We start from the raw sequence: 51,475 nt of genomic DNA, 5'->3' as shown, positions 1-51,475 counted from the left end.
CGCAAAGCCCGTTGACGGTGTTGGCGTTGCGTGTTGTGCCGATGCCGAGCTTCTTCGTGGTTAGATGCGACAGCAGTTTCGTCCCGCTCGGTTTGCCGGCGAAATCGAACCAGAGGTCGCCACCGACAACGGCCAGCCGGATCTGCGGTTCGGCGATGCGCGCAAGCGGTGCCAGCGCGGCCTCGGCCAGCGGCTTTCGCATCACCCGCACCACGACATTGCCACCCTCGCCCTCAGCAAACGGGTTGTCCGCGGCAAGCCGCCTCCAGTCGCCTGCGGTGCACACGATGATATCGACATGTTTGCCGAAGCGCGCACGAAAGGCGGTCTCCAACCGCTCCTCGATCACGCAAACCGGCGCATCCTCCGCCGCAAAAACCAGATTGCCGGTGGAAACCAGCGTGCGGGCATCGGCAAAGCCCGCGTCCTGCGCCATCGCCCTCAGATCGGCCATGACGACGCGGCGTCCGGGGCCAAGCACGATCGAATGCAGCAGAGCGACATAGGTTGCCACAGCCTTATTCCCCCGCCGGCCGCGGCAGGCGCCAGAGCCGCCAGGGCTCCCACCAGCGCGCCGCGATACGGTCCGGCACCGGATCGAACCCGCTTGTGCCGCCGGGACCGCAGCGCATAAACCGGAACAGCACCATCCAGCCACCCGGCCAGAAGCCATGACGGGCGATGGCCTCATAACCATATTCGGAACAGGTGGGGATATGGCGGCAGGAATTGCCGATGAAGCCGGAGAGCGTCAACTGGTAGAGCCGGATGAAGGCCATGCCGAACAGCCGCCCCGGCGTCTTGCGGAACGGCCCTGCATAGTTGCGGCCCGAATAGGGCCGCTTGGCCGGAGCTTCCTCATGGCCCTGACATCCCGGCTTGCCGCACATCTCAGACGGCAGCCTTGACCGAACGGGACGCTTCGATCTGGCTGATCGCATCGACGACAGCGTCGAAGGTCAACATGGTCGAGGCGTGGCGGGCCTTGTAATCCTTGACGGGTTTCAGAAAGCGCATGTCTTCGAAATGGCCCGATGGCCCCTCGCCGTCCGCCTTCAGCATCGCCAGCATGTCTTCGCGTGCCTTTCGGATTTCAGCCGATGTCGCACCGACCACGTGGCGGGCCATGATAGAGGACGAGGCCTGTCCCAGAGCGCAGGCTTTTACCTCATGGGCGAAGTCGGCAACCGTGTCTCCCTCCATTTTCAGATAGACGCGGACTTTCGAGCCGCACAGCTTGGAATAGGCGCTTGCCTCGGCATCGGGATCGGCAAGCGTGCCAATTTCCGGGATATTGCCGGCGAACTCCAAGATCCTGCTGTTATAGATTTCATCCATCATTCGGCGCGATCCGCTTGTTTTTGCGCGTTTTCAGGCAAACGGCGCATGATTTTCTATCGTATCTCAGAAAAAAACACAGTGTCTCCATCTGCGCCCCTTTCACATGCATCCCGGCATATTATATGCTATGTCGTGAGGGGGCGACAGGTTCGCAAGAGCGAACAGTCGCCTGTTGTTTGGGAAACCGTGCCGGATGATCCAGAGCCCTTAACCTCTGCAAATCAAAAAGCCCCGGAGCCCGCCGACGGAAACCAGGCCTGAAAACATCAGGTCAATGGCCAGTGGCGAGTTGTCCGAAAAGATAAACGTCAAGTAACACCTGTTACGCCAAGAGGCCATTATGGACGCCATAGTCAAGAATTTTCCCGCCGTGCCCGCCGTTGACGGCCGGCCGAGCCAAAAGGAAGCCGAGGACGCCGTGCGCGTTCTCCTGCGCTGGGCCGGTGACGATCCGGCGCGCGAGGGGCTTCTCGACACCCCTTCCCGCGTTGCAAAGGCCTACAAGGAGCTCTTCTCCGGTTATGACCTTGCTGCCGAGGATGTGCTTGGACGCACTTTCGAGGAAGTCGGCGGCTATGACGACATCGTCCTCGTCAAGGACATTCCGTTCTTCTCGCACTGCGAACACCATATGGTGCCGATCATCGGCAAGGCGCACGTCGCCTACCTGCCGGAAGGCAGGGTACTTGGCCTGTCGAAAATCGCCCGTGTCGTCGATATTTTCGGCCGCCGCCTGCAGACGCAGGAAACCATGACGGCGCAGATCGCCAAGGCGATCGACGATACGCTGCAGCCGCGCGGCGTCGCCGTCATGATCGAAGCCGAGCATATGTGCATGGCGATGCGTGGTGTCCAGAAGCAGGGCTCGACGACATTGACCACCACCTTTACCGGTGCCTTCAAGACCGAGCCCGCCGAACAGGCCCGCTTCATGACCATGCTGCGGGGCTTCAAGTAAGCTCCGTCAACCGGAGCTTTCCGATGACAATTGAATTTGCCTCCCCGTCCAACGACAAGGCGGAACTGGAATCCGGTTCCGTGTTCACACCACGCTTCGATGCCAGCGGCCTGATTACCGCCGTTGTCACCGACGCCGGAGACGGCACGCTTTTGATGGTGGCGCATATGAACGCCGAGGCACTGGCGCTGACCATCGAAACCGGTGTTGCCCACTATTACAGCCGCTCACGCAAGAGCCTCTGGAAAAAGGGCGAAACGTCCGGTAACCTGCAAACAGTCGAAGAAATTCGCACCGACTGCGATCAGGATGCACTGTGGCTGAAAGTCCGTGTCGCCGGCCATGACGCAACCTGCCATACCGGCCGGCGCTCCTGCTTTTATCGTGCCGTTGGCGCCAAGGATGGTGTCACGTCACTTAACATCATTGATACCGAAATTCATTTCCATCCGGACGACGTCTACGGCAAAAATTAATCATCTGACGCTTTTTGGCTCAGTTTTTTCGGGGATTCACGATTTCGCAACCAGACTGGGAGCGTAATCCCGACAACAAGCATACGTTCCGCCGGGAACACCTGCACGGAACGCCCTCGAATAGATTGAGTTCTTACGGCATGCGCTTGCAACGCAGTAAAGCGAGACGTGACGGCCTGTAACAGTGTGTTCTGCGGCATGGAGGTGCCGGATGTTGAACTGGACATTCAATCGCAGCGGTATCACCGCAGATGCATCGGCCCCCGGCGGCCCTTCTCACGCGCTCAGCGTCCCTCCTCCCATCGAGACCAAACCGCAGAAATCGAAGATTGCCCTTGCGCTTGGTGGCGGTGCTGCCCGCGGCTGGGCCCATATTGGCGTGCTGAAGGCGCTGGACGAAGAAGGCATCGAAGTGGGCATGATTGCCGGCACCTCGATCGGCGCGCTGGTCGGTGGCTGTTATCTGGCTGGAAAGCTCGACGAGCTGGAAACCTTTGCCCGCTCTTTGACCATGCGGCGGATTGCCGGCCTGCTTGATTTCGCTATCGGTGGCGGCGGCCTGTTCGGTGGCCTGCGCCTGACCAAGCGGATGCAGGAACACCTGCAGGACATGTCGATCGAAAATCTCGACCGGACGTTCGTCGCCGTCGCGACCGAGGTCAATTCCGGTCACGAAGTCTGGATCGGTCAGGGCTCGCTGATCACCGCGATCCGCGCCTCCTATGCGCTGCCGGGCATCTTCGAACCGGTCAAATGCAACAATCGCACCCTGATGGATGGCGCGCTGGTCAATCCCGTGCCGGTATCGGTCTGCCGTGCCCACGAACAGCAGCTGGTCGTTGCCGTCAACCTGAATTACGATCTCTACGGCCGTTCCGCCGTCATCAAGCACAATGCCGGAAGCCAGACGGCCGAGCAGCCGCAAATGCAAAAACAGCAGGAAGGCCAGGCTGGACGGATGGGCATGACCAGCGTGATGGTCCAGGCTTTCAACATCATCCAGGACCGCATCTCTCGCGCACGGCTTGCCGGCGATCCGCCGGATCTGGCGCTGCATCCCAAGCTCAACGATATCGGCCTGTCGGAATTCCACCGCGCCGGTGAGGCAATCGATCGCGGCTATCACGAAACCAAGTCGAAGCTCAGCGAGTTGCAGCGGCTTCAGGATGTGATGCTGCGATAATTTCCGGCGTTGACACCCGGCACCTCTGCCGCGCGGCCCTGATGGCAGCGCGGCTTTTTTGTGCGCAATGGTTACGATTAACCAGCGATATACGCCTTGATCTGCTCGGCCTCGTGCTCGATCGCCCGGATGTGATGACGCACCGCATCGCCGATCGAGACGATGCCGACAAGGCGACCGTTCTTTTCAACCGGAAGATGGCGGGAGCGCATGTTGTTCATGATTTCCATGATGTCGTTGATGGTCATCTCCTCGGTGCAGCAGTACACCTTCGCCCACATGACGGAGGATACCGGCTTGTCGAGGCATTCGGCGCCGAACTTGGCCATCGCAGCGACCACGTCGCGCTCCGTCAGGATACCGGCGATCTTGTCACCCGGTTTGACGATGATAACGGCACCGATACGATTTTCACTCAGCAAGGCGACCGCTTGGCGCACTTTCGCCTGCGGATCGACCGTCACCACCTGACGGCCTTTTTCATTCAATATTGCCTTAACAGACATTCAAACCCTCCCGTTTCAGCGACCTGCATCTGACCGGGACATTGGCGAACCACAAAGGCGCTCCTCGCGCTGCGGTTATGGACCAACTCGCAAGACAGATATCATTCCTGTCGCGTTATCTGCCCATTGGCATCAAACCGGGGACCGCGCGGTTCACTGCCTTCGGACAGGAATGGTGCGCTACGGACCGGCGAAAATCAAGCGCTTCCGGTAAGATCGTCAATCTTTTGAAAGGCCGTAGCCCTCTTCTAGGATCACTGGCGGGGGTCGAAAAGGCCAAACAGCAGAAAGCCGAACAGGAAGCCGCCGATATGCGCTTCCCAGGCAATGCCCCCGGCCCCACCAAAGGCAAAGACGCCAAGGCCGATCAGGAAATTGGTCAGGAACCAGATGCCGGTAAAGACCACGACCGAGCGGTTCGACAGCGCTTCGCCGACGGGCAGCCGGCGGTTGAGATGGGCGAACTGGCGGCTGATGCGGCCGCTGGGAGAAAAGACGAACCGCGCTGCAGCCCCCATCAGCCCGGCGACCACGCCGGAGGCGCCAACGACAAAAATCGTTTCGCCCCAATGGAAGGCCACGTGCAGCGCGACCGCGGCGACAGCGGACAGGCACCAGAAAAGCATGAAACGCGCCGGACCGATCCGGCGAATGACCGGGGCGCCGAACGCCACCATCCAGAAGCCGTTGAAAATCAGGTGTTCCCAGGAACCATGCAGCAGCGAATATGTCAGGGGGCTCCAGAGCCAAGCAAGGTTCTGATCCGAAAACGGGTGATCATATCGTGCCGGCCAGAATGCGAAGTTCATGATCACTGCGCTATCCACGGCGGCCGAGAGCATATAGGTGCGCACCACATGAATGATCACAAGCAGCGCCAGCACGGCAACAAGACCTGACGGCAGATTGAACGCCGGTTCGCTGACCCGCGTTGCATTGTCTGCTTCCGTGCCCTGCGGCGGCGTTGCACCGTCGGTTTGGTCTGTCATCCTGCTCACAATTCCTTCCGCCCGCTCATCCTCAACCGGGCTCTCCTGCGTCGCTCTATACGATTCACGGCTGCGTCAAAAGCGGCGTGATGCGCGGCACTTGTTCGCACAGCTTGCGGGCGCAGATCAAATCAAAAGGATTTGCAAATTCGGCCGCAGATCTTCCGGCGAAAAAAAGGCCGTCCAGTCAAAAACTGAACGGCCGGTGAGCCCCCAAAAACCCCGAGCCCAAAGTCAGTGTGCCGAAGGCAACCCTTCGTGAAGTGATGTCCTTTCATGCCATCTGAGCCCGGCGCTTTCAATCTAAACCAAACATTAACCTTAATATCGGGCTGGCACGGATATCGCAACGTACCCCCTAAGGGAGCGTTTTCTCCCGCCGGATGTGCCAAAGCGGCACAAACATGTGTCAAATGGAATGAGAGCATGCGCAGCAAGACCGCTATCGAGATCTACGCCTATTGGGATGAGTTGCGGGGGCATCGCGAGGTGCCGGCCCGCAGCCAGATCGAGCCTGGTCATATTCGTAATATCCTGCCGGATCTCTTCATCCTGGAAAAGACACCGCGTGGCGATATCCGCTTCCGGCTTGCCGGCACCCGCATCTGTTCCCTGTTTGCGCGCGAACTGCGTGGCTCGGCATTCGATGCGCTCTGGCTTGCCGAACAGACCGGCCGTCTTGCCCGCATCGCGGAGGACGTGATGACGCAGAAGACGCCTGTCGTTCTCTCGGCCTCATCCCTTGCTGGCACGGCCGATCGTCTGCCCACAGAAATCATCCTTTTGCCACTGCTGTCGCCGGATGGAGCCGTAGACCGGATCATCGGCGCATTGGTGCCGCTGTCGAGACCACTCTGGCTCGAGGCGACGCCCGTCAACTACCTCGACCTTGACGGCATTCGCGTCCTCGATATCGCCAAGACCAACCTGTTCATGCAGAACCGCCCGGAAAAGCCCCTGCCCGCACCCCGCCAACCGGCCCTCCGTCAGCCAATGGGCGACCATAGTTTTGCCGGCGCGATCCGCCGCGTGCTGCATCTTCGGGTGTTCGAGGGCGGCCGAAGGGATTAACGCCAGTCAAATACCAAGCAACGCGAGAACCTTCTGTTAACCGGAAGCAGTTAAAGCTGTGGCCTGGATGGACATCGCACAAGTGTGGTCATGTATTCGTTTCAGCAGTCGCAGACGGCCGGCCCCAAGCAGCACAACGAAGGCGCTTTCCAGCGTGTTTCTGTGAACCTGACAGGCCGCCTGATGCTTGCCAACCATGACGAATTCGAGTGCACCGCCATCGACATGTCGCCGGGTGACGTGCTGTTCACTTGCGATGCACGGCCGCGCGCCGGCGAACGCATCATCGCTTATGTCGACCATGTCGGCCGCCTGGAGGGCACGGTTTCGCGCCTTGCCGAAAACGCCTTCGTCATCCAGATCAACGCCACCGACCGCAAGCGCGAAAAGCTTGCGGCTCAGCTAACCTGGATTGCCAACAAGCACGAACTGGGACTGCCGGAAGACCGACGCCACGACCGTCTGGCCCCGCGCAAGACCCGCACGGAAATCACCCTGGAAGACGGCAGCAAATATGTCTGCCGGATCATCGACCTTTCCCTGTCCGGCGCCGCCGTCGACATGGAGACCCGCCTGCCACTCGGCACGCCCGTTCTGCTCGGCAGCATGAAGGGCCGCGTCGTGCGCCATTTCCAGGAAGGCGTGGCGATCGAATTCCTCGGGATTCAGTCGCGCGAGGCTCTGCGCGAGTTTCTTTAACGCCGGGACGCTTTCGCTTGAAAGCCATGCGTGATTTTTTGCGCACCACTTCCGGCATATTTCCAGCAATGAACAAGACAGGTTGAGGCGATAGTCTCGCGCCCCTTTGCTCGTCTTTTCCTTCGCACGAGGCGCGGCTGGCGCTTTTTGCTTCTTCTTGCTCCGATTGGTTGCCATACATCGCGCCAGCCTTCCGCATCCGGAAAAGCTCTTCAGCAGCGGTTTCGCAGGCAAAGTCTCGCGGGCGATCGACCTTTTCGAGCACAATGTGATCGATGAGCATCCGGTCGGCAGGTGCAACGGATTAGAGTTGAGCTTCGATCGCCGTCTTGTCGATAACCGACCAGACATTCGCAATCTTCCCGCCCCGAAATTCGTAGAACACATTCTCGGCAAACGAGATTGTCCTGCCATTGACCGGCAGCCCCAGGAACATCGCTTCCGGCGTACAGTCGAACACCAACCGGCTTGCGACAAAAGGCGGATCAGCGATGAGCAGATGAACGTTGAACCGGAGATCGGGAATATCCCGGTAATCACCTTCAAGCATTTGGCGATAACCCGCCAATCCGATCTGCCGGCGGTTGTGGCAAGCCTCATCGGCGACAAATTTTCCCAAGTTCGACCAATCCTGCCCGTTCAGGCAGTCGATATAGTCCCTGTAAATATCCGACAGTTCGTTTTTCGTCACGGTGCCAGCCTCGCCTCGCGTTCCATGCGACCCAATATGATACAAATCCGGATGCAGTTCAGTGCCATTTCGATGACGAACAAAGTCCGGCCATGATTTTTCGTGCCAGAATATAAAATAAATTTCCGGTCGCTTGCAGCAAATCCAGACCAAAACCGGGGATATTTTTGGTAAATCAAGTCTAAACTGATCTCCACCCCTCCCCATCTGACGCCGCGGAATTTCAAATAGCGCATGGGCGACCGCGGGTTCGGAACCGGTGAAAATGGAAAAATATGAGCATTTACAGTAACATATATGGTTTCCAGGTTGTTAAGGACAGGCGCATCAAAGTGAGAATAGTTCAAATTTTAAACGTATTTGATTCAAATGTATTTCAATATTTATTCAAGTTTATTTTGAATTTTCTACTCATTTCACTTTGTTTTGCACTTTATTTTACTTCCAATTTTCGCGAGCAATAAAAAACTCGATGTCATTGTCACTCCAGAACGGGGAGACAAGCATGACAACGAAAACATTCCTGAAGGCCGTCATCATCGGCGCGTTTCTTTCTGCAGCAGCGGTGCAGTCGGCTTTTGCCCTGCCAGCCAACATGATCACCGGCGGCTCCACCAACCCGCCAGTCGGACATTATGAGTTCTGCCGCAGCCTGCCGCAGGAATGCCGCGCCAACCCGGACAAGAAGGGACCTCTGGTCCTGACGCGTGAGGGCTGGAAGAAAATTCTCGAGGTCAACTACGACGTCAACGAATCCGTGGCGCCGCTGACCGACAAGGAAATCTACGGCGTTGAAGAATACTGGGCCTATCCCGACAAGGTTGGCGATTGCGAAGACTACGTGCTTCTGAAGCGCAAGCGCCTGATCCAGGCCGGCTTTTCGCCCTCCGACCTGTTGATCACCGTCGTGCTGCAGCCGAATGGCGAAGGCCATGCCGTGCTCACCGTGCGGACCGACCGTGGCGACTTCGTCCTCGACAACATGCGCAACAAGGTGCTGCTGTGGTCGGAGACCGAATACACCTATCTCAAGCGCCAGTCGGAACAGCATTCCGGGCGCTGGGTCAAACTTCAGGACGGCCGCACCGTGGCGGTCGGCAGCGTCAGCCAGTAAGCCAGGCATAGCAGACATACGCAGCCCGGCTCAGGATGCCTGGGCTGCGTATAAAAAGGGCTTCGGTCAGTCCCCAATCCCCGTCCCAGACCAAGGCCCTGCTGGCCGGTTCCGCTGTCCCCGGAACCGGCCTTTTTCTATTATCAAAACAGCAGCGGGCCATCTAGAAACAGCAACCAGGTACTTTGGGCCACCAGCAGGCCGTAACAGCAGGCCCAGCCAGAGGCAATCACGCCGGCGACGGTGATTTCGACCGGCGATAGAGTACCTTCCAGGCGCATCCGCCAGGTGGCTTCAGCAAACAGGGCCGGCCCGGCAAACAGCGCCAAAAACATCGGAAAGGGCCGAAACCGCCCGGTCAACGCCCCATCGGTCACCGGCCAGTGCCGGCGCGCGGCGATGCGGCAGATATCCAGCACAAGGAAGGAGACTCCAAAACCGGCAGCAAGCAGAACGGGGATCGTTGCAATATTCATCGAAAATTAACCATGTTGGGCGAGCGTCAGCCTGTTACTCCCTATCAGCAAATTCCGTGCCGCCCTTTCCTGCTCCATTCCGGCACAAGCCAGTCCGGCGACGATACTTCCTGTTAACAATGACAAGACCGCGGACCATTCATGAAAGCCAATTCAGCGACCGCCGGCCAGGATGATCATGCTCCTTTAATCTCGCCGCGCTTTGTCTACAGGCTGACGGCTGCCGTCATCGGACTGGCAACCTTGACGGCTGCGATCAGCCTTGCCGGCCGCTGGTATGGAGAAAATCTGGCGCTGGCCGGACATACGACCAGCGCGGAACCTGCCGATATCCTCATCGGGCAGGATCACCTGCGGCTTGCCTCCAATTACATCCGCTTCGAACAGCAGCGCATGACCGGCCGGGCCGAACGCGTCGACCTCTACCTGACCTGGCCGGGACTTCAAGGATATACCGACGAGACGCGCGCCCTGTTCAACGATATCAACAAGCCGGAATCGCTGCTTTTCCTCGACATTTCCCAGAGCACGATGTCCCGCGACATGTCGGGACGGATCGAGCCAATCTACCAGCATCTTTTCAGCGGTACGATCCTGCCGGGACCGGCTGGACTGGTGCGTCACGAAATGAAACAAAATTCCGGCTATGGACAGGAAGTCTTTTTTACGGCGAACCGGGATGGCGATACGCCCTACGCCGTTCGCTGCATGATGCCGGCAACGCCTGCCCTGTCGACCAGCGCCGATTGCCAGCGCGATATTCACATCGGCCGCGATCTTGTTGTGCTTTACCGCTTTTCCAGCCAATTGCTGCCACAATGGCAAGCCATCGACACCGCCATCGCAACTTTCCTGAACGATAGGCTCATCCCTTGAATGTCACTGCCTTACCTTGCCTGAGCTTCACTTGCGAAGTTCAGGGCCAGCGGATCGACTGTACCGAAATGCAAAAGAAGACGTCAGACAGCAGAAACCAATCATTCATCATAAACCGATTGGTAACGCTATCCCGATAGAGTTTCGAGAACGGTCGTTTTCGGCAGGCCACGCCCGGACGGCATCTGTGAAAATAGAATGAAGAGTAGTGTAGTGTCCAAATCCATATTCAACGGCTCCGCTCCATACGCGCCTGCGCTATTCTTCAAGAAAGCGTGCCGGGTTCTGCTGGTATCGCTGGCCGCTACGTTTACGGCGATCCCCGCCGCCTTTGCCGCGCAATATGCGGGTATCGTCGTTGATGCGAAGACCGGCAAGGTTCTGTATAGCGAAAACGCCGACAGCCTGCGCTATCCGGCTTCGCTGACCAAGATGATGACGCTCTACCTCACCTTCGAGGCGCTGGAAGCCGGCAAAATCAACGAGAATACGCCCGTTCCGTTCTCGAAGAACGCATCGGCCGAGCCGCCATCGAAACTCGGCGTGCGCTCCGGCAACTCGATCACCGTCGAGCAGGCCATCCTTTCGATGGTCACACGCTCCGCCAATGATTCATCGACCGCACTCGGCGAACTGCTCGGTGGTTCCGAAGAGCGCTTTGCCCGGATCATGACCAACAAGGCGCGTGCGCTCGGCATGACCCGCACCACTTATCGCAACGCCAACGGCCTGCCGAACGACGCGCAGATGACGACAGCGCGCGATCAGGCGCGGCTCGGCATGGCGCTTCGCCAGCATTTTCCGCAGTATTATTCCTATTTTTCGACCCGCAGCTTCCGCTTCGGCAAGCAGACGATCGGCAATCACAATCGCCTGCTTGGCAATGTCCGCGGTGTCGATGGCATCAAGACCGGCTATACGCGGGCTGCCGGCTTTAATCTGGTAACCTCAGCCCAGGCTGACGGCCGCAGCATTGTCGGCGTCGTCATGGGCGGCAAGTCCGGTGGTGCCCGTGACGCGCAGATGCGCGCCCTCGTGGCCAAATACATGCCGGCAGCGTCGCGCCGCGGCGGTGGCAATCTCGTTGCCGAAACGGCTGATGCACCGACCATGCAGACGGCTCAGGCTGTCGCACAGCCGGTCGAAACCGCTGTTGCCGCGACCGGTGGCAGCTTCAACCTCCCGAGCAACGGTCCGGTTCCGGATTTCCGCTACAGCGGCGAGACCACCAAGAGCATCGAAGTTGCCTATGCAGCGCCGGTCAAGGCCAGCGCCAACCCGCTGCTGACCCAGAAAGTCATGCCGAACACGCTGGAAGCGCAGAGCCGCAAGCTCGCCAAGGCGGCTCCGGTTCCGGCTGCCGATGTCGACAACCAGATCACCAATTCGGTTGCCAAGCCCGCCGCTGAAACAGCTGCCGTTGCCGACAATGTACCGGCCGGCTGGGTAATCCAGATCGGTGCGACACCGGACAAAGCCCAGGCCATGACATTGCTCGATAATGCCAAGGACAAGGGCGGCAAGGCTCTGCGCGGCGCAACCCCGTTCACGGTGGCATTCGCCAGTGGTGACAGCCAGCTCTACCGGGCACGCTTCGGCGGCTTCTCGGACCAGAACAAGGCGGTTTCTGCCTGCAAGACTCTGAAAAGCAAGGGCTTCGCCTGCTGGGCAAGCGCCCAGTAACGATATCACACAGTTTCGATCAGCGGCGTGTTGTGTTTACCGCTGGTCCTCCTCGGATTTGGTTTTGCGTAACGAGGTTAGTTATGGGAATGAATGAGAATGGATCGGGCATGACGCCCGCACCGGACAAAAAGCGGAAATCGCCGCGCTCCGGCCTGCACCCCTTGCACGAAGCCGCCATGCGGATCGCCGAACTCGGCAGCCGCCCCCGGTCGAAGACCAAGGATCTGGTGACACTGCTTCTGACGCACGGGGCACGGGCATGGCGCTCGACACAGCCAGATGCACAGATCCACGTGCACGTGACCTCGCCCTCGGGACGCTACCCGATCCGGCTGCGGATCCGGTAAAACGGCATGGAATAACGATCAAAGCCCGGTTTTGCCGGGCTTTTCGCATTTTGATGTCAGCTTTTAGAGAAGGCCCAGTTCGGCCAGTTCGCGGCGCAGTTCCAGCGGCAATTCTTCGGCACCGACGCCCAACGCCGCCAGATCGCGCGGCGCCTCATTGTCCTGAAGATAACGCCAGCCCTGAAAAGCACGACGGGGCTGATAGGCCGTTTCGACGACGTCAGGGCCGAGGATCAGGTTGCAGCGGCCGATCCCCTCGCCGTCGGTGAAGGTTTCGATGCCGGTCAGCCGCTGGCGGGCCTGCACCTGCCCCTTGATCACCCAATAGAGCGATCCGCCTTCCAGCAATTCTTCGACACGCTTCGGCACCATGCGTGTCGTATGATAGGAATGTGGTTCGAGACCCGCGGCAACCGCCACGGCTGCCTTGCGCGACACCCATTCGCGAAGGTCATCGATCGATTCTGCGCCGACGCAGAGCTTGATAAGATGCAAGGCCATGGCCGGAGTTGAATACCCGCACAGCGGTCGCGGTCAAGCCCGTTCTGCCCCGCTCCACAGGTGCGTGCCCGTCAGCACTCGACAACGTTGACGGCAAGGCCGCCTGTCGACGTTTCCTTGTATTTATCGTGCATATCGACACCGGTCTGGCGCATCGTCTCGATGCAGGCGTCGAGCGGCACGAAATGCTGGCCGTCGCCCTTGATCGCCAGTGAAGCAGCCGTGACCGCCTTGACCGCGCCCAGCGCATTGCGCTCGATACACGGAACCTGGACGAGACCGGCGATGGGATCGCAGGTCATGCCAAGATGGTGCTCCAGCGCGATTTCCGCCGCATTCTCGATCTGCTCCGGGGTGCCGCCCATGACGGCGGCAAGGCCCGCTGCCGCCATCGCCGAGGCCGAACCGACCTCGCCCTGACAGCCGACTTCGGCACCGGAAATGGATGCGTTGAACTTGATGATGCCGCCGATCGCCGCCGCCGTCAGCAGATAGTCGCGGATGCCGTGATGATCGGCATCCTCGTGAAAATGCAGATAGTAGCGGATCGTTGCAGGCACCACACCGGCGGCACCGTTGGTCGGCGAGGTGACGACGCGACCGCCGGCGGCGTTTTCCTCGTTCACCGCCATGGCGTAGACACTCAGCCAGTCGTTGGCGAGCAAGGGGTTGATCTTGTTGGAGCGCCATTCGTCCTGCAGCTTGTCATGGATCATGCCGGCGCGGCGGCGGACTTTCAAGCCGCCAGGAAGGATGCCGGACCCGGTCAGGCCACGATCGATACAGCTTTTCATCGCCGCCCAGATCCGGTCGAGGCCTTCGTCGAGTTCTTCGGCGGGCATCGAACATTCCTCGTTCGCCCGCTTCATCTGGGCAATAGACAGGCCGGAATGCCGCGCCATATCAAGCATCTGCTTTGCCGTCGAGAAAGGATAGGGAACCTTGACGCCGCCGGGCTTGGTCTTGCTGGCCTTCATGGCCTCCAACTCGGTATCGGTGACGACGAAGCCGCCGCCGATGGAATAATAGACGCGCTTCAACAACAGGCGGCCATCCTTGTCGAACGCAGAAAAGGACATACCATTGGCATGACCGGGCAGCGGTACCTTCTTGTCGAAGACAAGATCTGTCTTCGGCTGGAACTCATAGGACGGATGCCCGGCCGGGGTGATGCGCCCGGTGCGCTCGACTTCCTCAATGATCGGATCCATCCGGTCGGGGTCGACGCGGTCCGGACGCTCGCCCATCAGGCCAAGGATCACCGCCCTGCCCGTTCCATGGCCGATGCCGGTAAAGGCGAGCGACCCGTGCAGGCTCGACTTGATGGAAGTGATGGTGGCATTGGCCGGGCGCGGCCAGTCGCTCGACAGGATCAGATCGAGAAAGCGGTTTGCCGCCGACATCGGTCCCATCGTGTGCGAACTGGAGGGGCCGATACCAATCTTGAAGACATCAAAAACCGAAAGAAACATGCGAACTCCGCCCGGGGACTGCTGGACCGGACAAGATTGCCGGACCACGATCATTGCATCAAAACTAGGCCATCCTGTGCCTGCCATCAGGCGATCAACCGACATCCGCTTCCGTGCGTGCGACACGAACGGCGGCCGGGTGGCTGTAGCACGATTCCTCCTTCATAATTCGCCATGCCCAGCCATCGATTTCAAGGTGCTGGGTAAACTTTCGCGATACCTTGCAATTTCGGCAAAGCATGCCAAAAACGAGCCATGACAATCGTCGACTATATCGCACTGACCGTTTTCGCGCTGCTGTGGACCAGCTACAACTGGGCCACGGACGGCAAGGTGCATCTCAAGCGCATCTCGCTGACGCGTCTGATGATGGACAACAGGCGGCGCTGGCTGATGAACTCCCTTAACCGCGACTTGAAGATGATCGATACCCAGATCGTCGCCGGATTACAGGCGGGGACCGCATTCTTCGCCTCGACGACGATCTTTGCGCTGGGTGGCTGCTTTGCTCTTCTGGGCGCCACGGATCAGGTCCAGGCGATCATGGGCGACCTGCCTTATGTCTTCCAGGGCGGGCGCACGGCCTTCGAGCTGAAAGTCGGCGGTCTTGCCTGCCTGTTTGCCTATTCTTTCTTCAAGTTTGCCTGGTCCTACCGCCTGTTCAACTATTGCTCCATTCTCGTCGGCAGCATCCCGATGATGTCCGACCTGATACAGGACCGGGCCGGTGCAGAGCGTGCGGCCGAACGGGCCGTGAAGATGAACATTCTGGCCGCCAAGAATTTCAATGCCGGGCTGCGCAGCGTCTTCCTGTCGATTGGCTATCTCGGCTGGTTCATCAGCCCTTATGTCTTCATTGCGCTGACAATCTTCGTCATTTTCGTCCTGGCCCGCCGCCAATTCTATTCGGAAGCGCGCGAAGCCCTTCTTGACGACACAAACCCCTGAAAGTCTCGGGCGGCAAGCCATGTGACGCGTTGCGCCTGACGCAAGCTCGCCGCGCGATAATCACGCCATTCGAAAAGATAGAGCCATGTCGATACCCAACGCAGTCACCGAAACCGACAACGGGACGGCACCGCCGGTGGCCGCTGAAAAGCGAGGCCGCATCTGGGCGATCGATGCGCTGCGCGGGTTTGCATTGATTGCAATGGCGACCTATCACTTCTCCTGGGATCTGGAATATTTCGGCTATCTCGATCCAGGCACGGTCGGCACCGGCGCATTCAAGATCTACGCAAGGATGATCGCCAGCAGCTTCCTGTTTCTGGCGGGCCTCGGGCTTGTGCTCGGCCACTATCCGGTCTTCAAACCCCGGTCCTTCGCCATCCGCTTTGCCAAGATCGCTGCTGCTGCGCTGGTTATCACCATCGCCACCTGGTTTGCCTTTCCCGATGGCTTCATCTTCTTCGGCATCCTGCATGCAATTGCGGCAGCAAGCGTCATCGGCCTGCTTTTCCTGCGCCTGCCGACGATCCTGACGCTTCTGGTGGCCGCTGCCGCCTTTGCCGCACCGTTCTACCTGCGGTCACCCGTTTTCGACACGCCGGCGCTCTGGTGGGTCGGGCTGTCGGAAACCCTGCCACGCTCGAACGATTACGTGCCGCTGCTTCCCTGGCTGGCACCGTTCCTCACCGGTATCGCATTCGCGCGCATTGCGCTGAGCTTCGGGTGGTTCGAAAAACTGCGCACCGATGGCAGCGCCCGGTGGAAGAGGATCCTGACCGCAGCTGGCCGTCACAGCCTGATCATCTACCTCGTGCACCAGCCGCTGTTGTTTGCGCTGGTCTATGTCTATGCGCTGGGTTTCCCGGCGGCCAAACCCGACCCGGTGGAGACCTATCAGAACAATTGCGTCGCCTCCTGCAGCCTGCAGGAAAGTGCGGCGCTCTGCACCACCTTCTGCAGCTGCACGCTGGACAAACTGATGGAAGAAAACCTCTTCGCACCGCTGAACGAAGGCAAAATCGACGTCAAGACGGATGAGCGTATTGCGCGAATCGCCGGTCAATGCACCATGGAGTCACAACCCAAGGAATAGGATATGAACGCCTATCGCGCCAAGCCGCTGACCTACCCCTGGCCACCATTTCTCTATATGGCAGCCTTTGCGGGAGCGGTCGCCTTGGGGCGGATGCTGCCGATTGCGATTGTCCACGACCATGGTTGGTTTCCCTGGCTGTCTGGCTGCGCGCTGATCGCTGTTGCGGCCTGCCTGGACGCCTGGGCGGTGAAGACGCTGATCGAACGGCGAACAGCGGTTCTGCCGCATCGCTGTTCCTCGCATCTGGTCACCTGCGGACCTTACTATTTCACCCGTAATCCGATCTATCTCGGCTACACATTGATGATGGTCGGTTTCGGGCTGATCACACTCAATCCCTGGTTTTTCATTATGGCAATTGTTGCTGTTGCGCTCATGACGATGTTTGCCATCCGCAACGAAGAACGCCATCTGCTGTCGCGCTTCGGCTTCGAGTTCGAACGCTACTGCCGCACCACCAGCCGGTGGATTTGACCGCTCAGGTTCCGACGCCGATTTCGGCGAGCCGGGTCAGACAGGCTTCCTCGACATTGCCGAGTTCCTCCAGCGTTTCCTCGATGTCCTTGCGCTTCTGATTGAGTTCTTCGCGCTTTTCCTCGACACGCTTCATCAGCAGGCGCAATTGACCAGCCTCGCCCGGCGGATCCCGGTAGACCTGGATAATTTCGCGGATTTCAGCGATGGTGAAGCCGATACGGCGGCCGCGCAGGATTTCCATGATCAGGCGGCGATCTGCCGAACGGAACAATCGGGTCCGGCCCCGCCGCTCCGGGTGGATCAGCCCCTCGTCCTCGTAGAAGCGCAGGGTGCGGGTGGAAACCCCGAATTCCCGTGTCAGCTCTGTAATGGTATAATACTTGTTCACGCCTGCCTCGCCCTACACCGCAAGCGGGACAATCAGGCGACATGCGCCGGATAATACTGCTGCGATTGAAGTGTCGCACCGGAACTCTGCCTGAAATGAAGCGGCACCGATGTCCAAAAGGCAGATTGATTGACTTTGACGTAAAAGTCAAATTTTCACGTGGCGTCAACCAACCCGAAACCACCACGTCGCCAGCCCCAGGAAGGCGAAGAAGCCGGTGACGTCAGTGACTGTCGTGACGAAAACGGCCGAGGAGACGGCCGGATCGGCGCCGAAGCGGTCAAGCAGCAACGGAATCATGATGCCGGCAAGTGCCGCGGCAATCATATTGATCAGCATCGCAGCCGCGATGATACCGCCGATATTGTAATCCTGGAACCAGGCGCCGGCGACAACGCCGATCAGAATGCCAAACAGCATGCCGTTGAAAAGGCCGACCCCGGCCTCGCGGCGAACGACGCGCCAGGCATTGTGAATATCAAGATCGCGTGTGGCAAGCGCACGCACCGTCACCGTCATCGTCTGCGAACCGGCATTGCCGCCCATGCCGGCAACGATCGGCATCAATACGGCAAGGGCAACGATCTGCTGGATTGTCGCCTCAAACAGGCCGATGACCGATGCAGCCAGAAATGCGGTGAAGAGATTGACCATCAACCACGGGACGCGCGAGCGCGACGCGCTGCCGATCGAATCAGACAGTTCTTCGTCGCCGACGCCACCAAGGCGCATCAGGTCCTCTTCGGCTTCTTCCTGGATGACGTCAACGACATCATCGATGGTCAAAACCCCGACCAGCCGGTTGTTCTCATCGACCACCGCCGCGGAAAGAAGATCGTACTGCTCGAACAGCTGGGCAGCCTCTTCCTGGTCCATCTCGGCCGGCACCGGGTGGTTGGTTTCGCGCATGATCGTCTCGATCTTGACCGAGCGTTTGGTGCGCAGCACGCGGTCGAGATCAAGCGCCCCCAGCAGCTTGAACGTCGGATCGATGACGAAGATCTGGGTAAAGCTCTCCGGAAGGTTTTCGTCTTCGCGCATGTAGTCGATAGTCTGGCCGACCGTCCAGAACGGCGGCACCGCGACGAATTCCGTCTGCATGCGGCGGCCGGCCGTGCTTTCGGGATAATCAAGAGACCGTCTCAGCCGCACCCGCTCGGTAAACGGCAGCTTCGACAGGATCTCTTCCTGGTCCTCCTGATCGAGGTCTTCCAGAATGTAGACCGCATCATCGGAATCCATTTCGCCAAGGGCGGCGGCGATCTGCTCGTTGGGCAGGTGCTCGACGATATCGAGGCGGATCGCCTCATCGACCTCGGTCAGCGCCGAAAGGTCGAAATCGTCGCCCAGAAGCGACACCAGCGCCCGGCGCTGCTCCGGCTGGATGACCTCCAGAAGGTCGCCCATTTCGGACGCGTGCAGCCTTGCGACGTGCTGGCGCAGATAAAGAAGATCACGATCGGCAATGGCGGCACCGACATGCATCAGATAGTCGGAGCGCACCGACCCGTCTTCGCCGTAAATATCGGAGCCATCATAGACATCGGCTTCTAAGGGATTACGGTCCTTGTCCTGGTCGCCGGTACTGCTCATGTGCCCGCCTCAAAAGATTTGCAGCCATCCAAGGCGCCGGCATAAAACCGGGCGGGAGCAGGAAGGCAATGTCATAGACCGGTGGTCGCGGTGACCTTGAAAAAGCAAACCGCCTGTCTCTGCTAACCCAACAAACCCGGGAGGTCCACAACCCGATGCCCTGACAATTCGGTCCTGCTGCTGTTTTTGTGCAAGCTGTTGCAAAATCATATGAAATGTTTAGCTCTGGCGAAGCGAAAAACCATGGAGCCTGCCCTTGCCCCGAAGACCGATCCTGCGTTTTCCCCATCCGCTTCTATCCGTGCCAGCCAGCCCGGTGGTGCAATTCGGCACGGAGCTTGCAGCACTGGCGTCAGACCTTTTCGACACCATGCGGGCAGCCCCCGGTATCGGCATCACGGCGCCGCATGTCGGCGTGCTGCAACGCTTGACGGTGATTGAACTCGACGCTCAGTCCGGCGCTAGAATCTACGTCAATCCGGAAATCACAGGGTCATCGGCTGAAACGGTATCGCATGCCGAAGGCAGCGTCTCCATGCCGGGCATCAGCGAAGACGTGATCCGGCCGAGCCAGGTCCGTGTCCGCTATCAAACGTTACTTGGCGAGGTGAAGGAAGACCAGGCCGATGGCCTCCTGTCCATCTGCCTCCAGCACGAGATCGATCAACTCGACGGCATATTCTGGCTTCAGAGATTGTCGCGCCTGAAACGCGACAGAGCGATCAAGCGTTTCGCCAAGCAGGAGAAGGCGGCTGATTCTTGAACGCAACACTGAGATGTGCCGGAGTACAAAGCGGGTGTCTGGTACAGGTCGCGCTTCGACTACGCCCATTGGCAATCAAGCGTTGCCTCAAGCGAGACAGACACACAGATGCGCGACTGGATCCCAGCGTTCGATTTCACGCTGGCGCGATTTAATTAGCGGAGTATAAAATAAGGCAGAACGATAGGAGGAGGCCTGCAATGAGATGGGGCATGATAATGGTGGCAGCGGTACTGCTTGCCTCCTGCACTGCTGTGGAGGTTGAGCCGATCCCTGGCAGCATCACCTATAACGGCCAGCCACGCACCAAATTGACGAAGTCGCCAGCCGGCAGCACGTTCAGTCACACCTTCCACGACCAGCGGGGCAACTACTGGAGCGAGACCTATCAGATACAGCCGGATCGCTCGCTCAAAATCATTTCAAGACGCAGAGCGGAAGATTTCAGGCTGAATGATAATGGCGGATTGTAAACGGACGAACGGCGGGCTCTTTGCTTTCCACCGCAGCCTCGTCTGTTTGTGAAGCGCGGATGCTGACGAAGCCTTCACATGCCAACTTGCGATAAGGCAACAAAAAACCCGCCGAAGCGGGTTTTAGTTGGTGCGGTCGAGAAGACTCGAACTTCCACGGGTTGCCCCACAGCGACCTCAACGCTGCGCGTCTACCAATTCCGCCACGACCGCATCGTGGTAGGTGTCGTCTTGCGGCGACGGGGGTGCATGTAGCAAAAGCATTTGGGGTGCACAAGGGCAGGATGACAGAAAATTGACGGCAACATCAACTATTTCAACAGGCCTTTTCACGGCCCCCTGAGAATGCTGGACTCTTGCCCTCCGGCGTACCATTTAGAAAAGCAAATCAACGGGATTGCTTTGACCATGCAGCGCGAAAATCTGGAAAAAACATTCTTCGCAGCCGATGACTGTCCGCCGGTGCGGTGGAGAATCGCGCCCTCACCGGTCGAATATGAAGATGCAATCGAGACGATGGAGCGCGAAGCAGCCGCGATCGCGGCCGGCGAAGCGGACGAACTTGTCTGGCTCGTCGAACATCCGCCGCTCTATACAGCCGGAACCAGCGCCGATTCCGCCGATCTGGTCATGCCCGGCCGCTTTCCGGTTTTTCAGACCGGTCGCGGCGGCGAATATACCTATCATGGCCCGGGCCAGCGCGTCGTTTACGTCATGCTCGATCTGAAACGGCGCAAGCAGGATGTTCGCGCCTTCGTCGCCGCTCTCGAAAGCCTGGTGATCGAAACGCTGGCCAGTATGAATGTCCGGGGCGAGCGGCGCGAGGACCGTGTCGGCGTCTGGGTCCGGCGTCCGGAACGGCCTGCCCTGCCCGACGGCTCGATGGCCGAAGACAAGATTGCCGCGATCGGCATTCGCCTGCGCCGTTGGGTGAGCTTTCATGGCATGTCGTTGAACGTCGACCCTGATCTTGAGCATTTCGACGGAATCGTGCCCTGCGGCATTCGCGGTTATGGCGTCACCAGCCTGGTCGATCTCGGCCTGCCGGTGATGATGACCGATGTCGACATCAAGCTTCGTCAGGCATTCGAAGATATTTTTGGCCCGGCCGTCAATGACGCCGGCTGTCCACAGGACGATCAGGAAAACAGCCGGTCCGTTGCATAGACGATGGCATAACCGTGCAGGGCCACGGCAGAATAAAGCCCCAGGCCACTGAGAATCCGCTGGCCACTTGTCATCTCGTCCAGCCGGTGGCGCGGTTTGACGCCGCCGCTCCCCATCATGCTCAGCAGGCCAAAGACCGCGAGCCCGGCCAGCAGTGCCGGTGTTGAAAGGCCGATACGCCAGCCGACACCGGCAATGATCAGAGTGATGAGGAAGCTTCCCGCTACCCGGCCAGCATGTGAATGGAAAACCTGGCGCAGGACCTGACCGCCATCGAACCGGTTCATCGGCAAGAGATTGAGCAGGTTGAAAGCGCCGAGAATCAGCAGGAAAATCAGAACCGCCGTTCCCGAGCCGAACACGTCATTGCCGGCTGCTTCGTATAGAAGGATGGCACCCGGAATGAGAAAAGCCGACATGCCCGCCCCCATCAGGGCGCAGGTGGCGACCTCGAAAAGCGAATTGTAGGGTCTGCCGCCGATCGCCACCCCACCCAACAGCGGCACAAAGATCATACGCACCGATTTATGTCCGAAAGCCCGGTAGGCAGCCATATGTCCCAGTTCGTGCAGCACGATGACCAGCGTCAAAAGCGTCGATAGCAACAGGCCGTTGCGGGTAAGACCGAAGAACGGCCACAGAAGCAGCGTCGATACAATCGCCAGCCCGCATTGGACAAGTGGGTGCTCGAAAACGGCGCGAGCCGGCCTGCTCTGCCCGGTATCGAGCCATTGCTGCAACGCCTTAACCTCGCGCCGCAAGGCAAAGAAGCGAAAGATCAGAAACGCCAGGCCACGATAACGATCCGTCTGTTCGATGGTCAGATGAACCCCGTCGCCATCCTCGACGAGCCGCCGGCGCTCGTGAAAATCCTTCCAGAATACCGGGTCGAGTGCGCTGTCATCGAGCACACGAGCGTCATATTCGGTTCCAGCCCGTGTTTCGGTAACTTCCATCGACCGGACGATCGGCTGTCCATGACGATCAAGATGGGTGTAGGTTTGGCGGACCCGGTTGGGTGCTTCCTTTTGGCTGGCCAGAACGGAATGGTGCCAGTTGGCGGAAGTTCCAAGCGGAAAGATCGCGTTCCAGACCTTGGCCCGCCCCGCCCGGAACGTTGCCTGCACACGCAGCGTGCGCAATCCAAGCGGCACCGCCAGCAGAAGCCATAGCAGCCCGACATTGATGACAAGCAGCGCGATCGCCGGTGCATGCGTCGCCATATGTGCTCTCCCCTTGATGGTCAGCCGAACGCTAGCCGCAGAGCATGAACAAATCGTGCGGGAAGCCGCACCCCACCGGCCTCTCCACGTTTCAGTGGCTATGCGGCTTCGACACGACTGGCCGATACGCCCGTCAGGATACCGATCTCATCCAGCATCCTGCGCTCGCGTGCCGTCAACTGGCTGCCACGCGAGCGGGCAATGGCGCTCATGACCCGGGTAATCAGCAGAACGTCAGCCTTTTGTAGGCCATTTTTCCGGGTGCCGCGCAAGCTCGCCCAGGCCCCCGTATCCTCGGCCATCGCCATGCGTATCTGTTCCAGAGCAAATATGGACAGGCTGTCGGGAATGTGCGCGGCGATGTCGATGATGTGAAACAACAGATCGAGCTCGATCCGCGAATTGACCACGCCGCGCGTCGAGATCATCGCAATCAGCCAATCGGCATTCCACTCATCCATGGCGCCTTGCGGGTAACGGGTATGGACAATGAATTCCGTCAGGGCATCGATGAAATAATGGCGCCATTCCGGGCATTTTTCGCTGCACGAGCCGTTGATCGCCAGGAGAATTACCGCATCCTGCGATGCGGTAATTCCTGGAACGAAAACATGCTCACGCAGAATGGCGATATCATCGACCGTCAAGCGCGTCTTCCCGGCGATGACACATGCCGGATAAGAAAGACGAAGTTCACCCATCGTTTCTCTCCCGTTTCATCATGAAACTGGACTAAACGTAGACCGTGCCCGTTTCCAATCTGGAAAGAATGAGCGTTAGCAGAGGCTTGCGGGATTCAGTCAATTTTTACCATTAATCCGGCCCGCCGCTCGCGCCAGATCATGAACAGGCCGGAACCGACAATGATGGCGATGCCCAGCCATTTCGACAGTGTCGGGAATTCGCCGAAAATCAGGAACCCCAGCGCGGTGCCGGTGATGATCTCCAGATAATGAAACGGGGCCAGCAGCGAGACGGGAGCTGCCTGGAATGCCTTGACCACCAGAAGATGGCCATAACCGGAGATGGTACCGAGCGCGATGACCAGAACCCAGCCCAGCGTCGAGTGTGGCAAGGATGGCACGAAATCCGCTGATCCTGCGCTGTAGCCGACCGCGATGACGACCATCATGAACAGCGACCCGCCGATGCCGGCAATGGTCTGCATCGTCAAAGGCGTATCGGCATTGCCGACCACCCGGTTGAGCAGCAGATAGCAGGCAAACAGGAAGGCGCAGAAAACCGGCATCAACGACTTCAGCCCGAAGATTTCGAAACTCGGCTGAATGACGATCATCGCTCCTCCAAAGCCGACAAAAATGGCGAGCCACCGCCGCCAGCCGACCTTTTCCCGCAGGATCAGGGCCGAAAGGCAGGTGAGGATAAACGGTTCGACGAAATAGATGGCGAAGACATCGGCCAGCGGCATGTATTTGACCGAAACGAAAAACAGCAGTGCGGCACCGGCCAACAGCACGCCGCGCAAAAGATTGAACCACAGGCGCTTCGGCCTCAGCGCCCGCAGGCCACCGGCCGACAGAAGCATCGGCAGGATTGAAACCAGCTGGAAGAAGAACCGGTAGAACGTCACCTGTGCCGGCGACATGCCCTGATAGACCGCCATATATTTGGCGATCGCATCCATACAGGGCAGGATGATCATCGCCACCAGCATGATCGCCAGGCCTTGCATGACGGTATGGACGGACGCAGCGGCTGTGGATGTGGAAACGCTCAAGCTCGAAGTCCCATTGTTGGCGCCGTGCGGGATGGAACGCACGGAAGACGCATTTGGCGGCATTTTTGACGTGGAGGGGTGTCCAATCTCGCCGCAGACCCTATAAATTGCAAGCTTGAAGTCTTCGACCGCATTCGCGGCCGCTCCGGAACTCGACCCATCCCGGCCCAAAAGGCACAAGGAGAGACCGATGCGTCTATCGACCGAAACCGCCATGGCAATGTTACGCAGGCCAAGCGACAACGACACGCTGGGAGGCCGCATCTGGCGGGCGCGCGATGCGATGAACCTCTCGGTGAAAGATCTTGCCAACCAGCTCGGCGTCCGCAGCGATACAATCTCCGCCTGGGAGCGTGACCGGTCCGAGCCCCGCACAAACCGGCTGTTCATGCTGGCCGGCGTCCTTGGGGTCACACCGGCCTGGTTGATCGCCGGCATTGGCGAAGCGCCGAAGGACGATCTTTCGAACACGGTGTCCGGCCAGCTGCGCGATCAGCTGGCGCAAGTGAAGAAACTGCACGAACAAACGGGAAAGGCGATCTCCGCCCTTGAGATGGAGATCAACCGCGTCCTACAGGACATGTAATATTTCACGACCGATTCTCGGCCGATTTCGGCTTGAGCGCCACCAGCCACTCTGCGATTGTGGCGAGAATTCATTTCAGGGAGACGATACTCATGGACGTACGCGCCGCTGTTGCCGTGCAGGCAGGCAAGCCACTCGAAATCATGACCGTTCAACTCGACGGCCCGCGCGCCGGCGAAGTGCTGGTCGAGGTCAAGGCGACCGGCATCTGCCATACGGACGAATTCACGCTATCAGGTGCGGATCCGGAAGGCCTGTTTCCAGCCATTCTCGGCCATGAGGGTGCAGGTATCGTCGTCGATGTCGGCCCGGGCGTCACATCGCTGAAGAAAGGCGATCACGTCATTCCGCTGTACACGCCGGAATGCCGCGAGTGCTATTCCTGCCTGTCGCGCAAGACCAACCTGTGCACGTCGATTCGCTCAACCCAGGGACAGGGCCTGATGCCGGACGGCACGAGCCGCTTTTCCATCGGCAAGGACAAGATCTTCCACTATATGGGCTGCTCGACCTTCGCCAATTTCACGGTTCTGCCGGAGATCGCACTGGCCAAGGTCAATCCCGACGCGCCGTTCGACAAGATCTGCTATATCGGCTGCGGCGTCACCACCGGCATCGGTGCCGTCATCAATACGGCCAAGGTCGAGATCGGCTCGACGGCGATCGTCTTCGGACTCGGCGGTATTGGCCTCAACGTGCTGCAGGGCCTGCGCCTTGCCGGTGCCGACATGATCATCGGCGTCGATATCAACAATGACCGCAAGGCCTGGGGCGAAAAGTTCGGTATGACGCATTTCGTCAATCCGAAGGAAGTCGGCGATGATATCGTTCCCTATCTCGTCAACCTGACCAAGCGCAACGGCGACACGATCGGCGGCGCGGACTACACGTTCGACTGCACCGGAAATACCAAAGTCATGCGCCAGGCACTGGAATCCTCGCATCGCGGCTGGGGAAAATCGGTCATCATCGGCGTTGCCGGTGCCGGCCAGGAAATCTCCACCCGTCCGTTCCAGCTGGTCACCGGCCGCAACTGGATGGGTACCGCCTTTGGCGGCGCGCGCGGCCGCACTGACGTGCCGAAGATCGTCGAGTGGTACATGGAAGGCAAGATCCAGATCGACCCGATGATCACCCACACAATGGGTCTGGAAGACATCAACAAGGGTTTCGACCTGATGCACGAAGGCAAGAGCATCCGCAGCGTGGTGATCTACTAACAGAAACCCGAGGCTGCGGCACCGGTTCTCGCATCTTCGGGCTTAACAGTTACAGGGCGCCGCGTCTGTTCAAGGCGCGGCGCTTGTCTGCCGTACGGATCCCTGCCCGCTTGATATGGTTCTGGATTTCGAGCGGCCGGACAGCTATGCGTTCGCAAGACCACGGCCGAAAAACGGCCGAGACAAGAAAAGCATGAGGGCGGAATGATCAGGCGTGGTTTTTACACACTCGGTGTAATCTTGAGCCTTTCCGCCTCCACCCCTGCATTGGCTGATCCAACCGGGACCTATAATGTCGCCGGCATCAATCCAGACGATGGCGGCGAATATCACGGAACCGTCACCGTCAAGCGTACCGGCGAAACCTATTCGGTGACCTGGACGATTGCCGGCACGGAAGCAAACGGCGTCGGCATTGGCGGCAAGCGTGGCAACACGGAAACGACGGGCGTCGCCTCTGTGGATGACGATATGATTACCATCGGCTACGGTAACGAAAGCGGCTTCGGAATTTCCCAATATGATCTGCAGCCGGACGGTTCCTGGAAGGGGCGTTGGGCCTATGCGGATGGCGAGAAAGTGTCGACAGAAACATGGAGCCCTACTGGCGCCGCTCGGTCGCTTGAGCGGCCGAAGACGCCAACGAACGAAGCGATGAAGCCGATGAGCAGCCCTGCGGCGCGGCCATGACAACAGTGAAGCGGTACGAACAACCATGTCAGAGCCAACCCAGCCAGCAAGCACCATTTATGTCGACGCCGACGCCTGCCCGGTCAAGCCGGAAATCCTGAAAGTCGCCGAGCGTCACGGCCTGCCTGTCGTGCTGGTCGCGAATTCCGGTCTTCGCCCCTCCCGTGACCCGATGGTTCGCAACGTCATCGTCTCGTCCGGTTTCGACGCCGCCGACGACTGGATTGCCGAGCGCGCCCATGACGGCGATATCGTCATTACCGCCGACGTGCCGCTGGCCGGGCGCTGCGTTGCTGCCGGTGCGCAAGTGACCGGGCCAACGGGCCGTATTTTTGACAAGAGCAATATCGGCATGGCGACCGCCATGCGCGATCTCGGCGCACACCTCCGCGAAACCGGCGAGAGCAAGGGCTATAATGCCGCCTTTTCGCCGCGCGACCGTTCGGCTTTCCTCGAAACGCTCGACCGGCTTTGCCGCCGCGTCAAACAACGCTGACCCAGCAGGATCGGAAGCCCTGATGAGCATGCCGGACAGGACAATCACGCATCGCCGCCATACGCCGTTTTATGCGGGCGGCATCTGCGCTGCGATCACGTTCGCCGCTTGCCTGTTCGCCAAACCGGCTTTGGCGGTCAATCTGGCTGCTGTGGTCTTCTTCCTTGTCTATCTGCTGATGATTGCCTGGCGCCTTCCGAGACTTACCGGCTCCTATCTCAAGCACCATGCCGCCCGCACCGACGAACCGGCGATCATCATTTTTGCCGTGACACTGGCGACGGCTGCGATTTCGCTTGTCTCGCTATTCATGGCCCTGAACACCGGTGGCAAGGAGACGGCGCTCGAACTGGTGCTGGCATTCTCTTCCGTCACGCTCGGCTGGCTGACGGTCCATACGATGGCGGCGATGCACTACGCCCATAGCTATTGGAGCCTGCAGGCGGCGCGGAGTGATGGTGATAATCGCGGCCTTGAGTTTCCAGCCACTAAGGACCCAGGCGGCTATGACTTCCTGTACTTCTCCTTCGTCATCGGCATGACGGCCCAAACCTCGGATATCGTCATCACCACGACAGCCATGCGCAAGATCAACCTTGTGCACGCGGTCGTCTCCTTCTTCTTCAATACGGTACTGGTGGCAGCTGCGGTCAACGCGGCGGTGTCGCTGGCATAATGCCGTTTCAGCCTCAAAGGAGCACAGCTTGAAAGTCCTTTCCCAGAACACCGCATTCGGCGGCATGCAGGGCGTGTTTGCGCACGATTCACAGGCCTGCGGGGTCGAGATGACCTTCGCGGTCTATATCCCGCCACAGGCGATCACTACGCCCTGCCCGGTCGTCTGGTACCTCTCCGGCCTCACCTGCTCGCATGCCAACGTCATGGAGAAAGGCGAATACCGCCGGATGGCCGCCGAGCTTGGCCTGATCATCGTCTGCCCCGACACCAGCCCGCGCGGTGGTGACGTTCCCGACGAACTGACCAACTGGCAGATGGGCAAGGGGGCGGGCTTTTATCTTGACGCCACAGAGGCGCCCTGGGCCGAAAACTACCAGATGTACACCTATATCAGTGAGGAACTGCCGGCCTTCGTCGCCCAGCATTTTCGCGCCGATATGAGCCGCCAGGGCATTTTCGGCCATTCCATGGGCGGCCACGGTGCCACGACCATTGCACTGAAAAACCCGGACCGGTTCAAAAGCTGCTCGGCCTTCGCACCGATCGTCGAGCCTTCGACGGCTGACTGGTCGATCGGCGCCTTTGAAAAATATCTGGGTAACGACAAGGCAAGCTGGCGGCAGTACGACGCCTGTGCATTGGTCAAAGATGGCGCGCGCTTCCCGGAATTCCTGATCGATCAGGGCAAGGCCGACAATTTCCTGGAGAACGGCCTACGCCCCTGGCTGTTCGAAGAGGCCATCAAAGGAACGGATATCGGCCTGACGCTGCGCATGCATGAGCGGTACGACCATTCCTACTATTTCATCTCGACCTTCATGGACGATCATCTGAAATGGCATGCCGAACGGCTGGCATAAGCTTCAGCACCAAGGATTGAAGAACCGCCCCGCCTGGGGCGGTTCTTTCACGAGGCGGATTGGAAGCGTGGGCGGGCGCCCGCTTCAACGATGCGAATGCTTGATTCGCATTGGCCATGATGACCTTCCATATCGACGACCACATGCCAGTGGCCGGATTGTGGGATGGTCAGGCGGACCGGTGACTTGCGCGCGACGCCGCCGACGAACTGGTGTTTCAGCGTTTCCGTATAGAGCTGGAAATTATTGGCCGTCATCAAACGCACATTGGCGACGGCCGACAAGGTGATCTCGATGGTCACGCCTGCGCGCTGTTGCTTGAGGTCGTAGTGGGTGAAGCTGAACTTCAGTTTTGTCATTGCACGTCCGCTTGAAAACAGCCTGGCCAGATGTCGGAACCTTAGCGATCGCGTGTTAAAAATTGGTTTGGCGCAGCGGCTCGCTCCGGCGTGACCAGTCCACCGAAACGGGCGGCCATCTTTTCTGGCACCCTGGTTTCGGCTATGGCATTTGACATGACACATATCCTTCTCGTTGCCGCCGGCGGTGCACTTGGCTCGGTCCTGCGCTATCTCGTCGGGCTCTGGACGCTGCGCAGCTTCGGCCCCTCATTTCCGTGGGGCACGTTGACGGTCAACATCACCGGATCTTTCCTGATCGGCGTCTTTGCCGAGGTGATCGCCCGTAAATTCGGTGCATCGGCGGAGATGCGCGTGTTCCTGATCACCGGTATTCTCGGCGGCTACACGACCTTTTCCGCCTTCTCTCTTGACGCGATCACCCTGTTTGAACGCGGCGAACCGGTCACCGCATTGATTTATGTGGCATCCAGCGTGCTTCTTTCGGCTCTCGCAGTGTTTGCCGGGCTGGCCCTTATGCGCGCAATAGTCTAAAGGGACCACTCAGAGCGCCATGTGTCCACTTGGGACCGGCCTGCTCTGTCATATCAGTTTGCGCACGGATTTCCGGCCGGCACCATTGCCGGGGCGCGATGGCAATTGGATGCAGGTAGAAACACGATGGCGGGTATTGAACACAAGCAGGTCGAATCCGACGAAGCGGGCATGCGCCTCGATCGCTGGTTCAAGGTGCATTATCCGGGCCTCGGCTTCGGTCCGCTGCAGAAGCTTTTGCGGTCCGGCCAGGTACGTATCGATGGCGGCCGTGTCAAATCCGATACCCGCGTCCAGCCCGGCCAAATCGTGCGCATTCCGCCGATGGATGTCGATCCGAAGACCAAGACAGGTCCGATCGCCGGCCGCGACCTTCGCCACGCCTCCGATCATGAACTTCTGTCGCGTATGCTGTTGCACGAAGACGCCAAGGTAATCGTTCTCAACAAGCCGCCAGGCATTGCTGTTCAGGGCGGCTCCGGCATCAATCGCCATATCGACGACATGCTGGAAGCCTGGACCAGCCCCAAGGGTGAAAAGCCACGTCTCGTACACCGCCTCGACCGCGACACATCCGGCGTTCTTGTGATCGCCCGCACCCGTGGCGCCGCGCAGAAACTGACGGCGGCGTTTCGCGAACGCGACACCAAGAAAACCTACTGGGCACTGGTCAAGGGCGTCCCGCGCAAGAAGGAAGACAAGATCTCCACCTGGCTGGTGAAGGAACAGACGCCAGACGGCGACCGGATGCGGATTGCCAAGCATGGTGACGATGGCGCCGATCATGCGGTTTCCTACTACCGGATCATCGAGACCGCCGGCCAGAACCTGACCTGGCTAGAAATGGAGCCCTATACCGGGCGGACCCACCAGCTGCGCGTCCACGCCGCCCATATCGGCCACCCGATCATCGGCGATCCCAAATATTTTGCCGCCGAATTCAACTGGGCCTTCCCCGGTGGTGTGCAGAACAAGTTGCACCTGCATGCCCGGCGTATCGACATTCCCCATCCGGATGGCGGCCGCCTGGTCGTCACCGCACCGATGCCGCAGCATATGGTCCAGAGCTGGAACCTGATCGGCTTCGACATGGCCAGCGCCGAGGAAGCCGACGACTGATGAAACTCGCTCTTTTCGATTGTGACGGCACCCTGGTCGATAGCGCCGGGCTCATCCACGAGGTCATGGCACGGACGTTCGAGGATTTTGGCCTCGAACGCATCTCGTTGGATGCCACCAAGAGTATCATCGGCCTGACGCTCGACATTGCCATTGCCCGGCTGATGCACCAGCCGCATGTCGATGATCGCGCCCAGGCGATGACGGCGCATTACAAGAAAATCTACGGCGGGGTCCGTACCGAAATGAACTTCCGCGAGCCGCTGTTCGATGGCATCGCGCCCCTGCTTGAAACCCTGATGGCCAAAGACGAACTTCTGTTGGGTGCCGTGACGGGAAAATCACGCCGCGGACTTGATCAGATCTGTGCAAGCCACGGTTACGAAAAGACATTCTTCGTTTCACGCACGGCCGACGACTGCCCGTCGAAACCGCATCCGGCCATGGTGACGGAATGCTGCAGCGAAGCCGGTATCGACGCCAAGGATACCGTCGTCATCGGTGATGCCATCTATGACATGCAGATGGCCAAGAGCGCCGGCGCATCCGCCATCGGCGTCGCCTGGGGTTATGCGTCGGTTCCCGAGCTGATCGAGGCAGGCGCCGATTTCATTGCCCGCACCCCGCATGACATTCTGGACTGGATGGAGAGACATCATGCCTGATATTCGCGACGATCTGCATGACGCGCTGAGCGACCCCGATCCCGTACGCCGCGCGCAGATACAGATGCACAAGCCGCTGCCAAAGCGATTCTATACCACCGTCAGTACCGCCCCGGCGGAAGACGGCGGCCATGCCGTGCTTCTCGACGGCCGCACGGTCCGCACCCCGGCAAAACAGTATCTGACCGTTCCGACACAAGCCGCAGCCAACCTCTTGGCAGCCGAATGGGATGCGCAGAAGGAAGAAATCGACCCGGCGACCATGCCGGTCACCCGGCTTGCCAACACCGCGATCGATGGTGTCTCCAAGGATATCCGCGCTGTTTTCGACGACATCCTCAACTTTGCCGGGACGGATCTTCTCTGCTACCGGGCAGGAGAGCGTGAGGGCCTGGCCGTCCGCCAGTCGGAACGCTGGGATCCCGTGATCCGCTGGGCGGCCGAGAAGCTGGGTGCGCACTTCATCCTTGTCGAAGGCATCGTGCATCAGGTCCAGCCGCGCGCCGCCATCAACGGTGTCGCTGAAGCGCTTCGCGCCTATGCCACGCCGCTCGGCCTCGCCTGCCTGCACACGATCACCACGCTGACCGGCTCGGCCCTGCTCGCCATCGCCTTTGCCGAAAAGCAGCTGTCGGCGGAAGAAGCCTGGGCGCTTGCCCATCTCGATGAGGACTGGCAGATCGAGCATTGGGGCACCGACGATGAAGCCTTTCAGCGCCGTGAAAACCGCTGGCGGGAAATGCAGGCAGCAACAGTGACGCTCGACGCTCTGCGCTGATTTTCAAGGCGACCCAAGCGTCCGATACTGAAATACCCCGTGCAGCGATCTGCACGGGGTATTTTTTTCATTCAACGCCGGTGATTTCAGGCCGTCAGCTTCAACCCGGCAATGCCCGCGATGATCAGCGCGATACAGCCGAGGCGTACAGCCGTCGCAGGCTCCGCAAACAGCACGATCCCCAGGATCACCGTCCCGACTGTTCCGATGCCCGTCCAGACGGCATACGCCGTGCCGAGCGGCAGCGTGCGCACGGCGATACCGAGCAGAACGACGCTTGCCACCATGGAAGCACCGGTCAGTACCGTCGGCACAAGCCTGGTAAAGCCTTCGGTATATTTCAGGCCGATTGCCCAACCGATTTCAAGAATTCCTGCGAGGAAAAGGATAGTCCAAGCCATCACTGACTCCGTCTAAGGGAGCGAGGCCGTCCTCGCGGATGTTCGGGTCCAGGCAATGATGCCGATCCCGTGCAGCCGTCTGCATAAGCACTCTATGCCATCCCGGTTTAACCATGACAAGAGCACGCGGCGCGTGCCGGCTATGCGCAGGCGGCAATCCGGACGCCCTGTGGTTTGCACTTGTGCGAATGATTTCGAACGGTGAAGATGGCGACGAAACAGGGAGTGTTCCGCAATGTTTGACCATGTCTCGATTGGCGTCAAAAACCTCGATCGTTCGCTTCGCTTCTATGACGCCATCCTGATGCCGCTCGGTTATGAGCGGTTGTCGAAGACGGACACGGTGATCGGCTATGGTTCGGACCGGATCAGTCTGTGGATTGCGCAGGTCGAGACCCCCGTCCCCGCCGACCGAGGGTCTGGCCTGCATTTCTGCTTCATCGCCCCGGATACCGCTTCGGTGGACGCCTTCCATACAGCCGGCATCGCCAACGGTGGCGAAGACAATGGGCCGCCGGGACTGCGGCCGGAATACAGCCAGTTTTATTACGCCGGCTTTCTCGTCGATCCCGATGGCTATCGCCTCGAGGCATTTTTCAAGCTGCCTGAGTGAGTAGACGTAGGCTAGAGCGGTAAAGAACGCGCAAGCCTATTCCTTTGCCGCGCGCTCCCGTTTCAGCCGGTGCCAGAACTCCAGGCGTTTCAGCGTCTCACGCTCGAAGCCGCGTTCTTGCGGCTTGTAAAACCGCGTGTCCTTGCTGCGCAGCTCTTCCGGAAAGAACTCCTGGCCGGAATAGGCATCCGGATAATCGTGATCGTATTTGTAACCCTCGTGATAGCCGAGGTCCTTCATCAGCTTGGTCGGGGCATTAAGAATGCTCTTCGGCGGCGGGATGGAGCCGGTCTGGCGGGCCATCTCGAGTGCCGCGTCGAACGACCGGTAACTGGCATTGGATTTTGGCGCGGTCGCCACGTAGACGATCGCCTGGGCAATGAACAGCCGTCCTTCCGGCCAGCCGATGCGCTCGAAGGCCGTCCAGGCGGCAATCACCTGCGGCATCGCGTTGGGATCGGCCATGCCGACGTCTTCGCTGGCAGCGCAGGCAAGCCGCCGGAACAGCGTTGTCGGATCTTCGCCGGCATCTACCATTCTGGCGCCCCAATAAAGGGCCGCATCAACATCGCTGCCGCGCAGGCTCTTGTGGAAGCAGCTCAGCAGATTGTAATGACCGTCCTGCGCCTTGTCATAGACGGGCATCCGCTTCTGCAGCGCCTTGGACAGACGCCCGATATCGAGGTCGCCCTCCTCCCCGATCGAGAGAACATCATCAGCCAGTCCCACCAGATATCGCCCGTCTCCATCGGCCATGTTAATCAACGAGGAGCGTGCATCGCTGGTCAGCGGCAGCCGCTTTCCGACGAAGTTTTCAACCCGCGCCAGGAGCAGTTCGGACGAGGCGGCGTCGAACGGATTGAGAGTGAAAACCTTGAGCCGCGACAGCAAGGCCGCGACTAGGCTGAAACTCGGATTTTCCGTGGTTGCGCCGATCAGAATGACCGTACCGTTTTCCACATGCGGTAAAAGCGCATCCTGGGTGCTGCGGTTGAACCGGTGAAGCTCGTCGATGAACAGAATGGTCTGCCGCCCGACGGTCCTGTTGTGTTTTGCGGTCTCGAAGACCTTGCGAAGATCGGCAATGCCGGACATGACGGCGGACAGCTGGACGAACTCCATCTTTGCGGAGGTCGCCACCAGCCGCGCAATCGTGGTCTTTCCGACGCCGGGCGGCCCCCAGAGAATGAAGGAGCCTACCGTGCCGCCCGGCAACAGCATACGGGCGATAGGCCCGTTTTCGCCCAGGAGATGATCCTGGCCGATGACCTCTTCCAGAGTCTCGGGACGAAGAGCATCGGCAAGCGGCCGCTGCGTCGCCTCATCGAACAATGTCATATCCAACTCCCCCATCCTGCTCCGGCCGGTCCTATGACGGCCAAAGCAAGATGCCTCTGCTCTCTGCTCCCGCTGAAACCGGCTAAATGATTACCGGAAGAACTGGCGGATACGCTGGCCATCACGTTCGATCTCGACGCGCCACAGCGACGGATCATCCTTGGCGATGGTTTCAAGCGTCGCTGACTTGTCGATCGGCGTGCCGTTGACAGCGATGATGATGTCCTTCGGCCGGAAACCGACGCGGGCAGCAGGCGACCCACGATTAATTTCGGTAATCACCACGCCTTTCGATGAAGCAGGCATCCGCAGTTCATCCGCCAGCCGCGGCGACAGATTGCCGACTACGGCGCCGGCAAAGGGATTGCGGCCTTCGATCAGCCGCTCGTCTCGGGGCGATGTTTCCGGCGCTTCGGCAAGCGCGAGATCGATATCGCGGGTCTTGCCATTGTCGCTGATCGTGACTTTGGCGACATGGCCGATGCCGACGGTGGTGAGACGATAACCCAGAGCGTCCGGGTGTTCGACCGCAATGCCGTTGACGGCAACGATCACCTGGCCGGGCTTGATGCCGGCCTTCTCCGCTGGACCGCCCTCGATAACGGACGTGACCAGCGCGCCGCGTGCCCGGTCGAGCCCGAGCGCATCGGCGACTTCCGAGGTTACGGGCTCAAAGCTTGCTCCGATGAACGGCCGGGTAAAGCTGCCATTGCCGCCCTCGGCCGAAGCGACGAAAACCTTGACCAGATTGGCCGGAATGGCAAAGCCGACGCCGTTGGAGCCGCCCCCGCGCGAAAAGATCGCGGTGTTGATGCCGATCAGTTGCCCGTTCATATCGATCAGGCCACCGCCGGAATTGCCCGGATTGATCGCCGCATCGGTCTGAATGAAGAAGCCGAAATCGCCAGAAATGACCTGATTGCGGGCAAGCGCCGAAACGATGCCGCTGGTCACCGTCTGGCCGACGCCAAAGGGATTGCCGATCGCCAAAACGAGATCGCCGACTTCGACAGCATCGGAATCACCCAGCGGCACGGTCTCGAACGGACCGTCGGCCTTGATCTTCAACACGGCGAGATCAAGCCGCTCATCCTTGAGCATGACCGTGGTTTCGAACTCGCGGCCGTCAGCCAGGGCGATCTTGATGTTATCGGCATCGGTGATGACATGGTAATTGGTGACGACGATGCCATTCTTGCCGACGATGACGCCGGAGCCTAGCGACGACTGCTTTTCCGAGCGATTGGGCATGCGCTGGCCGAAAAACTGCTCGAAGAACGGGTCATCGGCGAAGGGCGAGCGGGTCTGAACGGTCTTTTCAGCATAGACATTGACGACGGCATTGGCCGTCTGCTTGACCAGCGGCGCAAAGGACAGCTGCATTTCCGTCTTGCTTTGCGGCAGAACCTTCGGTGTCTCCGCCTGCGCCACTACCGCACTCGTATGGATGTTTTCCACGCCATCGTCCGGCTGTGTGCCGGCAAAACCAAAATGCGCGACGCCGGCAACAAGCGCCAGCGCGGCGATGGTGGACAGGACGAGAGTAGCGGGGGAACGGATCATGCGGGACATCCTGCCGAAATGGGTCATGGGGTAAAACAGATAGGATGTCAGGGATAAAAAGCAAAGGCGGCGGAACCGTGAAAACAGGATCAACAACAGCCTAAACGCAAAACAGCCGGGCTTTTGGCCCGGCTGTTTCAATCTTCCGATCAAACGGAAAACTTAAGCGGCGTCTGCAGCTTCTGCTTCGGCAGCAACGCGTGCGATGTCCTTGGCGCCCTTGGCCGAGGTGTCGCGATCGACGAATTCAATAACGGCCAGAGCCGCATTGTCGCCGTGACGGAAGCCGGCCTTCATGATGCGCAGGTAGCCACCGTTGCGGGTTGCGTAACGGGTTGCGATGGCATCGAACAGCTTGCCGACGACAGCAACGTCGCGGATCTGCGAGATGGCCTGACGGCGGGCATGCAGATCGCCGCGCTTGCCGAGCGTAACGAGCTTCTCGACGATCGGGCGGATTTCCTTTGCCTTCGGCAGGGTGGTGACGATCTGCTCATGTTCGATGAGCGAAGCAGCCATATTGGCAAACATTGCCTTACGGTGACTTGCAGTTCTATTCAGCTTGCGGCCGGCTACACCATGGCGCATTGCTATTCTCCTTTAATTGCAGGTTCCCTTTTCAGTCTGGGCCTGCCGTTTCCTGGCACATGCAGACTTTTGCCTGCTGTTTGACGGGGAAAGGCAGTCAAAACCTGCCTTTTTTATTGTTAATACTGGTCTTCGTAGCGCTTGGCGAGATCTTCGATGTTCTCGGGCGGCCATGCCGGTACTTCCATACCGAGGTGCAGGCCCATGGAAGCGAGAACTTCCTTGATTTCGTTCAGCGACTTGCGGCCAAAGTTCGGAGTGCGAAGCATTTCGGCTTCGGTCTTCTGAATGAGGTCGCCGATATAGACGATGTTGTCGTTCTTCAGGCAGTTGGCCGAACGGACGGAAAGTTCCAGTTCGTCGACCTTCTTGAGGAGCGCCGGGTTGAAAGCCAGTTCGGTGACGGCTTCTTCTTCGGCTTCCTTCTGCGGTTCGTCGAAGTTGACGAAAACGCCGAGCTGGTCTTGAAGGATGCGGGCCGCGAAAGCGACTGCATCTTCACCGGTGACGGAACCGTCGGTCTCGATCTGCATGGACAGCTTGTCGTAGTCGAGAACCTGACCTTCACGGGTGTTTTCCACCTTGTAGGACACTTTCTTGACCGGCGAATACAGGCTGTCGACCGGGATGAGGCCGATCGGTGCATCTTCCGAACGGTTGCGGTCAGCAGGAACGTAGCCCTTGCCGTTGTTGACGGTGAACTCCATGCGGATCTCGGCGCCCTCGTCGAGGGTGCAGATCACATGGTTCGGGTTGAGGATTTCGATATCGCCAACCGTCTGGATGTCACCGGCGGTAACAACGCCCGGGCCCTGCTTGCGCACAACCATGCGCTTTGCGTCGTCGCCATCCATCTTGATGGCGATTTCCTTGATGTTCAGCACGATGTCCGTCACATCTTCCCGGACGCCCGGGATCGAGGAGAACTCGTGCAGGACGCCGTCGATCTGCACTGCGGTAACAGCAGCACCACGAAGCGACGACAGAAGAACGCGGCGAAGCGCGTTGCCGAGGGTGAGGCCAAAGCCACGCTCCAGCGGCTCGGCAACAAGGCTAACCTTGGTGCGGCCGGAGGACGAGAACTCAACCTTGTTCGGCTTGATCAGTTCCTGCCAGTTTTTCTGAATCATATGTTCTGCCTTCTGTTCGTTGCCACCATTCAATCGTGACAACCGAGCCTTGAAGCGCCGGGAGAGGTTGCCCCCTCACCGGCTTGATGAATGCGTAAACTTAAACGCGGCGCTTCTTGCGCGGACGGCAACCGTTGTGCGGGATCGGCGTAACGTCACGGATCGAGGTGATCATGAAGCCAGCAGCCTGAAGCGCGCGCAGAGCCGATTCACGGCCGGAACCCGGGCCGCAGACTTCGACTTCGAGCGTCTTCATGCCGTGTTCCTGGGCCTTCTTGGCCGCATCTTCAGCAGCCATCTGGGCTGCGAACGGGGTCGACTTACGCGAGCCCTTGAAGCCCTTCGAACCAGCCGACGACCAGGCAATCGCGTTGCCCTGTGCATCGGTGATGGTGATCATCGTGTTGTTGAACGACGAGTTGACGTGAGCAACGCCCGTAGAAATGTTTTTCCGCTCGCGACGGCGAACGCGTGTGGCTTCCTTGGCCATGGTATACCTTTCGTTGATCTCTGCACCGCCGTAGTACCAGCGGCTCCACCGGGCGGAGGATAACCCCTGCCCTGAATTCTCAAGATTGTGCACAGACGGAAGACCCGGCCTGCGCGGCGATATCGTCACTGCCGTAACACCAGCAGCTCCACCGGAGGGGCATGAAACCACGCCCATCCGAAACTACAAAAAGAGGCCGGCGTCGAACGCCAGCCCCCGCATTCCCCATGTCGGGAAATTACTTCTTCTTACCAGCAATCGCCTTTGCCGGACCCTTGCGGGTACGAGCATTGGTATGCGTACGCTGACCGCGAACAGGCAGCGAACGACGATGACGCAGACCGCGGTAGCAGCCCAGGTCCATCAGACGCTTGATGTTCATCGAGGTCTCGCGACGCAGGTCGCCTTCAACCTGATAATCGCGGTCGATTGTTTCGCGGATCTGAAGGATTTCAGCATCCGTCAGTTGGTGCACACGACGTTCAGCCGGGATACCGACCTTCTCGACGATTTCCTGTGCGAACTTCGCTCCGATCCCGTGAATGTAACGAAGCGCGATTACTACGCGCTTGCTCGTCGGGATGTTGACGCCAGCGATACGTGCCACGCCTGTTCTCCTTGCTTCCAGTTGCCATCCGGCAATAGGTGCTTCGTTATGCAGCCCTTTTCAAAAGGCCGACTGTGAAAGTTCTGTTCGGAACACGTCAAAAGAATCGCGCCCGGACTTCGTCTTTGAAATCCGCGCCGATCCCTAGCATGCTGCGAGTTAGCGCGGTCTTTGAAGGAATCGACCGCAAAAGTCAACTCCCCGGCAGTCCTTTTTCAAGAACTGCCTTTAGGCGTCAGCCGAAGCCGATGCCAGAATTGCGTTGATTTGAGAGGTGACGGTCTCGACCGGCGCCATTCCATCAACTGTCTTCAATTCGCCGGTTACAGCATAATGCTGCGACAGAGGCGCCGTCTTCTCGCGATACTCGACAAGACGCTTCTTGAATGCTTCCGGATTATCGTCGGAACGAACCGTACCGCCAGCGGCAATGGTTTCTGCTACGCGATTCTCGATGCGCCGTACAAGCGCATCTTCATCCACCTTCAATTCGATAACCGAATCAAGGCGAAGCCCCTTGCCTGCAAGCATCTTGCCAAGGGCAACAGCCTGCGGAACGGTGCGCGGATAGCCATCGAGAATGAAACCATTGGCGCAATCCGGCGAATCGATCCGGTCGGATACGATTTCATTGACAATCTCGTCGGAAACGAGCTGGCCGGCATCCATGACAGCCTTGGCACGCTTCCCGACTTCCGTCTGCGCCTGTACGGCAGCCCGCAGCATATCGCCTGTGGAAAGCTGCGGAATCCCGTATTTTTCCGTCAGAAGCTTGGCCTGAGTTCCCTTGCCAGCACCCGGCGGTCCTAAAAATATTAGTCTCATCGGCCCCTCTTTCCTCCACGCAGCTTCGATTTCTTGATCAACCCCTCATACTGCTGGGCAATCAGGTGACCCTGTACCTGTGCTACAGTATCAAGGGTAACGCTGACAACAATCAAAAGCGACGTACCACCAAGGTAGAACGGCACGCCGGTCTGCGCGATCATGACTTCAGGCAGAATGCAGACGAACATCAGGTAGATCGCGCCGAGCACGGTGATGCGCGTCAACACGTAATCGATGTACTCAGCAGTGCGTTCACCTGGGCGAATACCGAGGATAAAACCGCCGTGCTTCTTCAGATTGTCGGCCGTGTCCTTCGGATTGAAAACGATGGCCGTATAGAAGAAGGCAAAGAACGCGATCATGCCACCGTAGAGCACCATGTAGAGCGGCTTGCCGTGGCCAAGGGCCGCGACGACGGTCGTTGCCCAGCCTGGCAGCGCTGCGCTATTGGCAAAGCCTGCAAGCGTTGCCGGCAGAAGCAGAAGCGACGACGCGAAGATCGCAGGAATAACGCCGGCGGTGTTAAGCTTCAGCGGCAGGTGAGACGTGTCGCCCTGGAACATCTTGTTGCCAACTTGCCGCTTCGGATACTGGATCAGAAGCCTGCGCTGGGCGCGCTCGACGAAGACGATCAGCGCGATAACGGCAACGACCATGACGATGATGGCCAGAATGAGCGGCGTCGACAGAGCGCCGGTGCGGCCCAGTTCGAGCGTACCAGCCAGAGCTGTCGGCAGATGCGCGACAATCCCGGCAAAGATGATCAGCGAAATACCGTTACCAATGCCGCGCGATGTGATCTGCTCGCCAAGCCACATCAGGAACATCGTACCGCCAAGCAGCGAAATGACGGTCGAGATCCGGAAGAACCAGCCTGCGTCCACGACCAGGCCATTGCCGCTTTCAAGGCCGACTGCAATGCCATAGGCCTGCAGCGTGCCGAGCAGCACCGTGCCGTAGCGGGTGTACTGGTTGATGACCTTGCGGCCCTGCTCGCCTTCCTTCTTCAACTGCTCCAGCGACGGGACCACGGAGGTCATCAGCTGAACGATGATGGAGGCGGAAATGTAAGGCATGATGCCGAGGGCGAAGATTGCCATGCGCTCGACGGCGCCGCCCGAAAACATGTTGAAAAGGCCGAGGATACCACCGCTCTGCCCGGCAAACGCCTGCGCAAAAGCTTCCGGATTCAGGCCTGGCAGCGGAATATATGTGCCAAGGCGATACACCAGAAGCGCGCCGAGGGTGAACCAGAGGCGGCGTTTCAAATCTTCGGCTTTTGCGAAAGTCGCAAAATTCAGGTTGGAGGCGAGCTGTTCCGCTGCAGAAGCCATGCAATTCTCCGCGTAGCCAGTTCGGAACCCGCGGGGAAACCCGGTCAGATCCGGAAAAAAGCTATCTTCTTTTTATGAAAACCGGTTTGGAGACGACTGCTACCGCAATCACGCGCCTCACCGTAGTTCCCGATCAATATTCTGCTGCGCCGGACGAATCCGGCCGTGCAATCCGTGAGGCTCTCATATGGGAGCAAAACCGCCCGGTGTGAAGCACCCCGGGCGGTTCATCAGCAACTAATTATTCAGCAGCGCCCGAAAGCAGCTTGATCGAACCGCCAGCCTTTTCGATCTTTTCGATCGCAGGCTTGGAAGCGCCGGCAACTTCGATCGTTACCTTTGCCTTCAGTTCGCCGTCGGCGAGAACGCGTACGCCGTCCTTGGCGCGGCGGATAACGCCGGCAGCCGTCAGAGCAGCAGCATCGATGGTCTTGGAAGCATCAAGCTTCTTGGCATCGATTGCGATCTGGATACGGCCGAGCGACACAACAACAAAATCCGAACGGAAGATGTTGTTGAAGCCGCGCTTCGGCAGACGGCGGTAGATTGGCATCTGGCCGCCTTCGAAGCCGTTGATGGCAACGCCCGAACGAGCCTTCTGACCCTTGACACCGCGGCCGGCAGTCTTGCCGGATCCGGAGCCGATACCACGGCCGAGACGCTTGCGGTTCTTCGTCGAACCTTCGTTGTCTTTGATTTCATTCAGTTTCATGACGGTATCCCCCTCACTTCTCGTCGACGACGCGAACGAGATGCTGGACGGCCCGGATCATGCCGCGAACGGAAGGTGTATCTTCCAGAACGCTAACCCGGTGCATCTTGTTGAGACCGAGACCGATCAGCGTTGCGCGCTGTACGGCTGGGCGGCGAATGGGGCTGCCGATCTGTTCGACCGCAACCGTCTTCTTTGCAACTTCTTTCTTAGCCATTGTTCAGGCTCCCTTATTCTTCGGAAGCAACGCCGGCGGATACGCGGCGGCTCTGCAGGGTGGCATACTTCATGCCGCGCTGAGCTGCGATATCCTTCGGGTGCATCTGGCTCTTCAGGGCGTCGAACGTGGCGCGAATCATGTTGTACGGGTTCGAAGAACCAGTCGACTTCGCAACAACGTCGTGCATGCCGAGCGTTTCGAAAACGGCGCGCATCGGACCACCGGCGATGATACCGGTACCGGCCTTGGCGGCACGCAGCAGAACCTTGCCTGCGCCGTGACGGCCATGAACGTCGTGATGAAGCGTACGACCCGAGCGCAGCGGAACGAAGATCAGTTCGCGCTTGGCAGCTTCGGTGGCCTTGCGGATGGCTTCCGGCACTTCACGTGCCTTGCCATGACCGAAGCCAACGCGGCCCTTCTGGTCGCCGACGACGACGAGAGCAGCAAAGCCGAAACGACGGCCACCCTTGACGACTTTTGCGACGCGGTTGATTGCTACGAGCTTGTCAACGAATTCGCTGTCGCGCTCCTCGCGGTTCTGGCGATCGTCGCGAGAACCTCTTTTTTCTTGTGCCATTGTCCTTTTCCTTTTTCTTTTCCGGGTGCAATCGGCAGATTGACAAAGGTCGCTTCGGTTTCATTGAACCGAAGCGACCGGGTATTATCCGAGCAATTTTTATAAGTCCAGACACGAATGCCTGGAAACTGCATCAGAAGTTCAGGCCACCCTCGCGGGCTGCCTCGGCGAGCGCCTTGACGCGGCCGTGATAGATGAAGGCGCCACGGTCAAAGACGACGTCCTTGACACCAGCCTTCGAGGCGCGCTCTGCGAGGAGCTTGCCAACGGCAGCAGCAGCTGCCGTGTCAGCACCCGTCTTAAGCGACGGACGCAGATCCGTGTCGAGTGTCGAGGCAGACGCGACGGTCTTGCCTGCAACATCATCGATAACCTGTGCGTAGATGTTCTTCGACGAGCGATGAACGGACAGGCGCAGACGGCCATTGGCCACTGCCTTGACTTGACGGCGCACGCGGCTGGCGCGGCGCACAAGTGTATCTTTCCTTGTAGCCATTTCGCGTGATCCTTACTTCTTCTTGCCTTCTTTGCGGACAATCCGCTCGCCAGCATACTTGACGCCCTTGCCCTTGTAGGGCTCGGGGCCACGGTATTCGCGGATTTCTGCCGCGACCTGGCCGACCTGCTGCTTGTTGATGCCGGTGACGACGATTTCCGTCGGCTTCGGCACAGCAATCGAGATGCCTTCAGGAGTCTGATAGACCACGTCGTGGCTGAAACCGAGTGCGAGCTGCAGGTTCTTGCCCTGAAGCGACGCGCGGTAACCAACGCCGTTGATTTCGAGCTTGCGCTCGAAGCCGTCCTTGACGCCCTTGAAGATGTTTTCGATCATCGTGCGGGACATGCCCCACTTCGACCGAGCATCCTTGGACTGGTCAACCGGGGTCACCGACACCGCGTTGTCTTCCAGCTTTACGAGAACTTCGTCGTTCGCAACGAAGATGAGTTCGCCTTTCGGGCCCTTTGCAGTCACTGTCTGGCCATTAACCGTGGCTGTGACACCTGCAGGAACCTGAACGGGCTTTTTACCGATACGAGACATATTTCAAACCTGTCTGTCCGTTATGGAGATCACTGCTACCGTATTAGAATACGGAGCAGAGAACCTCGCCACCAACGTTCTGTTCGCGTGCCTGATGATCGGCCATCACACCCTTCGGAGTCGAAAGGATAGTGATACCGAGACCGTTCGCGACCTGCGGAATGGACTTGACCGAGACATAAACCCGGCGGCCCGGCTTCGATACGCGGCCGATCTCACGGATCACCGACGCACCTTCGTAGTACTTCAACTCGATATTCAGCTCGGCCTTGCCGTTGCCGAATTCGGTTTCCGAGTAACCGCGGATGTAGCCTTCAGCCTGAAGGACATCCAGAACGCGTGCGCGCAGCTTGGAAGCCGGCGTGGAAACGCTCGACTTGCGGCGGGAAGCACCGTTGCGGATACGTGTGAGCATATCGCCCAGCGGATCAGTCATTGCCATGTACCCGTCTCCTTACCAGCTCGACTTAACAATGCCCGGCACCTTGCCGAAATTGCCAAGTTCACGAAGCGCAATACGCGACATCTTGAGTTTGCGATAATATGCGCGCGGACGACCCGTTACTTCGCAACGATTGCGAACGCGGGTCTTGGAGCCGTCACGCGGGAGGCTGGCCAGCTTCAGAGTAGCCTTGAAACGCTCTTCGATCGGAAGAGACTGGTTCATGATGGTGGCCTTCAGGGCTGCGCGCTTGGACGCATCCTGGGCAACCGACTTACGGCGGCGATTGTTCTTTTCAATTGCGCTCGTCTTCGCCATTCAACTTAATCCTTCTGCTTGTCGTTACGGCTTACGTGCGAAACGGGAAGTTGAACTCTGTAAGCAGAGCGCGAGCTTCGTCGTCGTTCGTTGCCGTCGTGCAAACGATGATGTCCATGCCCCACATCTGATCAACCTTGTCGTAGTTGATCTCCGGGAACACAATGTGTTCCTTGACACCCATGGCGAAGTTGCCACGGCCGTCAAAGCTCTTCGGATTCAGGCCGCGGAAATCTCGAACGCGCGGAAGCGCGATGTTGATCAGGCGGTCCAGGAATTCGTACATGCGAACGCCGCGCAGGGTAACCTTTGCGCCGATCGGCATGCCTTCGCGCAGCTTGAAGCCGGCGATGGAGGTGCGGGCCTTGGTGATGACCGGCTTCTGGCCGGCAATCGCTGCGAGGTCTGCTGCAGCAACCGTTGGCTTCTTGGAATCAGCCGTCGATTCGCCAACGCCCATGTTGATGACGATCTTGTCGAGGCGCGGGATCTGCATGACGTTTGCGTAGGAGAACTTCTCCTGCATTGCCTTGGAGATACGCTCAACGTATTCCGTCTTCAGACGGGGCTCATACTTCTTGGTGTCAGCCATCGATCGACACTCCCGAACGCTTTGCAACGCGAACCTTCTTGTCGCCGTCGATCTTGAAACCGACGCGAGTCGGCTTGCCGTCCTTGGGGTCGGCGATCGCGATGTTCGACAGGTGAATCGACGCTTCCTTGTTGATGATGCCGGCTTCCTGGCTCTGGGTCTGGCGCTGGTGACGCTTCACCATGTTGACGCCACGCACAACAGCCCGGTCTTCCTTAGGCAGAACCTGGAGAACTTCCCCAGAACGGCCCTTGTCCTTGCCGGTCAATACGACGACCTTGTCGCCCTTGCGAATCTTTTGCATCTCAATCGCTCCTTACAGTACTTCTGGAGCCAGCGAGATGATCTTCATGTGGTTCTTGGCGCGAAGTTCGCGCGGAACCGGTCCGAAGATACGGGTGCCGATCGGCTCTTTCTTGTTGTCGATAAGAACAGCTGCGTTGTTATCGAACCGGATGACGCTGCCGTCCGGACGACGGATGTCCTTGGCTGTGCGAACCACAACCGCCTTCATCACATCACCCTTCTTGACGCGGCCGCGCGGAATAGCTTCCTTGATCGAAACGACGATAATGTCGCCGACCGAAGCGTACTTGCGCTTGGAACCGCCCAGCACCTTGATGCACATGACACGACGTGCGCCGGAATTATCCGCCACGTCGAGGTTTGTTTGCATCTGAATCATGTCAGGTCGCCTTCTTGTTGTGACCGGACCGGTTGGGCCAACCTCATCAGATTGAGGGCCCCCTGTTCCAGCTTCTAAATTTCTGTTCTCGCGCGGGATCGATCGTTGCCAGGGTGGTTTCCCAAACAGGACCTTCCGTGCGCTCAAAGCAAAAGAACGCCCGTAGACGAGCGTCCTTGCGCTGCTTCATACAGATTTTCGCAGCCGACGCAAGGGCCGGATGCGAAAGTCTTAAGAATTAGGCCTGAACGGAAACCACTGTCCAGGTCTTATCCTTGGAGATCGGCGCGCATTCCTCGATGGAAACCTGGTCGCCGACCTTGTACTGGTTGTTCTCGTCATGCGCCTTGTACTTCTTGGACCGGCGAACGGTCTTCTGGAAGATCGGGTGCGCGAAACGACGCTCGACACGGACCACAACGGTCTTATCGTTCTTGTCGCTGACGACTGTGCCCTGCAGAATGCGTTTTGGCATATTCTTTGATCCTTAAGCCTTGGCTTCTGCCGCCTTCTGGCGGGCAATGGTTTTGACGCGCGCAATGTCCTTGCGGACTTCATTGATGCGCGACGACTTTTCGAGCTGGCCGGTGGCCTTCTGGAAGCGCAGATTGAACTGCTCTTTCTTCAGCTTGGCAAGCTCTTCGTTGAGCTGATCGGCGCTGAGCGCGCGGACGGTATCGGCTTTCATGGGCTTTACTCCTTACTCTGCAATGCGCTGTACGAAGCGCGTCTTGACAGAGAGTTTCGCAGCACCAAGGCGAAGCGCCTCACGGGCGAGTTCTTCGCTGACGCCGTCGATTTCGAACATCATTCGGCCGGGCTTGACCTTGCAAGCCCAATATTCAACCGAACCCTTACCTTTACCCATACGAACTTCGGTCGGCTTAGCCGTGACCGGTACGTCTGGGAATACGCGGATCCATACGCGGCCGGCACGTTTCATGTGACGGGTGATCGCGCGGCGGGCCGCTTCGATCTCGCGTGCGTTTACGCGGTTCGGCTCCTGAGACTTCAGGCCGAATTCACCGAAAGCAAGGTCGGAACCGCCCTTGGCAACGCCCTTGATGCGTCCCTTGAACTGCTTGCGGTACTTAGTGCGCTTTGGCTGCAACATTTTTTTAATTCTCCGATATTAGCTGCCAGGAACGACTGTTACGCGTTTTCGCGACGACGGTTGTTGCTGCTGGGGCCCTGGGCATCTGCCTCGGACGAACGACGCTCGGAAGCCATCGGATCGTGTTCGAGGATTTCGCCCTTGAAGATCCAGACCTTGATGCCGCAGATACCGAAAGCGGTCTTGGCTTCAGCCACACCGTAGTCGATGTCGGCGCGAAGCGTGTGCAACGGCACGCGGCCTTCACGGTACCATTCGGTACGAGCGATTTCAGCACCGCCGAGACGGCCGCCGCAGGTGATCTTGATGCCTTCGGCGCCAAGACGCATTGCGGACTGAACGGCACGCTTCATCGCACGGCGGAAAGCAACGCGGCGTTCGAGCTGCTGAGCAATCGACTGGGCGACGAGCGTCGAGTCAACTTCCGGCTTGCGCACTTCAACGATGTTGAGGTGCGTTTCCGACTTGGTCATCTCGCCGATCTTCTTGCGCAGCTTTTCGATGTCTGCGCCCTTCTTGCCGATGATCAGGCCCGGGCGAGCCGAGTGGATCGTGACGCGGCACTTCTTGTGCGGACGCTCGATAACCACCTTGGCGATACCAGCCTGCTTCAGCTCTTCCATGACGTAGGCACGAATCTTCAGGTCTTCGTGAAGAAGCTGACCGTATTCTGCGTTGTCCGCGAACCAGCGGCTATCCCAGGTACGGTTGATGCCGAGGCGGAAGCCGACTGGATTGATCTTCTGACCCATTATGCGGCCTCCCCTTTAGCTTCGACTTCGCGAACAACGATCGTCAGATGCGCGAAAGGCTTTTCGATACGCGATGCACGGCCACGGCCACGAGCGTGAAAACGCTTCATGACGATGGACTTGCCAACGTAAGCTTCGGCAACGATCAGGCTGTCGACGTCGAGATCGTGGTTGTTTTCTGCGTTAGCGATCGCAGATTCCAGCGTCTTCTTGACAGTGTCCGAGATCCGCTTGCGCGAGAACTCGAGTTCGGCCAGAGCCCGGTCAACCTTCTTACCGCGGATCATCGCAGCTACCAGGTTGAGCTTCTGGGGGCTGACGCGGATCGTGCGCGCGATTGCCTGCGCCTCGTTATCCTTCAGCCGGCGTTCGGCTTTTGCCTTGCCCATAATTACTTCCTCTTTGCCTTCTTGTCCGCACCGTGACCGTAATAGGTCCGGGTCGGAGAGAATTCACCGAACTTGTGACCGATCATGTCTTCGTTGACACTAACCGGAACATGCTTGCTGCCATTGTAGACGCCGAACGTGAGACCGACGAACTGCGGCAGGATGGTGGAGCGACGGCTCCACATCTTGATCACTTCGTTGCGGCCGCCTTCACGAACCTTCTCAGCCTTCTTGAGAAGATAGCCGTCAACAAACGGACCTTTCCATACTGAACGAGTCATTGGAGACTTCCTCTCTTACTTCTTACGCTGATGACGCGAGCGCATGATGAACTTGTCGGTCGACTTGTTCGAGCGCGTACGCTTGCCCTTGGTGGGCTTACCCCAAGGCGAAACCGGATGACGGCCACCCGAGGTGCGGCCTTCACCACCGCCGTGCGGGTGGTCAACAGGGTTCATGACGACGCCGCGAACATGCGGACGCTTGCCACGCCAAACCGAACGACCGGCCTTGCCGTCGTTGATGTTGCCGTGATCGGGGTTGGAAACTGCACCGACCGTTGCAAGGCAGGAGCCGTGCACCAGGCGCTGTTCGCCAGACGACAGACGAAGGATCGCCATACCCTGGTCGCGACCAACCAGCTGAACATAGGCGCCGGCGGAGCGAGCGATCTGACCGCCCTTGCCCGGCTTCATCTCGACGTTGTGAACGATCGAACCAACCGGCATGTACTGAAGCGGCATGGTGTTGCCTGGCTTCACGTCAACCTGCTTTTCCGAAGCGATCACCTTGTCGCCGGCAGCGAGGCGCTGCGGAGCGATGATGTAAGCCTGTTCGCCGTCCGCATAGTTGATCAGCGCGATGAACGCCGTGCGGTTCGGGTCGTATTCGAGGCGTGCAACCGTGCCTTCAACGTCGAACTTGCGACGCTTGAAGTCGATCAGACGGTAGGTACGCTTGTGACCACCGCCCTGGAAACGCACGGTGATGCGGCCAGTGTTGTTACGTCCGCCCTTAGAGGACAGGCCTTCGGTCAGCGACTTGACCGGCTTGCCTTTGTGCAGGCCGGACCGGTCGACGATGACCAGCTGGCGCTGGCTCGGGGTGATCGGATTGAAACTTTTCAATGCCATTGTTCTATTCCTCAGAGTCCGGTGGAGACGTCGATGGTCTGACCGTCAGCGAGTGTGACGATTGCCTTCTTGACGTCCTTCTGCCGGCCCGCGAAACCGCGGAAGCGCTTCAGCTTGCCCTTGCGGACCAGCGTGTTCACAGCCGTGACCTTGACGCCGAACAGCGCTTCGATCGCAGCCTTGATTTCCGGCTTCGACGCGCCCTTGGCGACGTTGAAGATGATCTGGTTCTGTTCAGAAACCAGCGTCGACTTTTCGGTGATCGACGGAGCGAGGATCACATCGTAGTGGCGAAGGTCAGTCATTTAAACCGCTCCTCAAGAGCTTCAACTGCAGCCTTGGACAGGACGAGCTTGCCGCGGCGCAGAATGTCATAAACGTTGATGCCCTGCACCGGCAGAACGTCCACGTTCGGGATGTTCTGAGCTGCGAGCTTGAAATTGCTGTCGAGTTCGGTGCCGCCGATGAACAGCACGTTGGTCAGGCCGAGCGTTGCGAATGCGCCGGTCAGCACCTTCGTCTTGGCTTCGGCAGCAACCAGGCTGTCAACGATGATCAGCTCTTCGGCACGCAGCTTTGCGGACAGCGCATGACGCAGGCCGAGAGCGCGAACCTTCTTGGGCAGGTCATGAGCGTGGCTGCGAACAACCGGGCCATGAGCCTTACCACCGCCGCGGAACTGCGGAGCACGAGCCGAATGGTGACGAGCGCGGCCCGTACCCTTCTGCTTGAACATCTTGGCGCCGGTGCGTGCGACTTCTGCACGGCCCTTGGCCTTATGCGTACCCTGCTGCTTCTTAGCAAGCTGCCAGCGAACGACGCGGGCAATGATATCTTCGCGCGGCTCAAGGCCGAAAATCGCGTCGGACAGGGAAACCTTACCGGCCTCTTTGCCCTCGAGTGTGGTGACGTTGAGATCCATGATCTGGCCCCCTTACTTGGCTGCGCGCACAGCGGCAGGACGCGGAGCGTCAGCCGGAGTGCCGGACTTGATGGCGTCGCGAACGACGATCCATGCGCCCTTGGAGCCGGGTACGGCGCCCTTGACGAGGATCAGACCGCGGTCTTCATCGGTGGAGACCACTTCCAGGTTCTGGGTGGTGATGCGTGTCTGACCCATGTGGCCAGCCATGCGCTTACCCTTCCAGACGCGGCCCGGATCCTGGTTGGAACCAGTCGAACCATGCGAACGGTGCGATACGGACACGCCGTGCGTTGCACGCAGACCGCCGAAGTTGTGGCGCTTGATGGCACCGGCAAAACCCTTACCGGCAGATGTACCGGTAACGTCGACCAGCTGGCCGGCGACGAAATGGTTTGCAGTGAGCTCAGCGCCGACATCGATCAGATTGTCCGACGAAACGCGGAACTCAACGACCTTGGCCTTCGGCTCTACATTGGCGGCAGCGAACTGACCACGCAACGGCTTGCTCGTGTTCTTGACCTTGGACTGGCCCGCACCGAGCTGAACTGCGGTGTAGCCATTCTTGTCTTCTGTGCGGTGGGCAACGACTTGTACGTTTTCCATCCGCAATACTGTAACTGGGATATGCTCACCAGCGTCGTTATAGACGCGGGTCATCCCAATCTTCTGTGCAATCACACCTGAACGCATTGGTTCATTCCTCTTAAGAGTTAGCGACGGAGCAAACCCCGCTGCATCTCTGGTTTAAGGTTTCCCTCTGATCACCCGATCGTTAGACCGGAGGCTTTGAGGGTCGCCCGTTTTTGGAAGCCGTTGGACCGAGATCCACGTACCTTCCTTGTTTTTAAAGCTTGATTTCCACATCTACGCCGGCAGCGAGGTCGAGCTTCATCAGCGCGTCAACGGTCTGCGGAGTAGGATCGACGATATCGAGGAGACGCTTGTGGGTGCGCATCTCGAACTGTTCACGGCTCTTCTTATCAACGTGAGGCGAGCGGTTGACAGTAAACTTTTCAATCCGGGTAGGAAGCGGCACCGGACCACGAACCGAAGCGCCTGTGCGCTTGGCCGTCGAAACGATTTCCCGCGTGGAGGCATCAAGAATCCGGTGATCAAACGCCTTGAGGCGGATACGGATATTCTGGCCGTTCATTCGAGTTATCCTTGTTGTTGTTAGCGAATGCCACAATGAGGCAGTTCGTTAGTCGTTTCCGGGTGCTGATGCTTCAAAGAACACAAAAAGCAAATCGCTCTCTGTCCGTTTCTGCAATTCGACCCGCCACATATACGGAATCGGCGTCCGACACAATGACCGAACGCCCACGAAAACACGTTTTTTCGTGCTTCCGTCAATTCGAGAGGCATACACCCTGAAGTGCAGGCTTCGACCAGCAAATATTCAAGGAAGCGGCGCTTGAATGCGCCGCTTCCCAACCGAGTAA

General features: G+C 58.9%; 71 protein-coding genes and 1 tRNA gene (1 of these 72 cut by a window edge). 26 read left to right on the top strand and 46 right to left on the bottom strand.

The features are described 5' to 3' along the window. The 3 genes in view from ACSQ3J_RS19405 to ACSQ3J_RS19395 are tightly spaced (at most 4 nt apart) and all read right to left on the bottom strand, a layout consistent with a single transcriptional unit that may run on beyond the window. A protein-coding gene (locus ACSQ3J_RS19405; RefSeq protein ID WP_436039939.1) for a DUF1697 domain-containing protein crosses the window boundary here: on the bottom strand, positions 1–514 show its 5' portion. It extends 14 nt beyond the left edge of the window; 514 of the gene's 528 nt are visible here — the first part of the coding sequence; its start codon is at positions 512–514; its stop codon lies beyond the left edge, outside the window. A gap of 4 nt (positions 515–518) precedes the next feature. Further along, positions 519–890 carry a membrane protein insertion efficiency factor YidD gene (gene yidD / locus ACSQ3J_RS19400; RefSeq protein WP_060505128.1) on the bottom strand — a complete coding sequence of 124 codons (372 nt, stop codon included), beginning with the start codon at positions 888–890 and terminating at the stop codon, positions 519–521. A 1-nt stretch (position 891) separates the two neighbouring features. Further along, a complete protein-coding gene (locus ACSQ3J_RS19395) occupies positions 892–1,341 on the bottom strand; it encodes an iron-sulfur cluster assembly scaffold protein (RefSeq protein ID WP_436039937.1) in 450 nt (149 codons plus the stop codon). Positions 1,342–1,681: 340 nt separating this feature from the next. Between ACSQ3J_RS19395 and folE the strand changes: the two genes are divergently transcribed. The 3 genes from folE to ACSQ3J_RS19380 all read left to right on the top strand — a co-directional run bounded on the left by folE (position 1,682) and on the right by ACSQ3J_RS19380 (position 3,958). Continuing rightward, positions 1,682–2,299 (top strand): GTP cyclohydrolase I FolE, encoded by a 618-nt coding sequence (gene folE / locus ACSQ3J_RS19390; protein WP_060505126.1) that lies wholly within the window; start codon positions 1,682–1,684, stop codon positions 2,297–2,299. Positions 2,300–2,322: 23 nt separating this feature from the next. Then, entirely contained in the window at positions 2,323–2,775 is a 453-nt protein-coding gene (hisI, locus tag ACSQ3J_RS19385; protein WP_060505125.1) for a phosphoribosyl-AMP cyclohydrolase, read from the top strand. Positions 2,776–2,986: 211 nt separating this feature from the next. After that, positions 2,987–3,958: a patatin-like phospholipase family protein gene (locus ACSQ3J_RS19380; protein ID WP_060505124.1), complete on the top strand. Its 972-nt coding sequence runs from the start codon at positions 2,987–2,989 to the stop codon at positions 3,956–3,958. A gap of 77 nt (positions 3,959–4,035) precedes the next feature. On the opposite strand, the gene ACSQ3J_RS19375 is transcribed toward ACSQ3J_RS19380, so the two are convergent. After that, positions 4,036–4,464, bottom strand: a complete 429-nt coding sequence (locus tag ACSQ3J_RS19375; RefSeq protein WP_060505123.1) for a CBS domain-containing protein — start codon at positions 4,462–4,464, stop codon at positions 4,036–4,038. Between the two features lie 254 nt (positions 4,465–4,718). Continuing rightward, positions 4,719–5,453 carry a rhomboid family intramembrane serine protease gene (locus ACSQ3J_RS19370; protein ID WP_436039934.1) on the bottom strand — a complete coding sequence of 245 codons (735 nt, stop codon included), beginning with the start codon at positions 5,451–5,453 and terminating at the stop codon, positions 4,719–4,721. A 426-nt stretch (positions 5,454–5,879) separates the two neighbouring features. Here ACSQ3J_RS19370 and ACSQ3J_RS19365 point away from each other — a divergent pair, with 426 nt between their 5' ends. Continuing rightward, complete coding sequence (locus tag ACSQ3J_RS19365; RefSeq protein WP_060505121.1) at positions 5,880–6,524, top strand: PAS domain-containing protein; 645 nt, start codon at positions 5,880–5,882, stop codon at positions 6,522–6,524. A 90-nt stretch (positions 6,525–6,614) separates the two neighbouring features. After that, a complete protein-coding gene (locus ACSQ3J_RS19360; protein ID WP_060505120.1) occupies positions 6,615–7,223 on the top strand; it encodes a PilZ domain-containing protein in 609 nt (202 codons plus the stop codon). A gap of 304 nt (positions 7,224–7,527) precedes the next feature. Here the strand turns inward: ACSQ3J_RS19360 and ACSQ3J_RS19355 are convergent, their stop codons facing one another. Continuing rightward, entirely contained in the window at positions 7,528–7,914 is a 387-nt protein-coding gene (locus ACSQ3J_RS19355) for an ester cyclase (RefSeq protein ID WP_060505614.1), read from the bottom strand. 505 nt (positions 7,915–8,419) lie between these two features. On the opposite strand from ACSQ3J_RS19355, the gene ACSQ3J_RS19350 reads away from it, so the two are divergent. Continuing rightward, positions 8,420–9,028 carry a transglutaminase-like cysteine peptidase gene (locus ACSQ3J_RS19350; protein ID WP_060505118.1) on the top strand — a complete coding sequence of 203 codons (609 nt, stop codon included), beginning with the start codon at positions 8,420–8,422 and terminating at the stop codon, positions 9,026–9,028. A 143-nt stretch (positions 9,029–9,171) separates the two neighbouring features. Here ACSQ3J_RS19350 and ACSQ3J_RS19345 read toward each other — a convergent pair whose 3' ends face one another. Next, positions 9,172–9,504 carry a DUF6949 family protein gene (locus ACSQ3J_RS19345; protein ID WP_060505117.1) on the bottom strand — a complete coding sequence of 111 codons (333 nt, stop codon included), beginning with the start codon at positions 9,502–9,504 and terminating at the stop codon, positions 9,172–9,174. Between the two features lie 141 nt (positions 9,505–9,645). On the opposite strand from ACSQ3J_RS19345, the gene ACSQ3J_RS19340 reads away from it, so the two are divergent. The 3 genes from ACSQ3J_RS19340 to ACSQ3J_RS19330 all read left to right on the top strand — a co-directional run bounded on the left by ACSQ3J_RS19340 (position 9,646) and on the right by ACSQ3J_RS19330 (position 12,413). Beyond that, positions 9,646–10,380 (top strand): hypothetical protein, encoded by a 735-nt coding sequence (locus tag ACSQ3J_RS19340; RefSeq protein WP_060505116.1) that lies wholly within the window; start codon positions 9,646–9,648, stop codon positions 10,378–10,380. Between the two features lie 198 nt (positions 10,381–10,578). Continuing rightward, a complete protein-coding gene (locus tag ACSQ3J_RS19335; protein ID WP_060505115.1) occupies positions 10,579–12,063 on the top strand; it encodes a D-alanyl-D-alanine carboxypeptidase in 1,485 nt (494 codons plus the stop codon). 83 nt (positions 12,064–12,146) lie between these two features. Further along, positions 12,147–12,413 (top strand): hypothetical protein, encoded by a 267-nt coding sequence (locus ACSQ3J_RS19330; protein WP_060505114.1) that lies wholly within the window; start codon positions 12,147–12,149, stop codon positions 12,411–12,413. Positions 12,414–12,476: 63 nt separating this feature from the next. On the opposite strand, the gene ACSQ3J_RS19325 is transcribed toward ACSQ3J_RS19330, so the two are convergent. Together ACSQ3J_RS19325 and ACSQ3J_RS19320 are read right to left on the bottom strand one after the other, a co-directional pair. Beyond that, entirely contained in the window at positions 12,477–12,914 is a 438-nt protein-coding gene (locus ACSQ3J_RS19325; protein WP_060505113.1) for a DUF1489 family protein, read from the bottom strand. Positions 12,915–12,985: 71 nt separating this feature from the next. Next, positions 12,986–14,386: an L-serine ammonia-lyase gene (locus ACSQ3J_RS19320; protein ID WP_060505112.1), complete on the bottom strand. Its 1,401-nt coding sequence runs from the start codon at positions 14,384–14,386 to the stop codon at positions 12,986–12,988. A 255-nt stretch (positions 14,387–14,641) separates the two neighbouring features. Between ACSQ3J_RS19320 and ACSQ3J_RS19315 the strand changes: the two genes are divergently transcribed. The 3 genes from ACSQ3J_RS19315 to ACSQ3J_RS19305 all read left to right on the top strand — a co-directional run bounded on the left by ACSQ3J_RS19315 (position 14,642) and on the right by ACSQ3J_RS19305 (position 16,904). Next, a complete protein-coding gene (locus tag ACSQ3J_RS19315) occupies positions 14,642–15,334 on the top strand; it encodes a DUF599 domain-containing protein (RefSeq protein ID WP_060505111.1) in 693 nt (230 codons plus the stop codon). Positions 15,335–15,419: 85 nt separating this feature from the next. Beyond that, positions 15,420–16,427 carry a heparan-alpha-glucosaminide N-acetyltransferase gene (locus ACSQ3J_RS19310; protein WP_060505110.1) on the top strand — a complete coding sequence of 336 codons (1,008 nt, stop codon included), beginning with the start codon at positions 15,420–15,422 and terminating at the stop codon, positions 16,425–16,427. 3 nt (positions 16,428–16,430) lie between these two features. Next, positions 16,431–16,904: a methyltransferase family protein gene (locus tag ACSQ3J_RS19305; RefSeq protein WP_060505109.1), complete on the top strand. Its 474-nt coding sequence runs from the start codon at positions 16,431–16,433 to the stop codon at positions 16,902–16,904. A gap of 4 nt (positions 16,905–16,908) precedes the next feature. Here ACSQ3J_RS19305 and ACSQ3J_RS19300 read toward each other — a convergent pair whose 3' ends face one another. Both ACSQ3J_RS19300 and mgtE read right to left on the bottom strand, forming a co-directional pair. After that, positions 16,909–17,295 carry a MerR family transcriptional regulator gene (locus ACSQ3J_RS19300; RefSeq protein WP_060505108.1) on the bottom strand — a complete coding sequence of 129 codons (387 nt, stop codon included), beginning with the start codon at positions 17,293–17,295 and terminating at the stop codon, positions 16,909–16,911. Between the two features lie 165 nt (positions 17,296–17,460). After that, positions 17,461–18,888, bottom strand: a complete 1,428-nt coding sequence (gene mgtE / locus ACSQ3J_RS19295) for a magnesium transporter (protein ID WP_060505107.1) — start codon at positions 18,886–18,888, stop codon at positions 17,461–17,463. A gap of 256 nt (positions 18,889–19,144) precedes the next feature. Here mgtE and ACSQ3J_RS19290 point away from each other — a divergent pair, with 256 nt between their 5' ends. Further along, on the top strand, positions 19,145–19,651 hold the full coding sequence (locus tag ACSQ3J_RS19290; protein WP_060505106.1) for a peptide deformylase: 507 nt from the start codon (positions 19,145–19,147) through the stop codon (positions 19,649–19,651). Between the two features lie 200 nt (positions 19,652–19,851). After that, positions 19,852–20,124, top strand: a complete 273-nt coding sequence (locus tag ACSQ3J_RS19285) for a hypothetical protein (protein ID WP_060505105.1) — start codon at positions 19,852–19,854, stop codon at positions 20,122–20,124. A 128-nt stretch (positions 20,125–20,252) separates the two neighbouring features. Here ACSQ3J_RS19285 and ACSQ3J_RS19280 read toward each other — a convergent pair. Next, positions 20,253–20,337 (bottom strand) — tRNA-Leu (locus ACSQ3J_RS19280). Between the two features lie 195 nt (positions 20,338–20,532). On the opposite strand from ACSQ3J_RS19280, the gene lipB reads away from it, so the two are divergent. Next, positions 20,533–21,291 (top strand): lipoyl(octanoyl) transferase LipB, encoded by a 759-nt coding sequence (gene lipB, locus ACSQ3J_RS19275; protein WP_060505104.1) that lies wholly within the window; start codon positions 20,533–20,535, stop codon positions 21,289–21,291. Here lipB and ACSQ3J_RS19270 read toward each other — a convergent pair. From ACSQ3J_RS19270 to ACSQ3J_RS19260, 3 genes are all read right to left on the bottom strand, one after another. Beyond that, on the bottom strand, positions 21,264–22,514 hold the full coding sequence (locus ACSQ3J_RS19270) for a hypothetical protein (RefSeq protein WP_060505103.1): 1,251 nt from the start codon (positions 22,512–22,514) through the stop codon (positions 21,264–21,266). The genes lipB and ACSQ3J_RS19270 overlap by 28 nt on opposite strands. Positions 22,515–22,612: 98 nt before the next feature. After that, positions 22,613–23,215 carry a hypothetical protein gene (locus tag ACSQ3J_RS19265; protein WP_060505102.1) on the bottom strand — a complete coding sequence of 201 codons (603 nt, stop codon included), beginning with the start codon at positions 23,213–23,215 and terminating at the stop codon, positions 22,613–22,615. 95 nt (positions 23,216–23,310) lie between these two features. Next, positions 23,311–24,207: a DMT family transporter gene (locus ACSQ3J_RS19260; protein ID WP_436040032.1), complete on the bottom strand. Its 897-nt coding sequence runs from the start codon at positions 24,205–24,207 to the stop codon at positions 23,311–23,313. A 235-nt stretch (positions 24,208–24,442) separates the two neighbouring features. Between ACSQ3J_RS19260 and ACSQ3J_RS19255 the strand changes: the two genes are divergently transcribed. From ACSQ3J_RS19255 to fghA, 6 genes are all read left to right on the top strand, one after another. After that, the gene (locus tag ACSQ3J_RS19255) at positions 24,443–24,838 is read left to right on the top strand and encodes a helix-turn-helix domain-containing protein (protein WP_060505100.1); all 396 of its coding nucleotides are present in this window, start codon (positions 24,443–24,445) and stop codon (positions 24,836–24,838) included. A 92-nt stretch (positions 24,839–24,930) separates the two neighbouring features. Beyond that, entirely contained in the window at positions 24,931–26,058 is a 1,128-nt protein-coding gene (locus ACSQ3J_RS19250) for an S-(hydroxymethyl)glutathione dehydrogenase/class III alcohol dehydrogenase (RefSeq protein WP_060505099.1), read from the top strand. Between the two features lie 204 nt (positions 26,059–26,262). Continuing rightward, a complete protein-coding gene (locus ACSQ3J_RS19245; RefSeq protein WP_436039930.1) occupies positions 26,263–26,748 on the top strand; it encodes a hypothetical protein in 486 nt (161 codons plus the stop codon). Positions 26,749–26,773: 25 nt separating this feature from the next. Next, positions 26,774–27,244, top strand: coding sequence for a YaiI/YqxD family protein (locus ACSQ3J_RS19240; protein ID WP_436039928.1), 471 nt, complete (start codon positions 26,774–26,776; stop codon positions 27,242–27,244). A 22-nt stretch (positions 27,245–27,266) separates the two neighbouring features. Then, positions 27,267–27,920 carry a DUF1345 domain-containing protein gene (locus ACSQ3J_RS19235; protein ID WP_436039926.1) on the top strand — a complete coding sequence of 218 codons (654 nt, stop codon included), beginning with the start codon at positions 27,267–27,269 and terminating at the stop codon, positions 27,918–27,920. 28 nt (positions 27,921–27,948) lie between these two features. Then, positions 27,949–28,782, top strand: a complete 834-nt coding sequence (gene fghA / locus ACSQ3J_RS19230; RefSeq protein ID WP_436039924.1) for an S-formylglutathione hydrolase — start codon at positions 27,949–27,951, stop codon at positions 28,780–28,782. Positions 28,783–28,829: 47 nt separating this feature from the next. On the opposite strand, the gene ACSQ3J_RS19225 is transcribed toward fghA, so the two are convergent. Next, on the bottom strand, positions 28,830–29,141 hold the full coding sequence (locus ACSQ3J_RS19225; RefSeq protein ID WP_436039923.1) for a DUF1883 domain-containing protein: 312 nt from the start codon (positions 29,139–29,141) through the stop codon (positions 28,830–28,832). Positions 29,142–29,297: 156 nt separating this feature from the next. Here ACSQ3J_RS19225 and crcB point away from each other — a divergent pair, with 156 nt between their 5' ends. The 4 genes from crcB (at position 29,298) to ACSQ3J_RS19205 (ending at position 32,237) form a co-directional block, all read left to right on the top strand. Beyond that, a complete protein-coding gene (gene crcB, locus ACSQ3J_RS19220; RefSeq protein WP_037101250.1) occupies positions 29,298–29,675 on the top strand; it encodes a fluoride efflux transporter CrcB in 378 nt (125 codons plus the stop codon). A gap of 126 nt (positions 29,676–29,801) precedes the next feature. After that, positions 29,802–30,794 (top strand): RluA family pseudouridine synthase, encoded by a 993-nt coding sequence (locus ACSQ3J_RS19215; protein ID WP_436039921.1) that lies wholly within the window; start codon positions 29,802–29,804, stop codon positions 30,792–30,794. Next, positions 30,794–31,459 (top strand): HAD-IA family hydrolase, encoded by a 666-nt coding sequence (locus ACSQ3J_RS19210; RefSeq protein ID WP_436039919.1) that lies wholly within the window; start codon positions 30,794–30,796, stop codon positions 31,457–31,459. The genes ACSQ3J_RS19215 and ACSQ3J_RS19210 overlap by 1 nt, the downstream gene beginning before the upstream one ends. Further along, positions 31,452–32,237, top strand: a complete 786-nt coding sequence (locus ACSQ3J_RS19205; RefSeq protein ID WP_436039917.1) for an ATP12 family chaperone protein — start codon at positions 31,452–31,454, stop codon at positions 32,235–32,237. The genes ACSQ3J_RS19210 and ACSQ3J_RS19205 overlap by 8 nt, the downstream gene beginning before the upstream one ends. 86 nt (positions 32,238–32,323) lie before the next feature. Here ACSQ3J_RS19205 and sugE read toward each other — a convergent pair whose 3' ends face one another. After that, positions 32,324–32,638: a quaternary ammonium compound efflux SMR transporter SugE gene (gene sugE / locus ACSQ3J_RS19200; protein ID WP_060505091.1), complete on the bottom strand. Its 315-nt coding sequence runs from the start codon at positions 32,636–32,638 to the stop codon at positions 32,324–32,326. A 235-nt stretch (positions 32,639–32,873) separates the two neighbouring features. Between sugE and ACSQ3J_RS19195 the strand changes: the two genes are divergently transcribed. Beyond that, the gene (locus tag ACSQ3J_RS19195; RefSeq protein ID WP_060505090.1) at positions 32,874–33,251 is read left to right on the top strand and encodes a VOC family protein; all 378 of its coding nucleotides are present in this window, start codon (positions 32,874–32,876) and stop codon (positions 33,249–33,251) included. A gap of 36 nt (positions 33,252–33,287) precedes the next feature. Here the strand turns inward: ACSQ3J_RS19195 and ACSQ3J_RS19190 are convergent, their stop codons facing one another. The 29 genes from ACSQ3J_RS19190 to rpsJ form a co-directional block, all read right to left on the bottom strand. After that, positions 33,288–34,589 (bottom strand): replication-associated recombination protein A, encoded by a 1,302-nt coding sequence (locus ACSQ3J_RS19190; RefSeq protein ID WP_244482244.1) that lies wholly within the window; start codon positions 34,587–34,589, stop codon positions 33,288–33,290. A 90-nt stretch (positions 34,590–34,679) separates the two neighbouring features. Next, positions 34,680–35,972, bottom strand: a complete 1,293-nt coding sequence (locus ACSQ3J_RS19185) for a DegQ family serine endoprotease (RefSeq protein WP_244482290.1) — start codon at positions 35,970–35,972, stop codon at positions 34,680–34,682. 342 nt (positions 35,973–36,314) lie between these two features. Beyond that, complete coding sequence (gene rplQ / locus ACSQ3J_RS19180; RefSeq protein ID WP_060505088.1) at positions 36,315–36,740, bottom strand: 50S ribosomal protein L17; 426 nt, start codon at positions 36,738–36,740, stop codon at positions 36,315–36,317. 119 nt (positions 36,741–36,859) lie between these two features. Continuing rightward, complete coding sequence (locus ACSQ3J_RS19175; protein WP_037100639.1) at positions 36,860–37,870, bottom strand: DNA-directed RNA polymerase subunit alpha; 1,011 nt, start codon at positions 37,868–37,870, stop codon at positions 36,860–36,862. A gap of 100 nt (positions 37,871–37,970) precedes the next feature. Next, entirely contained in the window at positions 37,971–38,360 is a 390-nt protein-coding gene (rpsK, locus tag ACSQ3J_RS19170) for a 30S ribosomal protein S11 (protein WP_018328263.1), read from the bottom strand. A 238-nt stretch (positions 38,361–38,598) separates the two neighbouring features. Then, on the bottom strand, positions 38,599–38,967 hold the full coding sequence (rpsM, locus tag ACSQ3J_RS19165; RefSeq protein ID WP_060505087.1) for a 30S ribosomal protein S13: 369 nt from the start codon (positions 38,965–38,967) through the stop codon (positions 38,599–38,601). Positions 38,968–39,195: 228 nt separating this feature from the next. Further along, positions 39,196–39,792 carry an adenylate kinase gene (locus ACSQ3J_RS19160; protein ID WP_060505086.1) on the bottom strand — a complete coding sequence of 199 codons (597 nt, stop codon included), beginning with the start codon at positions 39,790–39,792 and terminating at the stop codon, positions 39,196–39,198. Continuing rightward, positions 39,789–41,129 carry a preprotein translocase subunit SecY gene (secY, locus tag ACSQ3J_RS19155; protein ID WP_060505085.1) on the bottom strand — a complete coding sequence of 447 codons (1,341 nt, stop codon included), beginning with the start codon at positions 41,127–41,129 and terminating at the stop codon, positions 39,789–39,791. The genes ACSQ3J_RS19160 and secY overlap by 4 nt, the downstream gene beginning before the upstream one ends. A 241-nt stretch (positions 41,130–41,370) precedes the next feature. After that, a complete protein-coding gene (rplO, locus tag ACSQ3J_RS19150; protein ID WP_060505084.1) occupies positions 41,371–41,841 on the bottom strand; it encodes a 50S ribosomal protein L15 in 471 nt (156 codons plus the stop codon). Between the two features lie 13 nt (positions 41,842–41,854). Then, positions 41,855–42,058: a 50S ribosomal protein L30 gene (gene rpmD / locus ACSQ3J_RS19145; protein WP_037100625.1), complete on the bottom strand. Its 204-nt coding sequence runs from the start codon at positions 42,056–42,058 to the stop codon at positions 41,855–41,857. A 13-nt stretch (positions 42,059–42,071) separates the two neighbouring features. After that, positions 42,072–42,641 carry a 30S ribosomal protein S5 gene (gene rpsE / locus ACSQ3J_RS19140; protein WP_060505083.1) on the bottom strand — a complete coding sequence of 190 codons (570 nt, stop codon included), beginning with the start codon at positions 42,639–42,641 and terminating at the stop codon, positions 42,072–42,074. A 133-nt stretch (positions 42,642–42,774) separates the two neighbouring features. Beyond that, positions 42,775–43,137 (bottom strand): 50S ribosomal protein L18, encoded by a 363-nt coding sequence (rplR, locus tag ACSQ3J_RS19135; RefSeq protein ID WP_037100619.1) that lies wholly within the window; start codon positions 43,135–43,137, stop codon positions 42,775–42,777. A gap of 12 nt (positions 43,138–43,149) precedes the next feature. Beyond that, on the bottom strand, positions 43,150–43,683 hold the full coding sequence (gene rplF / locus ACSQ3J_RS19130; RefSeq protein WP_060505082.1) for a 50S ribosomal protein L6: 534 nt from the start codon (positions 43,681–43,683) through the stop codon (positions 43,150–43,152). A 43-nt stretch (positions 43,684–43,726) separates the two neighbouring features. Beyond that, positions 43,727–44,125 (bottom strand): 30S ribosomal protein S8, encoded by a 399-nt coding sequence (rpsH, locus tag ACSQ3J_RS19125; RefSeq protein WP_037100614.1) that lies wholly within the window; start codon positions 44,123–44,125, stop codon positions 43,727–43,729. A 12-nt stretch (positions 44,126–44,137) separates the two neighbouring features. Continuing rightward, on the bottom strand, positions 44,138–44,443 hold the full coding sequence (gene rpsN, locus ACSQ3J_RS19120) for a 30S ribosomal protein S14 (RefSeq protein ID WP_037100611.1): 306 nt from the start codon (positions 44,441–44,443) through the stop codon (positions 44,138–44,140). A gap of 31 nt (positions 44,444–44,474) precedes the next feature. Further along, the gene (gene rplE, locus ACSQ3J_RS19115; protein ID WP_060505081.1) at positions 44,475–45,035 is read right to left on the bottom strand and encodes a 50S ribosomal protein L5; all 561 of its coding nucleotides are present in this window, start codon (positions 45,033–45,035) and stop codon (positions 44,475–44,477) included. Continuing rightward, positions 45,028–45,339, bottom strand: coding sequence for a 50S ribosomal protein L24 (rplX, locus tag ACSQ3J_RS19110; protein ID WP_037169463.1), 312 nt, complete (start codon positions 45,337–45,339; stop codon positions 45,028–45,030). The genes rplE and rplX overlap by 8 nt, the downstream gene beginning before the upstream one ends. A gap of 12 nt (positions 45,340–45,351) precedes the next feature. Further along, positions 45,352–45,720, bottom strand: coding sequence for a 50S ribosomal protein L14 (rplN, locus tag ACSQ3J_RS19105; RefSeq protein ID WP_018328276.1), 369 nt, complete (start codon positions 45,718–45,720; stop codon positions 45,352–45,354). A gap of 238 nt (positions 45,721–45,958) precedes the next feature. Next, positions 45,959–46,195, bottom strand: a complete 237-nt coding sequence (rpsQ, locus tag ACSQ3J_RS19100) for a 30S ribosomal protein S17 (protein ID WP_037100601.1) — start codon at positions 46,193–46,195, stop codon at positions 45,959–45,961. 12 nt (positions 46,196–46,207) lie between these two features. Further along, positions 46,208–46,408: a 50S ribosomal protein L29 gene (rpmC, locus tag ACSQ3J_RS19095; protein ID WP_037100598.1), complete on the bottom strand. Its 201-nt coding sequence runs from the start codon at positions 46,406–46,408 to the stop codon at positions 46,208–46,210. A 12-nt stretch (positions 46,409–46,420) separates the two neighbouring features. Then, complete coding sequence (gene rplP / locus ACSQ3J_RS19090) at positions 46,421–46,834, bottom strand: 50S ribosomal protein L16 (RefSeq protein WP_018239489.1); 414 nt, start codon at positions 46,832–46,834, stop codon at positions 46,421–46,423. A gap of 38 nt (positions 46,835–46,872) precedes the next feature. Next, the gene (gene rpsC, locus ACSQ3J_RS19085) at positions 46,873–47,586 is read right to left on the bottom strand and encodes a 30S ribosomal protein S3 (protein WP_037100592.1); all 714 of its coding nucleotides are present in this window, start codon (positions 47,584–47,586) and stop codon (positions 46,873–46,875) included. Then, positions 47,586–47,975, bottom strand: a complete 390-nt coding sequence (rplV, locus tag ACSQ3J_RS19080) for a 50S ribosomal protein L22 (RefSeq protein WP_018328280.1) — start codon at positions 47,973–47,975, stop codon at positions 47,586–47,588. Before rplV ends, rpsC begins: the two co-directional genes overlap by 1 nt. Before the next feature lie 2 nt (positions 47,976–47,977). Next, positions 47,978–48,256 carry a 30S ribosomal protein S19 gene (rpsS, locus tag ACSQ3J_RS19075; RefSeq protein WP_037100590.1) on the bottom strand — a complete coding sequence of 93 codons (279 nt, stop codon included), beginning with the start codon at positions 48,254–48,256 and terminating at the stop codon, positions 47,978–47,980. A gap of 15 nt (positions 48,257–48,271) precedes the next feature. After that, on the bottom strand, positions 48,272–49,108 hold the full coding sequence (gene rplB, locus ACSQ3J_RS19070; protein ID WP_060505080.1) for a 50S ribosomal protein L2: 837 nt from the start codon (positions 49,106–49,108) through the stop codon (positions 48,272–48,274). An 11-nt stretch (positions 49,109–49,119) separates the two neighbouring features. Next, a complete protein-coding gene (locus ACSQ3J_RS19065) occupies positions 49,120–49,413 on the bottom strand; it encodes a 50S ribosomal protein L23 (RefSeq protein WP_037100585.1) in 294 nt (97 codons plus the stop codon). Beyond that, positions 49,410–50,030: a 50S ribosomal protein L4 gene (gene rplD / locus ACSQ3J_RS19060; RefSeq protein WP_037100582.1), complete on the bottom strand. Its 621-nt coding sequence runs from the start codon at positions 50,028–50,030 to the stop codon at positions 49,410–49,412. Before rplD ends, ACSQ3J_RS19065 begins: the two co-directional genes overlap by 4 nt. A 12-nt stretch (positions 50,031–50,042) precedes the next feature. Further along, the gene (rplC, locus tag ACSQ3J_RS19055; RefSeq protein WP_113552589.1) at positions 50,043–50,723 is read right to left on the bottom strand and encodes a 50S ribosomal protein L3; all 681 of its coding nucleotides are present in this window, start codon (positions 50,721–50,723) and stop codon (positions 50,043–50,045) included. 154 nt (positions 50,724–50,877) lie between these two features. Beyond that, positions 50,878–51,186, bottom strand: a complete 309-nt coding sequence (gene rpsJ, locus ACSQ3J_RS19050; protein WP_003507767.1) for a 30S ribosomal protein S10 — start codon at positions 51,184–51,186, stop codon at positions 50,878–50,880. Positions 51,187–51,475: the final 289 nt, after the last annotated feature.

The sequence above is a fragment of the Rhizobium sp. LjRoot98 genome (genome assembly GCF_964252935.1).
In the GTDB taxonomy this organism is placed as follows: domain Bacteria; phylum Pseudomonadota; class Alphaproteobacteria; order Rhizobiales; family Rhizobiaceae; genus Pararhizobium.
This window is presented reverse-complemented; position numbering and strand designations above follow the sequence as displayed.

Excerpts from the sequence above, each read along its gene's own strand:
- ACSQ3J_RS19210 (WP_436039919.1), top strand. The coding sequence starts at position 30,794 with ATGAAACTCGCTCTTTTCGATTGTGACGGCACCCTGGTCGATAGCGCC.
- ACSQ3J_RS19270 (WP_060505103.1), bottom strand. The coding sequence starts at position 22,514 with ATGGCGACGCATGCACCGGCGATCGCGCTGCTTGTCATCAATGTCGGG.
- rplQ (WP_060505088.1), bottom strand. The coding sequence starts at position 36,740 with ATGCGCCATGGTGTAGCCGGCCGCAAGCTGAATAGAACTGCAAGTCAC.
- rpmD (WP_037100625.1), bottom strand. The coding sequence starts at position 42,058 with ATGGCTAAGAAAGAAGTTGCAAAGAAGACGGTTGCGGTCGAACAGATC.
- ACSQ3J_RS19380 (WP_060505124.1), top strand. The coding sequence starts at position 2,987 with ATGTTGAACTGGACATTCAATCGCAGCGGTATCACCGCAGATGCATCG.
- ACSQ3J_RS19325 (WP_060505113.1), bottom strand. The coding sequence starts at position 12,914 with ATGGCCTTGCATCTTATCAAGCTCTGCGTCGGCGCAGAATCGATCGAT.
- ACSQ3J_RS19360 (WP_060505120.1), top strand. The coding sequence starts at position 6,615 with ATGTATTCGTTTCAGCAGTCGCAGACGGCCGGCCCCAAGCAGCACAAC.
- ACSQ3J_RS19255 (WP_060505100.1), top strand. The coding sequence starts at position 24,443 with ATGCGTCTATCGACCGAAACCGCCATGGCAATGTTACGCAGGCCAAGC.
- rpsS (WP_037100590.1), bottom strand. The coding sequence starts at position 48,256 with ATGACTCGTTCAGTATGGAAAGGTCCGTTTGTTGACGGCTATCTTCTC.
- ACSQ3J_RS19320 (WP_060505112.1), bottom strand. The coding sequence starts at position 14,386 with ATGTTTCTTTCGGTTTTTGATGTCTTCAAGATTGGTATCGGCCCCTCC.
- ACSQ3J_RS19205 (WP_436039917.1), top strand. The coding sequence starts at position 31,452 with ATGCCTGATATTCGCGACGATCTGCATGACGCGCTGAGCGACCCCGAT.
- ACSQ3J_RS19240 (WP_436039928.1), top strand. The coding sequence starts at position 26,774 with ATGTCAGAGCCAACCCAGCCAGCAAGCACCATTTATGTCGACGCCGAC.
- ACSQ3J_RS19310 (WP_060505110.1), top strand. The coding sequence starts at position 15,420 with ATGTCGATACCCAACGCAGTCACCGAAACCGACAACGGGACGGCACCG.
- ACSQ3J_RS19350 (WP_060505118.1), top strand. The coding sequence starts at position 8,420 with ATGACAACGAAAACATTCCTGAAGGCCGTCATCATCGGCGCGTTTCTT.
- rplN (WP_018328276.1), bottom strand. The coding sequence starts at position 45,720 with ATGATTCAGATGCAAACAAACCTCGACGTGGCGGATAATTCCGGCGCA.
- ACSQ3J_RS19160 (WP_060505086.1), bottom strand. The coding sequence starts at position 39,792 with ATGAGACTAATATTTTTAGGACCGCCGGGTGCTGGCAAGGGAACTCAG.
- rplC (WP_113552589.1), bottom strand. The coding sequence starts at position 50,723 with ATGCGTTCAGGTGTGATTGCACAGAAGATTGGGATGACCCGCGTCTAT.
- ACSQ3J_RS19215 (WP_436039921.1), top strand. The coding sequence starts at position 29,802 with ATGGCGGGTATTGAACACAAGCAGGTCGAATCCGACGAAGCGGGCATG.
- ACSQ3J_RS19370 (WP_436039934.1), bottom strand. The coding sequence starts at position 5,453 with ATGACAGACCAAACCGACGGTGCAACGCCGCCGCAGGGCACGGAAGCA.
- ACSQ3J_RS19195 (WP_060505090.1), top strand. The coding sequence starts at position 32,874 with ATGTTTGACCATGTCTCGATTGGCGTCAAAAACCTCGATCGTTCGCTT.
- rpsN (WP_037100611.1), bottom strand. The coding sequence starts at position 44,443 with ATGGCGAAGACGAGCGCAATTGAAAAGAACAATCGCCGCCGTAAGTCG.
- sugE (WP_060505091.1), bottom strand. The coding sequence starts at position 32,638 with ATGGCTTGGACTATCCTTTTCCTCGCAGGAATTCTTGAAATCGGTTGG.
- ACSQ3J_RS19185 (WP_244482290.1), bottom strand. The coding sequence starts at position 35,972 with ATGCAGCTGTCCTTTGCGCCGCTGGTCAAGCAGACGGCCAATGCCGTC.
- rplE (WP_060505081.1), bottom strand. The coding sequence starts at position 45,035 with ATGGCTGACACCAAGAAGTATGAGCCCCGTCTGAAGACGGAATACGTT.
- ACSQ3J_RS19285 (WP_060505105.1), top strand. The coding sequence starts at position 19,852 with ATGAGATGGGGCATGATAATGGTGGCAGCGGTACTGCTTGCCTCCTGC.
- rplV (WP_018328280.1), bottom strand. The coding sequence starts at position 47,975 with ATGGGCAAGGCAAAAGCCGAACGCCGGCTGAAGGATAACGAGGCGCAG.
- lipB (WP_060505104.1), top strand. The coding sequence starts at position 20,533 with ATGCAGCGCGAAAATCTGGAAAAAACATTCTTCGCAGCCGATGACTGT.
- rplF (WP_060505082.1), bottom strand. The coding sequence starts at position 43,683 with ATGTCTCGTATCGGTAAAAAGCCCGTTCAGGTTCCTGCAGGTGTCACA.
- rpmC (WP_037100598.1), bottom strand. The coding sequence starts at position 46,408 with ATGAAAGCCGATACCGTCCGCGCGCTCAGCGCCGATCAGCTCAACGAA.
- ACSQ3J_RS19335 (WP_060505115.1), top strand. The coding sequence starts at position 10,579 with ATGAAGAGTAGTGTAGTGTCCAAATCCATATTCAACGGCTCCGCTCCA.
- ACSQ3J_RS19245 (WP_436039930.1), top strand. The coding sequence starts at position 26,263 with ATGATCAGGCGTGGTTTTTACACACTCGGTGTAATCTTGAGCCTTTCC.
- hisI (WP_060505125.1), top strand. The coding sequence starts at position 2,323 with ATGACAATTGAATTTGCCTCCCCGTCCAACGACAAGGCGGAACTGGAA.
- ACSQ3J_RS19330 (WP_060505114.1), top strand. The coding sequence starts at position 12,147 with ATGGGAATGAATGAGAATGGATCGGGCATGACGCCCGCACCGGACAAA.
- ACSQ3J_RS19365 (WP_060505121.1), top strand. The coding sequence starts at position 5,880 with ATGCGCAGCAAGACCGCTATCGAGATCTACGCCTATTGGGATGAGTTG.
- secY (WP_060505085.1), bottom strand. The coding sequence starts at position 41,129 with ATGGCTTCTGCAGCGGAACAGCTCGCCTCCAACCTGAATTTTGCGACT.
- ACSQ3J_RS19375 (WP_060505123.1), bottom strand. The coding sequence starts at position 4,464 with ATGTCTGTTAAGGCAATATTGAATGAAAAAGGCCGTCAGGTGGTGACG.
- rplB (WP_060505080.1), bottom strand. The coding sequence starts at position 49,108 with ATGGCATTGAAAAGTTTCAATCCGATCACCCCGAGCCAGCGCCAGCTG.
- ACSQ3J_RS19190 (WP_244482244.1), bottom strand. The coding sequence starts at position 34,589 with ATGACATTGTTCGATGAGGCGACGCAGCGGCCGCTTGCCGATGCTCTT.
- yidD (WP_060505128.1), bottom strand. The coding sequence starts at position 890 with ATGTGCGGCAAGCCGGGATGTCAGGGCCATGAGGAAGCTCCGGCCAAG.
- ACSQ3J_RS19265 (WP_060505102.1), bottom strand. The coding sequence starts at position 23,215 with ATGGGTGAACTTCGTCTTTCTTATCCGGCATGTGTCATCGCCGGGAAG.
- rplR (WP_037100619.1), bottom strand. The coding sequence starts at position 43,137 with ATGGCTACAAGGAAAGATACACTTGTGCGCCGCGCCAGCCGCGTGCGC.
- ACSQ3J_RS19065 (WP_037100585.1), bottom strand. The coding sequence starts at position 49,413 with ATGACTGACCTTCGCCACTACGATGTGATCCTCGCTCCGTCGATCACC.
- rpsC (WP_037100592.1), bottom strand. The coding sequence starts at position 47,586 with ATGGGTCAGAAGATCAATCCAGTCGGCTTCCGCCTCGGCATCAACCGT.
- folE (WP_060505126.1), top strand. The coding sequence starts at position 1,682 with ATGGACGCCATAGTCAAGAATTTTCCCGCCGTGCCCGCCGTTGACGGC.
- rpsQ (WP_037100601.1), bottom strand. The coding sequence starts at position 46,195 with ATGCCAAAACGCATTCTGCAGGGCACAGTCGTCAGCGACAAGAACGAT.
- ACSQ3J_RS19305 (WP_060505109.1), top strand. The coding sequence starts at position 16,431 with ATGAACGCCTATCGCGCCAAGCCGCTGACCTACCCCTGGCCACCATTT.
- ACSQ3J_RS19250 (WP_060505099.1), top strand. The coding sequence starts at position 24,931 with ATGGACGTACGCGCCGCTGTTGCCGTGCAGGCAGGCAAGCCACTCGAA.
- crcB (WP_037101250.1), top strand. The coding sequence starts at position 29,298 with ATGACACATATCCTTCTCGTTGCCGCCGGCGGTGCACTTGGCTCGGTC.
- ACSQ3J_RS19260 (WP_436040032.1), bottom strand. The coding sequence starts at position 24,207 with ATGCAAGGCCTGGCGATCATGCTGGTGGCGATGATCATCCTGCCCTGT.
- rplX (WP_037169463.1), bottom strand. The coding sequence starts at position 45,339 with ATGCAAAAGATTCGCAAGGGCGACAAGGTCGTCGTATTGACCGGCAAG.
- mgtE (WP_060505107.1), bottom strand. The coding sequence starts at position 18,888 with ATGAGCAGTACCGGCGACCAGGACAAGGACCGTAATCCCTTAGAAGCC.
- rplD (WP_037100582.1), bottom strand. The coding sequence starts at position 50,030 with ATGGATCTCAACGTCACCACACTCGAGGGCAAAGAGGCCGGTAAGGTT.
- rpsJ (WP_003507767.1), bottom strand. The coding sequence starts at position 51,186 with ATGAACGGCCAGAATATCCGTATCCGCCTCAAGGCGTTTGATCACCGG.
- rplO (WP_060505084.1), bottom strand. The coding sequence starts at position 41,841 with ATGAAACTGAATGAAATCAAAGACAACGAAGGTTCGACGAAGAACCGC.
- rpsK (WP_018328263.1), bottom strand. The coding sequence starts at position 38,360 with ATGGCCAAGGAAGCCACACGCGTTCGCCGTCGCGAGCGGAAAAACATT.
- rpsE (WP_060505083.1), bottom strand. The coding sequence starts at position 42,641 with ATGGCACAAGAAAAAAGAGGTTCTCGCGACGATCGCCAGAACCGCGAG.
- rpsH (WP_037100614.1), bottom strand. The coding sequence starts at position 44,125 with ATGGCAATGACTGATCCGCTGGGCGATATGCTCACACGTATCCGCAAC.
- ACSQ3J_RS19235 (WP_436039926.1), top strand. The coding sequence starts at position 27,267 with ATGAGCATGCCGGACAGGACAATCACGCATCGCCGCCATACGCCGTTT.
- ACSQ3J_RS19395 (WP_436039937.1), bottom strand. The coding sequence starts at position 1,341 with ATGATGGATGAAATCTATAACAGCAGGATCTTGGAGTTCGCCGGCAAT.
- rplP (WP_018239489.1), bottom strand. The coding sequence starts at position 46,834 with ATGTTGCAGCCAAAGCGCACTAAGTACCGCAAGCAGTTCAAGGGACGC.
- ACSQ3J_RS19340 (WP_060505116.1), top strand. The coding sequence starts at position 9,646 with ATGAAAGCCAATTCAGCGACCGCCGGCCAGGATGATCATGCTCCTTTA.
- ACSQ3J_RS19175 (WP_037100639.1), bottom strand. The coding sequence starts at position 37,870 with ATGATTCAGAAAAACTGGCAGGAACTGATCAAGCCGAACAAGGTTGAG.
- ACSQ3J_RS19225 (WP_436039923.1), bottom strand. The coding sequence starts at position 29,141 with ATGACAAAACTGAAGTTCAGCTTCACCCACTACGACCTCAAGCAACAG.
- ACSQ3J_RS19345 (WP_060505117.1), bottom strand. The coding sequence starts at position 9,504 with ATGAATATTGCAACGATCCCCGTTCTGCTTGCTGCCGGTTTTGGAGTC.
- ACSQ3J_RS19315 (WP_060505111.1), top strand. The coding sequence starts at position 14,642 with ATGACAATCGTCGACTATATCGCACTGACCGTTTTCGCGCTGCTGTGG.